Origin of the sequence: Geobacillus stearothermophilus ATCC 12980, assembly GCF_030369615.1 — a bacterium.
Taxonomy (GTDB): Bacteria; Bacillota; Bacilli; order Bacillales; family Anoxybacillaceae; genus Geobacillus; species Geobacillus stearothermophilus.
Genome location: NZ_CP128494.1, coordinates 2,729,715 through 2,786,313 on the forward strand (window position 1 = coordinate 2,729,715; position 56,599 = coordinate 2,786,313).

Annotated in this window: 57 protein-coding genes and 2 pseudogenes (1 of these 59 running past the window's edge); 17 read left to right on the plus strand and 42 right to left on the minus strand. The window is 53.8% G+C overall.

Going from position 1 to position 56,599, the window contains the following annotated elements:
- Positions 1 to 32: 32 nt before the first annotated feature.
- The 9 genes from QSJ10_RS14830 to QSJ10_RS14870 form a co-directional block, all read right to left on the minus strand.
- A complete protein-coding gene (locus QSJ10_RS14830; RefSeq protein WP_033008404.1) occupies positions 33 to 473 on the minus strand; it encodes a hypothetical protein in 441 nt (146 codons plus the stop codon).
- A gap of 54 nt (positions 474 to 527) precedes the next feature.
- Positions 528 to 1,151 carry a thymidine kinase gene (locus QSJ10_RS14835; RefSeq protein WP_053532732.1) on the minus strand — a complete coding sequence of 208 codons (624 nt, stop codon included), beginning with the start codon at positions 1,149 to 1,151 and terminating at the stop codon, positions 528 to 530.
- Between the two features lie 158 nt (positions 1,152 to 1,309).
- Positions 1,310 to 1,510: a 50S ribosomal protein L31 gene (rpmE, locus tag QSJ10_RS14840; RefSeq protein WP_008880715.1), complete on the minus strand. Its 201-nt coding sequence runs from the start codon at positions 1,508 to 1,510 to the stop codon at positions 1,310 to 1,312.
- A 255-nt stretch (positions 1,511 to 1,765) separates the two neighbouring features.
- Positions 1,766 to 3,040, minus strand: a complete 1,275-nt coding sequence (gene rho / locus QSJ10_RS14845; RefSeq protein WP_049625378.1) for a transcription termination factor Rho — start codon at positions 3,038 to 3,040, stop codon at positions 1,766 to 1,768.
- 316 nt (positions 3,041 to 3,356) lie between these two features.
- Entirely contained in the window at positions 3,357 to 4,319 is a 963-nt protein-coding gene (glpX, locus tag QSJ10_RS14850; protein WP_053532731.1) for a class II fructose-bisphosphatase, read from the minus strand.
- A gap of 34 nt (positions 4,320 to 4,353) precedes the next feature.
- Positions 4,354 to 5,640, minus strand: a complete 1,287-nt coding sequence (gene murA / locus QSJ10_RS14855) for a UDP-N-acetylglucosamine 1-carboxyvinyltransferase (RefSeq protein ID WP_053532730.1) — start codon at positions 5,638 to 5,640, stop codon at positions 4,354 to 4,356.
- 102 nt (positions 5,641 to 5,742) lie between these two features.
- A complete protein-coding gene (gene fsa, locus QSJ10_RS14860) occupies positions 5,743 to 6,384 on the minus strand; it encodes a fructose-6-phosphate aldolase (protein WP_033008413.1) in 642 nt (213 codons plus the stop codon).
- A gap of 93 nt (positions 6,385 to 6,477) precedes the next feature.
- A complete protein-coding gene (locus QSJ10_RS14865) occupies positions 6,478 to 7,341 on the minus strand; it encodes a class II fructose-bisphosphate aldolase (RefSeq protein ID WP_049626035.1) in 864 nt (287 codons plus the stop codon).
- A 152-nt stretch (positions 7,342 to 7,493) separates the two neighbouring features.
- On the minus strand, positions 7,494 to 7,856 hold the full coding sequence (locus QSJ10_RS14870) for a response regulator (RefSeq protein ID WP_049624645.1): 363 nt from the start codon (positions 7,854 to 7,856) through the stop codon (positions 7,494 to 7,496).
- Between the two features lie 122 nt (positions 7,857 to 7,978).
- Here QSJ10_RS14870 and QSJ10_RS14875 point away from each other — a divergent pair, with 122 nt between their 5' ends.
- Positions 7,979 to 8,500, plus strand: coding sequence for a DUF2529 domain-containing protein (locus QSJ10_RS14875; protein ID WP_049626034.1), 522 nt, complete (start codon positions 7,979 to 7,981; stop codon positions 8,498 to 8,500).
- Between the two features lie 57 nt (positions 8,501 to 8,557).
- Here the strand turns inward: QSJ10_RS14875 and pyrG are convergent, their stop codons facing one another.
- The 3 genes and pseudogenes from pyrG to QSJ10_RS14890 all read right to left on the minus strand — a co-directional run.
- On the minus strand, positions 8,558 to 10,189 hold the full coding sequence (pyrG, locus tag QSJ10_RS14880; RefSeq protein WP_033017339.1) for a CTP synthase: 1,632 nt from the start codon (positions 10,187 to 10,189) through the stop codon (positions 8,558 to 8,560).
- 158 nt (positions 10,190 to 10,347) lie between these two features.
- Positions 10,348 to 10,905 (minus strand): DNA-directed RNA polymerase subunit delta, encoded by a 558-nt coding sequence (gene rpoE, locus QSJ10_RS14885; RefSeq protein ID WP_033017340.1) that lies wholly within the window; start codon positions 10,903 to 10,905, stop codon positions 10,348 to 10,350.
- Positions 10,906 to 11,024: 119 nt separating this feature from the next.
- Positions 11,025 to 11,879: pseudogene (locus QSJ10_RS14890) on the minus strand (methylmalonyl-CoA mutase); the annotation flags it as partial.
- 267 nt (positions 11,880 to 12,146) lie between these two features.
- Between QSJ10_RS14890 and cls the strand changes: the two are divergent.
- Positions 12,147 to 13,337 carry a cardiolipin synthase gene (gene cls, locus QSJ10_RS14895; protein ID WP_033010745.1) on the plus strand — a complete coding sequence of 397 codons (1,191 nt, stop codon included), beginning with the start codon at positions 12,147 to 12,149 and terminating at the stop codon, positions 13,335 to 13,337.
- A 249-nt stretch (positions 13,338 to 13,586) separates the two neighbouring features.
- Here the strand turns inward: cls and QSJ10_RS14900 are convergent, their stop codons facing one another.
- The 6 genes from QSJ10_RS14900 to speE form a co-directional block, all read right to left on the minus strand.
- Complete coding sequence (locus QSJ10_RS14900; protein WP_033010756.1) at positions 13,587 to 13,754, minus strand: XapX domain-containing protein; 168 nt, start codon at positions 13,752 to 13,754, stop codon at positions 13,587 to 13,589.
- A gap of 81 nt (positions 13,755 to 13,835) precedes the next feature.
- Positions 13,836 to 15,509: an arginine--tRNA ligase gene (gene argS, locus QSJ10_RS14905; RefSeq protein WP_049624643.1), complete on the minus strand. Its 1,674-nt coding sequence runs from the start codon at positions 15,507 to 15,509 to the stop codon at positions 13,836 to 13,838.
- Between the two features lie 4 nt (positions 15,510 to 15,513).
- Positions 15,514 to 15,945: a YwiB family protein gene (locus QSJ10_RS14910; protein ID WP_033010742.1), complete on the minus strand. Its 432-nt coding sequence runs from the start codon at positions 15,943 to 15,945 to the stop codon at positions 15,514 to 15,516.
- A gap of 254 nt (positions 15,946 to 16,199) precedes the next feature.
- On the minus strand, positions 16,200 to 16,577 hold the full coding sequence (locus QSJ10_RS14915) for a cytochrome-c oxidase (RefSeq protein ID WP_080985699.1): 378 nt from the start codon (positions 16,575 to 16,577) through the stop codon (positions 16,200 to 16,202).
- Between the two features lie 128 nt (positions 16,578 to 16,705).
- Complete coding sequence (gene speB, locus QSJ10_RS14920; protein ID WP_053532729.1) at positions 16,706 to 17,581, minus strand: agmatinase; 876 nt, start codon at positions 17,579 to 17,581, stop codon at positions 16,706 to 16,708.
- Between the two features lie 12 nt (positions 17,582 to 17,593).
- On the minus strand, positions 17,594 to 18,421 hold the full coding sequence (speE, locus tag QSJ10_RS14925; RefSeq protein WP_049624640.1) for a polyamine aminopropyltransferase: 828 nt from the start codon (positions 18,419 to 18,421) through the stop codon (positions 17,594 to 17,596).
- A 256-nt stretch (positions 18,422 to 18,677) separates the two neighbouring features.
- Here speE and QSJ10_RS14930 point away from each other — a divergent pair, with 256 nt between their 5' ends.
- Positions 18,678 to 20,723, plus strand: coding sequence for a transglycosylase domain-containing protein (locus tag QSJ10_RS14930; protein ID WP_053532728.1), 2,046 nt, complete (start codon positions 18,678 to 18,680; stop codon positions 20,721 to 20,723).
- 231 nt (positions 20,724 to 20,954) lie between these two features.
- Here QSJ10_RS14930 and QSJ10_RS14935 read toward each other — a convergent pair whose 3' ends face one another.
- The 3 genes from QSJ10_RS14935 to QSJ10_RS14945 all read right to left on the minus strand — a co-directional run bounded on the left by QSJ10_RS14935 (position 20,955) and on the right by QSJ10_RS14945 (position 23,611).
- Positions 20,955 to 22,091, minus strand: a complete 1,137-nt coding sequence (locus tag QSJ10_RS14935) for an IS110-like element ISGka2 family transposase (protein ID WP_064213609.1) — start codon at positions 22,089 to 22,091, stop codon at positions 20,955 to 20,957.
- Between the two features lie 318 nt (positions 22,092 to 22,409).
- Entirely contained in the window at positions 22,410 to 22,925 is a 516-nt protein-coding gene (locus QSJ10_RS14940; RefSeq protein ID WP_011232874.1) for a YwhD family protein, read from the minus strand.
- A 17-nt stretch (positions 22,926 to 22,942) separates the two neighbouring features.
- Positions 22,943 to 23,611 carry a site-2 protease family protein gene (locus QSJ10_RS14945; RefSeq protein ID WP_011232875.1) on the minus strand — a complete coding sequence of 223 codons (669 nt, stop codon included), beginning with the start codon at positions 23,609 to 23,611 and terminating at the stop codon, positions 22,943 to 22,945.
- Positions 23,612 to 23,743: 132 nt separating this feature from the next.
- Between QSJ10_RS14945 and thmT the strand changes: the two genes are divergently transcribed.
- Both thmT and QSJ10_RS14955 read left to right on the plus strand, forming a co-directional pair.
- Positions 23,744 to 23,932: a 2-hydroxymuconate tautomerase gene (gene thmT, locus QSJ10_RS14950; RefSeq protein WP_011232876.1), complete on the plus strand. Its 189-nt coding sequence runs from the start codon at positions 23,744 to 23,746 to the stop codon at positions 23,930 to 23,932.
- A 100-nt stretch (positions 23,933 to 24,032) separates the two neighbouring features.
- Positions 24,033 to 25,334: an NCS2 family permease gene (locus tag QSJ10_RS14955; protein WP_033015433.1), complete on the plus strand. Its 1,302-nt coding sequence runs from the start codon at positions 24,033 to 24,035 to the stop codon at positions 25,332 to 25,334.
- Between the two features lie 87 nt (positions 25,335 to 25,421).
- Here QSJ10_RS14955 and QSJ10_RS14960 read toward each other — a convergent pair whose 3' ends face one another.
- The 3 genes from QSJ10_RS14960 to QSJ10_RS14970 form a co-directional block, all read right to left on the minus strand.
- A complete protein-coding gene (locus tag QSJ10_RS14960) occupies positions 25,422 to 25,940 on the minus strand; it encodes a YwgA family protein (protein WP_033015432.1) in 519 nt (172 codons plus the stop codon).
- A 13-nt stretch (positions 25,941 to 25,953) separates the two neighbouring features.
- The gene (locus QSJ10_RS14965) at positions 25,954 to 27,252 is read right to left on the minus strand and encodes an HD domain-containing protein (protein WP_053532568.1); all 1,299 of its coding nucleotides are present in this window, start codon (positions 27,250 to 27,252) and stop codon (positions 25,954 to 25,956) included.
- A gap of 144 nt (positions 27,253 to 27,396) precedes the next feature.
- A complete protein-coding gene (locus tag QSJ10_RS14970) occupies positions 27,397 to 27,624 on the minus strand; it encodes a YuzB family protein (RefSeq protein WP_011232879.1) in 228 nt (75 codons plus the stop codon).
- A gap of 175 nt (positions 27,625 to 27,799) precedes the next feature.
- Here QSJ10_RS14970 and QSJ10_RS14975 point away from each other — a divergent pair, with 175 nt between their 5' ends.
- Complete coding sequence (locus QSJ10_RS14975; RefSeq protein ID WP_011232880.1) at positions 27,800 to 28,453, plus strand: RsfA family transcriptional regulator; 654 nt, start codon at positions 27,800 to 27,802, stop codon at positions 28,451 to 28,453.
- A 138-nt stretch (positions 28,454 to 28,591) separates the two neighbouring features.
- Here QSJ10_RS14975 and lipL read toward each other — a convergent pair whose 3' ends face one another.
- Positions 28,592 to 29,443, minus strand: coding sequence for an octanoyl-[GcvH]:protein N-octanoyltransferase (lipL, locus tag QSJ10_RS14980; protein WP_053532566.1), 852 nt, complete (start codon positions 29,441 to 29,443; stop codon positions 28,592 to 28,594).
- A gap of 199 nt (positions 29,444 to 29,642) precedes the next feature.
- Positions 29,643 to 30,623 (minus strand): phosphate acetyltransferase, encoded by a 981-nt coding sequence (gene pta / locus QSJ10_RS14985; protein WP_053532564.1) that lies wholly within the window; start codon positions 30,621 to 30,623, stop codon positions 29,643 to 29,645.
- A 230-nt stretch (positions 30,624 to 30,853) separates the two neighbouring features.
- Between pta and hemQ the strand changes: the two genes are divergently transcribed.
- The 3 genes from hemQ (at position 30,854) to gerQ (ending at position 32,940) form a co-directional block, all read left to right on the plus strand.
- Positions 30,854 to 31,600, plus strand: coding sequence for a hydrogen peroxide-dependent heme synthase (gene hemQ, locus QSJ10_RS14990; RefSeq protein WP_033015420.1), 747 nt, complete (start codon positions 30,854 to 30,856; stop codon positions 31,598 to 31,600).
- Between the two features lie 320 nt (positions 31,601 to 31,920).
- Complete coding sequence (locus QSJ10_RS14995) at positions 31,921 to 32,367, plus strand: cell wall hydrolase (RefSeq protein WP_044745349.1); 447 nt, start codon at positions 31,921 to 31,923, stop codon at positions 32,365 to 32,367.
- Positions 32,368 to 32,385: 18 nt separating this feature from the next.
- Positions 32,386 to 32,940, plus strand: coding sequence for a spore coat protein GerQ (gerQ, locus tag QSJ10_RS15000; RefSeq protein ID WP_049624167.1), 555 nt, complete (start codon positions 32,386 to 32,388; stop codon positions 32,938 to 32,940).
- A 195-nt stretch (positions 32,941 to 33,135) separates the two neighbouring features.
- On the opposite strand, the gene QSJ10_RS15005 is transcribed toward gerQ, so the two are convergent.
- The 3 genes from QSJ10_RS15005 to QSJ10_RS15015 all read right to left on the minus strand — a co-directional run bounded on the left by QSJ10_RS15005 (position 33,136) and on the right by QSJ10_RS15015 (position 34,781).
- Positions 33,136 to 33,507 (minus strand): DUF423 domain-containing protein, encoded by a 372-nt coding sequence (locus QSJ10_RS15005; RefSeq protein ID WP_015376087.1) that lies wholly within the window; start codon positions 33,505 to 33,507, stop codon positions 33,136 to 33,138.
- Positions 33,508 to 33,773: 266 nt separating this feature from the next.
- A complete protein-coding gene (locus QSJ10_RS15010; protein WP_011232887.1) occupies positions 33,774 to 34,073 on the minus strand; it encodes a YwdI family protein in 300 nt (99 codons plus the stop codon).
- A gap of 18 nt (positions 34,074 to 34,091) precedes the next feature.
- Complete coding sequence (locus QSJ10_RS15015; protein WP_011232888.1) at positions 34,092 to 34,781, minus strand: uracil-DNA glycosylase; 690 nt, start codon at positions 34,779 to 34,781, stop codon at positions 34,092 to 34,094.
- 387 nt (positions 34,782 to 35,168) lie between these two features.
- Between QSJ10_RS15015 and QSJ10_RS15020 the strand changes: the two genes are divergently transcribed.
- From QSJ10_RS15020 to QSJ10_RS15030, 3 genes are read left to right on the plus strand one after another with little or no spacing between them, the layout of a single operon-like run.
- On the plus strand, positions 35,169 to 35,519 hold the full coding sequence (locus tag QSJ10_RS15020; RefSeq protein ID WP_049624166.1) for an STAS domain-containing protein: 351 nt from the start codon (positions 35,169 to 35,171) through the stop codon (positions 35,517 to 35,519).
- Positions 35,516 to 36,004 carry an anti-sigma B factor RsbW gene (gene rsbW / locus QSJ10_RS15025; protein WP_049624165.1) on the plus strand — a complete coding sequence of 163 codons (489 nt, stop codon included), beginning with the start codon at positions 35,516 to 35,518 and terminating at the stop codon, positions 36,002 to 36,004. The genes QSJ10_RS15020 and rsbW overlap by 4 nt, the downstream gene beginning before the upstream one ends.
- Complete coding sequence (locus QSJ10_RS15030) at positions 35,964 to 36,737, plus strand: sigma-70 family RNA polymerase sigma factor (protein WP_033011024.1); 774 nt, start codon at positions 35,964 to 35,966, stop codon at positions 36,735 to 36,737. Before rsbW ends, QSJ10_RS15030 begins: the two co-directional genes overlap by 41 nt.
- A gap of 34 nt (positions 36,738 to 36,771) precedes the next feature.
- Here QSJ10_RS15030 and QSJ10_RS15035 read toward each other — a convergent pair whose 3' ends face one another.
- The 12 genes and pseudogenes from QSJ10_RS15035 to QSJ10_RS15090 form a co-directional block, all read right to left on the minus strand.
- Positions 36,772 to 38,682: a SpoIIE family protein phosphatase gene (locus QSJ10_RS15035; protein ID WP_049624171.1), complete on the minus strand. Its 1,911-nt coding sequence runs from the start codon at positions 38,680 to 38,682 to the stop codon at positions 36,772 to 36,774.
- A gap of 173 nt (positions 38,683 to 38,855) precedes the next feature.
- On the minus strand, positions 38,856 to 39,491 hold the full coding sequence (locus QSJ10_RS15040) for an FMN-dependent NADH-azoreductase (protein ID WP_053532562.1): 636 nt from the start codon (positions 39,489 to 39,491) through the stop codon (positions 38,856 to 38,858).
- Between the two features lie 173 nt (positions 39,492 to 39,664).
- Positions 39,665 to 39,811 (minus strand): hypothetical protein, encoded by a 147-nt coding sequence (locus QSJ10_RS15045; RefSeq protein ID WP_162536241.1) that lies wholly within the window; start codon positions 39,809 to 39,811, stop codon positions 39,665 to 39,667.
- Entirely contained in the window at positions 39,762 to 40,154 is a 393-nt protein-coding gene (locus QSJ10_RS15050) for a transposase (RefSeq protein WP_196242959.1), read from the minus strand. The genes QSJ10_RS15045 and QSJ10_RS15050 overlap by 50 nt, the downstream gene beginning before the upstream one ends.
- A 221-nt stretch (positions 40,155 to 40,375) precedes the next feature.
- Positions 40,376 to 41,758, minus strand: coding sequence for a glycine--tRNA ligase (locus tag QSJ10_RS15055; RefSeq protein ID WP_033004942.1), 1,383 nt, complete (start codon positions 41,756 to 41,758; stop codon positions 40,376 to 40,378).
- A gap of 288 nt (positions 41,759 to 42,046) precedes the next feature.
- A complete protein-coding gene (locus tag QSJ10_RS15060; RefSeq protein ID WP_153016177.1) occupies positions 42,047 to 42,877 on the minus strand; it encodes a glycosyltransferase family 2 protein in 831 nt (276 codons plus the stop codon).
- A gap of 79 nt (positions 42,878 to 42,956) precedes the next feature.
- Positions 42,957 to 44,153 (minus strand): MFS transporter, encoded by a 1,197-nt coding sequence (locus QSJ10_RS15065; protein ID WP_053532560.1) that lies wholly within the window; start codon positions 44,151 to 44,153, stop codon positions 42,957 to 42,959.
- 174 nt (positions 44,154 to 44,327) lie between these two features.
- A complete protein-coding gene (locus QSJ10_RS15070; protein ID WP_033015394.1) occupies positions 44,328 to 45,773 on the minus strand; it encodes a glycoside hydrolase family 32 protein in 1,446 nt (481 codons plus the stop codon).
- A 12-nt stretch (positions 45,774 to 45,785) separates the two neighbouring features.
- Complete coding sequence (locus tag QSJ10_RS15075) at positions 45,786 to 47,162, minus strand: sucrose-specific PTS transporter subunit IIBC (RefSeq protein WP_033015392.1); 1,377 nt, start codon at positions 47,160 to 47,162, stop codon at positions 45,786 to 45,788.
- A 193-nt stretch (positions 47,163 to 47,355) separates the two neighbouring features.
- Complete coding sequence (locus QSJ10_RS15080; protein ID WP_033015391.1) at positions 47,356 to 48,186, minus strand: PRD domain-containing protein; 831 nt, start codon at positions 48,184 to 48,186, stop codon at positions 47,356 to 47,358.
- A gap of 18 nt (positions 48,187 to 48,204) precedes the next feature.
- Positions 48,205 to 48,699: a PTS sugar transporter subunit IIA gene (locus tag QSJ10_RS15085; RefSeq protein ID WP_033015389.1), complete on the minus strand. Its 495-nt coding sequence runs from the start codon at positions 48,697 to 48,699 to the stop codon at positions 48,205 to 48,207.
- 25 nt (positions 48,700 to 48,724) lie between these two features.
- Positions 48,725 to 48,988: pseudogene (locus QSJ10_RS15090) on the minus strand (isocitrate/isopropylmalate family dehydrogenase); the annotation flags it as partial.
- Between the two features lie 201 nt (positions 48,989 to 49,189).
- Here QSJ10_RS15090 and QSJ10_RS15095 point away from each other — a divergent pair.
- The 5 genes from QSJ10_RS15095 to QSJ10_RS15115 all read left to right on the plus strand — a co-directional run bounded on the left by QSJ10_RS15095 (position 49,190) and on the right by QSJ10_RS15115 (position 55,143).
- Positions 49,190 to 50,425, plus strand: coding sequence for a PucR family transcriptional regulator (locus QSJ10_RS15095; RefSeq protein WP_053532559.1), 1,236 nt, complete (start codon positions 49,190 to 49,192; stop codon positions 50,423 to 50,425).
- 117 nt (positions 50,426 to 50,542) lie between these two features.
- Entirely contained in the window at positions 50,543 to 51,676 is a 1,134-nt protein-coding gene (ald, locus tag QSJ10_RS15100) for an alanine dehydrogenase (RefSeq protein WP_020278676.1), read from the plus strand.
- A 332-nt stretch (positions 51,677 to 52,008) separates the two neighbouring features.
- Positions 52,009 to 53,196, plus strand: coding sequence for an IS701 family transposase (locus QSJ10_RS15105; RefSeq protein ID WP_289492945.1), 1,188 nt, complete (start codon positions 52,009 to 52,011; stop codon positions 53,194 to 53,196).
- A gap of 86 nt (positions 53,197 to 53,282) precedes the next feature.
- The gene (gene pdxK, locus QSJ10_RS15110; RefSeq protein WP_053532442.1) at positions 53,283 to 54,098 is read left to right on the plus strand and encodes a pyridoxine/pyridoxal/pyridoxamine kinase; all 816 of its coding nucleotides are present in this window, start codon (positions 53,283 to 53,285) and stop codon (positions 54,096 to 54,098) included.
- A 184-nt stretch (positions 54,099 to 54,282) separates the two neighbouring features.
- Positions 54,283 to 55,143 carry a carbon-nitrogen hydrolase family protein gene (locus tag QSJ10_RS15115; RefSeq protein ID WP_011232915.1) on the plus strand — a complete coding sequence of 287 codons (861 nt, stop codon included), beginning with the start codon at positions 54,283 to 54,285 and terminating at the stop codon, positions 55,141 to 55,143.
- 317 nt (positions 55,144 to 55,460) lie between these two features.
- On the opposite strand, the gene putP is transcribed toward QSJ10_RS15115, so the two are convergent.
- Positions 55,461 to 56,599, minus strand: partial view of a sodium/proline symporter PutP gene (putP, locus tag QSJ10_RS15120; RefSeq protein ID WP_053532443.1) — the 3' portion only. Its footprint extends 319 nt past the window's final position; the window shows 1,139 of its 1,458 coding nt (coding positions 320-1,458); its start codon lies off the right edge, out of view — the gene reads right to left on this strand; the stop codon is at positions 55,461 to 55,463.

Sequence of the window (56,599 nt, forward strand, 5' to 3'; positions counted from 1 at the left end):
CAAAAACTCCCGCTGTTCGCAAGCGGGAGCTTTTAGTTCAAGCGCACAACAATTTCGTATGTCGGAATCGCTTTTGTCAACAATTTGTCGATGCGGCTCGCCTCGCGCCGCCGCTCTGCAGCAGACAACTCATCCGGCACATCGACGGTGACATACATATTGCCGCCGTGAAACCAAACGGAAACGGGGCGATAGTCGGTGTGCCGCTCGATCAGCTGCATTGCTTTGCGCGTATCGGCGCGCTGATTTTCGCTTCCTTCGGTCAAACTGATGAAGTTCGGATTTTGCCGCGTTTTTTCCGGATCGTCAAAGTTGTTGTACAAGTCGCGGTCGGCATCGATTTTCGGCCGTCCGTCCGTCATCAGCCGCGTGCCGTTTTTGTCTTCGCTTTGCTGACGGTAGGACGGGTGATCTGGGTTGAGCGAGCAGGCAGAAAGAAGCAAAACAACCCCTAACAGCCAGATGCGTTTCATCATTTCTCCTCCCTGCTGTTAGGATGTCCGCAACAGGCAAGAATATGTACGCCTTCATTCGCCTGCCCGTTCGGAAAGCGGGCGGCCGTACCATTTGTTCGGTTTGCCCGGCACTTCATGGTGATGGCGGCAGCGCGGTTCGTACGCTTCGCTGGCGCCGACCAAAATGACCGGATCATCATAAGAGGCAGGCACCCCGTTAATGAGCCGCTGCGTCCGGCTGGCCGGGGAGCCGCACACCGTGCATACCGCTTGCAGCTTCGTCACCGACTCGGCGATCGCCATCAGCGCTGGCACCGGCCCAAACGGTTCGCCGCGGAAATCTTGATCCAACCCGGCGGCGATGACGCGATAGCCGCGGTTGGCGAGCGTTTGGACGACGTCGATAATGTCATCAGAAAAAAATTGCACTTCATCGATGGCGACGACATCGGTGGCGGCGGAAATGTAACGAAACATTTCCGCAGGCGTCGCGACCGGAATGGCGATCACCGAATTGCCGTTATGCGACACGACGGCATCTTCGCGGTAACGGTTGTCGATCGTTGGTTTGAATACCTTCACTTCCTGTTTGGCAAACTGAGCGCGGCGGATGCGGCGGATCAGCTCTTCCGATTTGCCGGAAAACATGCTGCCGCAAATGACTTCGAGCCAGCCGGACTGCGTCATCACGTACATCGGGCCCTCTCCTTTCGCTCCACACTGTCATCGAAACGATGAGCGCCCCTGCCAGGCCAGGCCAAAACGGCCGGGGCGCCCTGGCGACAGGGGCCGTCCATCTAGTTTCACGAAAAAGCAGGCAAGCGCACCGCTTGCCTGCTTTCGTCCGTCCTTGATTACTTAAGGCCGTATTTTTTATTGAATTTATCGACGCGGCCCGCTGCCGAAACGAATTTTTGTTTGCCCGTGAAGAACGGATGGCATTCCGAGCAAATCTCAACGCGCAGTTCGTCTTTGACCGAACCGCTTTCGAACTCGTTTCCGCATGCGCAGCGGACGATTACTTTTTTGTACGCTGGATGGATCCCTTGTTTCATCGTTTTCATCTCCTTCCGCCCTGTATCTCATCGAAACAGAGTTATTCGTTCGCGCGGGCTCAGCCAAGCCAAGACTTCTCCCGGTTTGGCCGGGCGCCGCGCATGGAACGGCCGGGGCTTCGCGGAAGCGGCCCGGCCGGTGCAGACGGTTCATCGTATGAACACATCGATGTTGGTCCAAACACACATGTTAAGATTATAACAGCTTTTCCGCTCATTTGCAACGGGCGATTCCCGACAAATTCCGCCAGCTTGTTATAGGCGAAGCGGGCCGCCGTTTCTCCATTCTTGCTCAAGCAGCGCGAAAAACTCTTCGTTTGATTTTGTGCGGCGCAGTTTGTTCAAAAACCGCTCGATAAAATCCGGCGAGTCGGCCATCGTTTTGCGAATCGCCCACAGTTTTTCTAAATGTTCTTTCGGGATGAGCAGCTCCTCTTTGCGCGTCCCGGAGCGGCGAATGTCGATGGCCGGGAAAATGCGGCGCTCGGCGAGCGAGCGGTCGAGATGGAGCTCCATGTTGCCCGTCCCCTTGAACTCTTCGTAAATGACGTCATCCATGCGTGACCCGGTGTCGATGAGGGCGGTCGCCAAAATCGTCAAGCTGCCGCCTTCTTCAATGTTGCGCGCCGCGCCGAAAAAGCGCTTCGGCCGATGAAACGCCGCCGGATCGATCCCGCCCGAGAGCGTGCGCCCGCTCGGCGGAATGACCAGGTTGTACGCGCGGGCGAGGCGCGTGATGCTGTCCATCAAAATGACGACATCGCGCTTATGTTCAACAAGCCGCATCGCCCGCTCCAGGACGAGTTCAGACACCCGGATATGGTTTTCCGGCACCTCGTCAAACGTCGAGCTGACGACTTCTCCTTGCACCGACCGCTCAATGTCGGTCACTTCTTCCGGCCGCTCGTCAATGAGCAAGACGATCAACTCGACATCTGGATGGTTCGTCGTAATGCTGTTGGCGATTTCTTTCAGCAGCATCGTTTTCCCAGCTTTTGGCGGCGCGACGATCAATCCGCGCTGGCCGAAGCCGACCGGCGCGATCAAGTCGATGATGCGGGTCGACAGCTTGTCCGGAGTCGTTTCGAGCTTCATTTGCCGGTTCGGATAAAGCGGTGTCAACGCCGGAAAGTGGACGCGTTCCTTGGCGATTTCCGGGTCTTCGCCGTTGACCGCTTCGACATGAAGCAAGCCGAAGTAGCGTTCGTTCTCTTTCGGCGGCCGCACCTTGCCGGATACTTTGTCTCCATTGCGCAGATCAAAACGACGGATTTGGGAAGCGGAAATGTAAATGTCTTCCGAGCTCGGGGAATAGCCGACCGGACGCAAAAAACCGAATCCTTCCGACGGAATGATTTCGAGAACGCCTTCCATGAACGAGAGGCCGTCTTGTTCGGCACGTGCTTTCAAAATGGCAAAAATAAGCTCTTTTTTCGTCAACTTGCTGTAATAAGAAATTTTGTATTGCTTGGCGAGCTCATACAGCTCTTTGAGCTTCATGTTTTCTAAAGCCGCTAACGTTAAGTCCATTTTGACACCACACTTTGCAAAGTTTCCTATTCTCCCATCGTTTTTGTTCGGGCATCGTTCGACAGGCGAAGGGATCATTTCGTATAAGAAGATAATGAAGGCTGAAATGAAGTAGAATGGCAGAGCTTATTTTTGCATAAGCAACACGACTATTTTACCCTTTTTTCCGCTTTTTAATCAATCTTTTTTTCGTTCCGGGCAAAGCGGCGCCTCTCGATGCCGGCGCCGCCAAGACGGATGGAAAGGAAAGCCGCGGGATTGTTGTCGTTTGATTCCAATGAGCGGTGTAGGCGCTCCGGCCCGTCGGCGGAACGTCTCACTTAAAGACCAAATTCGGTTTTTTCTTCAAGCTGTGCCGCCCTTCGATAAAGCGGACGGTGCCGGATTTGGCGCGCATGACGACCGAGTGGGTGAGGCCGTACGCCCCCTTGAGCTGAACGCCGCGCAACAGTTCGCCGTCCGTGACGCCGGTGGCGGCAAAAATGGCGTCGTCCCCTTTCACCAGGTCGTCCATGCGCAGCACTTTGTTGACGTCAATGCCCATTTTCTTGCAGCGCTCGAGCTCGGCCTCGTTTTGCGGCAGCAGTTTTCCTTGCAGCTCGCCGCCGAGGCATTTTAACGCAACCGCCGCGAGCACTCCTTCCGGCGCGCCGCCCGAGCCGAACAAAATGTCAACGCCGGTATGGTCGAACGCCGTGTTAATGGCGGCGGCGACATCGCCGTCATTGATGAGCTTAATGCGGGCGCCGGCTTCACGCAGCTCATGAATGAGACGCTCATGGCGCGGACGGTTGAGAACAACCGCGACGACGTCTTCAATATCTTTGTTTTTCGCCTTCGCCACCGCTTTTAAATTGTCGATGATCGGCGCCTCAATATCAATCATGCCGACCGCTTCCGGGCCGACGGCGATTTTCTCCATGTACATATCGGGCGCATGAAGCAAATGGCCGTGGTCAGCGACCGCGACGACCGCCAAGGCGTTCCAGCCCCCGGACGCGACGATGTTCGTCCCTTCAAGCGGGTCAACGGCGACGTCAACGCGCGGACCGTAGCCGTTGCCGAGCTTCTCCCCGATATACAGCATCGGCGCTTCGTCCATCTCCCCTTCGCCGATGACGACCGTCCCTTTCATCGGCACGGTGTCAAACACATCGCGCATCGCCGACGTCGCGGCGTCATCAGCCTCATTCTTTTTCCCGCGCCCCATCCAGCGGGCGGCGGCAAGCGCCGCCGCTTCGATGACGCGCACGAGTTCCATCGATAAGCTTCGTTCCATCGTCGTTCTCCCTCTCCCCTTTGTCGACTGGACGTTACGCGTTTTTCACTTGCTCGATTTCTTCATCGGTCATTTTTTCGCGCCAAATGACGGCGCCGAGTGCGGACAGCTTCTCGACTAAGCCGCTGTAGCCGCGGTCGATATGCTCGACGCCGGTAATTTCCGTCACCCCATCAGCCATCAGTCCGGCAATCACAAGCGCGGCCCCGGCGCGCAAATCGCTCGCCTTCACTTTCGCCCCTTGCAATTGGACCGGGCCGGTGACAATGGCCGAGCGGCCTTCCACTTTTACGTTGGCGTTCATGCGCCGCAGCTCATCGACGTGTTTGAAGCGGGCGCTGTAAATGGTATCCGTGACGATGCTTGTGCCGTTCGCTTTTGTCAATAAGGCGGTAAACGGCTGCTGCAAATCGGTTGGGAAACCGGGGTAGACGAGCGTCTTGACGTCAACCGCTTTCAAAACATCAGAGCCGCAGACGAGAATTTGGTCTTCTCCCGTCTCGACGCGCACGCCCATTTCGCGCAGTTTGGCCGTCAGCGATTCGACGTGCTGCGGGATGACGTTGTCGACGACGACTTCATTGCCCATCGCTGCAGCGGCAATCATGTACGTGCCGGCTTCAATCCGGTCCGGAATGATGGCGTGGCGGCAGCCCGATAATTTTTCGACGCCGTCGATGCGGATGACATCGGTGCCTGCGCCTTTAATTTTCGCGCCCATGTTGGAGAGCAGCGTCGCCACATCAATGATTTCCGGCTCTTTTGCCGCGTTTTCGATAATCGTCCGCCCTTTGGCGCGCACCGCCGCCAGCATGATGTTGATCGTCGCGCCGACGCTGACGACGTCCAAAAAAATGCGGGCTCCGCGAAGCTCCTCAGCGCGCAAATAGATGGCGCCCTGCTCGTTCGTAACGGTGGCGCCGAGCGCTTCAAACCCTTTAATGTGCTGATCGATCGGGCGCGGTCCGAGGTGGCAGCCGCCCGGCAGGCCGACGACCGCTTTTTTGAAGCGTCCGAGCATCGCGCCCATCAAATAGTAGGAGGCGCGCAGCTTTTTCACCTTTCCGTTCGGAAGCGGCATGGAAACCATGTTCGTCGGGTCGATGACCGCCTTCTTGCCGTCAAATGAAAACGAACCACCGATTTCTTCGATCAAGCTTCCTAAAATGCGCACATCGGAAATGTCCGGCAATCCTTCGATCGTCACCGGCGACTCGGCCAAAATCGCTGCCGGAATCAAGGCGACCGCGCTGTTTTTCGCGCCGCTCACTTTGATTGTTCCCTGCAGCCGATCCCCGCCGATGATTTTGATTTTATCCATCGTCGTCTCCCTTCTTTGCTCGGAAGTGGCTTCACCTTTCGGATGAGAAGACAAGGCCGGGCGGGGTGAGCCCGCTTGCCTTTAGAGGCAAACGCCTTATTTTCATTGTTGCCGATTCCAGTCGGCAAGAAACTTCTCGATTCCTTGATCGGTGAGCGGATGGTGGAACAATTGCATCAGCACTTTGTACGGGACGGTGGCGATGTGCGCCCCGCGCAACGCTGCTTCCGTCACATGGTGCGGGTGGCGGATCGAAGCTGCGATGATTTCCGTTTCGATGCCGTGAATGTTGAAAATGTCCGCAATCGTGGAAATGAGCTCTAAGCCATTATGGCCGATGTCATCGAGGCGGCCGAGGAACGGAGAAACGTATGTCGCGCCGGCGCGCGCCGCCAATAGCGCCTGGTTGGCGGTAAACACGAGCGTCACATTCGTTTTAATGCCTTTTTCGCTGAACGTTTTTACCGCTTTTAACCCTTCCGGCGTCATCGGCACTTTAATGGTAATGTTCGGAGCGATTTTCGCCAGCTCTTCTCCTTCCTCAATCATGCCGGCCGCATCGGTCGAAATGACCTCGGCGCTCACCGAACCGGAGACGATGGATGTAATTTCGCGCAGCCGGTCATGGAACGAAACGTTTTCTTTCGCCACTAAGCTCGGGTTGGTCGTGACGCCGGCCAAAATGCCGAGCTCATGGGCGTGTTTAATTTCTTCCAAATTGGCGGTATCAATGAAAAATTTCACTACGTATCCCTCCTTGTCATTATTTGGACGCAGGCAGGCAAGCCCGGGTGACGACCGAAAGCTGCCTGCCAGGCCGATCTTGCCGTTTGCTCGTTATTGCGCCGCTTTTCCGGACGAGCCGAATTCACGCATTTTGCCGATGACCGTCGCTTTGATCGCGTCGCGGCCCGGACCGATAATTTTGCGCGGATCATAGACGTTCGGGTCTTTGGCAAGCAGTTCACGGACCGCTTTGGTAAAGGCGATTTGGTTTTCCGTATTGACGTTGATTTTCGATGTGCCAAGGGAAATGGCGCGCTGAATTTGTTCAGTTGGAATGCCGGTGCCGCCGTGCAAAACGAGCGGAATGCCGGTCAAATCGCGGATTTGCTCCATTTCGGCAAACCCGAGCTTCGGCTCCCCTTTGTACGGGCCGTGCACCGAACCGAGCGCCGGAGCAAGGCAGTCGATGCCTGTCCGTTTGACAAGTTCTTCACATTCTTTCGGATCGGCGTAAATGACGCCTTCGCCGACGACGTCATCTTCCTGCCCGCCGACAATGCCGAGCTCGGCTTCAACCGAGACGCCGCGCGCATGGGCGTACTCTACGACTTGTGAGGTAATGCGGACGTTTTCCTCAAACGGATGATGGGAGGCGTCAATCATGACCGAGGTGAACCCAGCATCGATCGCCGCTTTGCATTTTTCAAAGCTCGAACCATGGTCAAGATGGATGGCGACCGGAACGGTGATGTTCATGTCTTCCATTAAGCCTTTTACCATGTTGACGACCGTTTTAAACCCGCCCATGTAACGAGCCGCCCCTTCGGAGACGCCGAGAATGACCGGCGATTTTTCTTCTTCGGCGGCCGCTAAAATCGCTTGCGTCCATTCCAAGTTGTTGATGTTGAATTGGCCGACCGCATATTTGCCGCGCAGCGCCTCGTTGAGCATCTCTTTCATCGATACTAACGACATGGTTCCATCCTCCTTAGTTGATTATCGTCTTTGTCGCCATGGCGAAACATAGGCCGACAGGCGCGAAATGCATCTACGTTAATAAGCATACCAACTTGCCGGCAAAACAGCAACCATTCCCTTCGTTAGTGCAGCTGACACAAAAAAGAGCTTTACGAAGAAAGATGGCTTTTGACGGCGGCGCGCAAGTCGTCGATGTCAAATGGCTTGGCAAAATGCATGAGCACCCCAAGCTCTTTCGTTTCCTGAATCATATCCAGCTCGCCGTACGCGGTCATAATGATCACTTTGATGTCCGGGTCGATGTCTTTGAGCCGCTTTAAAATTTCAATGCCGTCCATGCCGGGAATTTTCATATCGAGAAGCACGAGGTCGGGATGGTGTTTGCGGACGATTTCCAACGCCTGCATGCCGTTGGCCGCCTGATAAGTCACGTACCCTTCCCGCTGAAACACTTCATTTAACAAGATGCGGATGCCGTACTGGTCGTCGACGATTAAAATTTTGTTTCCCACATTTATGCACCTCTATTCCCTGTTTTCTCCCTATTAATGTTTCGCATTTCCTGAACGTATTTCCTGCTTGCTTTTCGGATCATTACGGATTTTGTATAATGGCGGAGAAAGGAGGCCAAGTGATGAAAATTTTGGCGACGCAAACGATCGGGTTGCTGCAAAAAATCGCGGCGGACGAGGAGTGGGCGCTTGAGGACGGGGCGCGTCTGCTCGCCCAGGCGGTCGTCGGCGACGGGCGCATCTGGCTGTACGGAGCAGGCGAATTGGACGCGGTTGTCACCGCCGCGCTTCTCGGTCCGGATCGGCTGCCAAAGGCGGCCCGCATCGAATCAAGGGAAGTGGGCGATTGGAACGAAACGGACCGGGCGCTCGTATTCGCCCGTTTTTCCAACGACAACGAAGCGATCCGCCTCGTGGAACAGCTGCAGGGGCACGGCGTTGATACGGTTGCCGTCTCAGCGCTCGTCAAAGACGAGCCGGGCTTGGCGGAGCTGGCCACTGTCCATATCGACAGCAAACTGTCCCGCCCGCTCGTGCCGACGGAAGACGGGCGTCGCATCGCCATGCCGACCGTGACCGCCGCTTCGTTCATCTACTATGGGCTTGTCGTGTTGCTTGATGACATTTTGCAAGAATATGCCTAAAAAGAGAGGGTGTCCCGTTGCGTTGGGACACCCTCTTTCTTGCTGCGCCGCCGGAGGCTATACCGTCCCCTTGCCTAGGGCGTCATATCCTTCTTTTGATTGCAGCGCCGCTTTGACAAACTCGCGGAAGAGCGGCTGCGGCCGCGTCGGGCGCGAGGTGAATTCAGGATGGAACTGCGCGGCGACAAACCACGGATGGTCTTTCAGCTCGATAATTTCCACAAGCCGTCCATCCGGGCTCGTGCCGGAGAAGACGAAGCCATGCTCTTCTAATAGATGGCGGTATTGATTGTTGAATTCATACCGATGGCGATGGCGTTCGTAAATGACTTCATCGCCGTACGCAGCGTAGGCGAGCGTTCCTTCCTGCAGCTTGCACGGATACAGGCCGAGGCGAAGCGTGCCGCCTAAATCTTCGACATCCTTTTGCTCTGGAAGCAAGTCGATGATCGGATGCGGCGTATTCGGGTCAAACTCGGACGAATGGGCGCCAGACAACCCGACAACATGGCGGGCAAATTCAATCGAGGCGAGCTGCATTCCTAAGCAAATGCCCAAAAACGGCACGCGCTGCTCGCGGGCGTAGCGGATCGCCTCGATTTTCCCTTCCACGCCGCGGTCGCCAAACCCGCCCGGAACCAAAATGCCGTCCGCGTCTTTCAGCAACTCCGCCACATTGTCGCGCGTGACGTGCTCCGCATTCACCCATTGGATCTCAATGCCCGTATCAAATGCATAGCCGGCATGGCGAAGGGCCTCGACGACCGAAATGTAGGCGTCCGGCAGTTCAACATACTTGCCGACGAGGGCGATTTTCGTCGTTTTCGACAAGTTTCGCACTTTCTCGACGAGCGCTTTCCACTCCGTCATATCTGCTTCACGGCAGTTGAGGCGCAAATGTTCACAGACGATTTGATCGAGCTTTTGTTCTTGAAGCATAAGCGGCACCGCATAGAGCGTGTCCGCATCGCGGCACTCAATGACTGCCTTCGGGTCGATGTCGCAAAAGAGAGCGATTTTGTCTTTCATCTCTTGCGGCATCGGCATTTCTGTACGGACGACGATGACGTTCGGCTGGATGCCGAGGCTGCGCAGTTCTTTCACGCTGTGCTGCGTCGGCTTCGTTTTCATTTCCCCGGCTGCCTTGATGTATGGCACAAGCGTGCAATGAATGTACATGACATTTTCGCGGCCGACGTCGCTTTTGATTTGGCGGATGGCTTCCAAAAACGGCAACGATTCAATGTCGCCGACCGTACCGCCGATTTCCGTAATGACGACATCGGCGTTCGTTTCCCGGCCGGCGCGGAAGACGCGCTCTTTGATTTCGTTCGTGATGTGCGGAATGACTTGCACCGTGCCGCCGAGGTAATCGCCGCGCCGCTCTTTGCGGATGACGGCGGAGTAGATTTTCCCGGTCGTGACGTTGCTGTATTTGTTCAAATTAATATCGATGAACCGCTCATAATGGCCTAAGTCCAAATCCGTTTCCGCGCCGTCATCGGTGACGAACACTTCGCCGTGCTGATACGGGCTCATCGTTCCCGGGTCGACGTTAATGTACGGGTCGAACTTTTGAATCGTCACGTTCAGGCCGCGATTTTTCAAGAGCCGCCCGAGCGACGCAGCTGTGATCCCTTTCCCGAGCGAAGAAACGACACCGCCCGTCACAAAAATGTATTTCGTCATTTTGTCTTCCCCCTTGCCGAAGTTACAATAACAGTGTTTGCGAAAGGGCAAATAAAAAATGCTCCACTTACCATATGTAAGGGAGCGACTGATGAATTCGTCCATTTTTCAAGAGCCCAACACACATTGTACTGAGTTCCTCAAACAAAGTCAAGCGGTTATTCGTCTTCCTCCGCTTCCTCGAGATCCAGCTCTTCGTCAAGCGGTTCATCGTCCAAATCAAACGGTTCGTCGTCGAGAATGTCCTCATCATCAAAAGCAACGTCTTCGTCCAGATCGAATTCCTCGTCTTCGAGCAGCTCTTCGTCGTCAAGCTCGAGCTCTTCCTCATCGTAGTCATCAAGATCGTCGTAATCGAGATCCTCTTCGTCAAGCAACTCTTCGTAATCATCGTATTCATCATCAAGCGCTTTTTTCTTCTTCGGCTTGACGATCGTCACCGTTTCGTCTTCCGTCTGGTCAAACGGATACCACGCACGCAGCCCCCAGACGTTTTCCCCAACGCAAATAAACCGCCCGTCGATGTTTAAATCGGTATAATATTGGGCAAGCCGCGCGGCGATGTCGTCTTCCGCCATGCCGGTTAATGCCGCGGCTTCGCGGACGATTTGGTCGAACGGCAGCGCCTCGCGCTTGTCAAGCAAAATGAGGTTCACCAGTTCGACGAACGACATCTCCTGCAATTCCTCTGGCGAGTATTGCTGCTGCAGGCTCAAGTTCAGCACTCCCCTTCTATATAATGAAACAAATGAATGCAAGTGGAATACATACCATTCATTATAAACAAATTGTCGGGGTTTATGCTACATATTTGGCGAAAAAAGCAAAAGAGAGGTTCGGTGACAATTTCTTTGTCCCGCACTTTTGTCACGAATGTCTTCGCCGCATATTTCGCTTTCGTCTCTTCCCATGTCGCCAAAATGCGCTTCGATTCGGGCGTCAGCTTCGCTTCGTAATCGGCTTTGAGCGTTTCGAGCGCGCGGATCACGTCTTCAGCTTCGTCCCGTTCCTTCGCCGCTTCGATGGCCCCTTCGATTTGGAAGAGGCGTCGGGCCACCTCGACTTGCTGCTCGGCGCGGCGGTGGTACGAGCGGACCGTCTCCGCAATTTCGCGCAAATAGTAGCGGCGCTCATTCGGGATGATGACGTTATGCTTTTCAACGTTGGCAACGGTTTTCAAATTCGTCTTCCAGTTCGTTCCCGTTTTCCGGTTGATCGTATCGACAAGTGCGACAAAAAGCGTATTCGTGCCCGGGTCGTTAAACTGGCTGGCGATCGTGCCGTATACCGGCATTTCCGATAGATCACGGTCAAACAGCTGATGGCTTCGTTGATACTGCTTCTGCACTTGCCGTTTTGCATCTTCCGAGCCTTTGCGTTCAAACTTGTTAATGGCGATCAAATCGGCGTAATCGATCATATCGATTTTCTCAAGCTGCGTTGGCGCTCCGAATTCGCTTGTCATCACATACATCGAAACGTCGCATACTTCGGTAATGGCGGCATCGCCCTGGCCGATCCCGCTCGTTTCGACAATGACGAGATCAAAACCGGCCGCTTTGACGACCGAAATGGCGTCGCGGATCGCCGGCGACAGCTCAGAGCGGGAATGGCGCGTCGCAAGGCTCCGCATATAGACGCGCGGCGAATGGATGGCATTCATCCGGATCCGTTCGCCTAACAGCGCCCCGCTTTCCACGCAGGTGCGCAAAATATGCTCAAAAATGGCTGGTTTCCCCAACCCGGGAAAACGCGCCAGCGATGAGCGAGGCGCCCGGTTCGCTCCATGTCGCTTCCTCGCCATGCCAAATCATGCTCATGCCGTTGCCGGGCCCGTGCAGCGGAACGTCAAGCAGCGAAGAACGCGGACAGGTCGGAAGCGGGTGTTCGCTCTGCTATTTTTGCGCGTTGTAGGACACATTAATAAGTACTGAAGCGACGCACAGGAGGGAAAAATATGCTCATCATTGCCGTTATTGTGATCATATTCGCACTCGTTTATCTTGATGACAAGCTTGGCCGGCTGATCCTCCGCAACGGGCGCAAAAAAGTCGTGTACCCAAAGCGGCGGAGCGATATGGCCTTGTATGTGAATGGACGGCATTTATTTGCCGATTATTTTGCCGAGCTGCGCCGCGCCCGCGATCATATCCATATTTTGTTTTATATCATCAAGCATGACGAAACGACGGCGCCATTTTTCCAACTTTTAAAGGAAAAAGCGGCGGAAGGGGTGGAAGTGCGCTTGTTGACGGACTGGGTCGGCAGCCTCGGGTTGCCGAAAACGCTCATCCGTTCGCTGAAGGCAAGCGGTGTCGAATTCGCCTACGCCCGCCCGCCGCGCTTTCCGTTTTTCATTTACCGCCTCAACCGCCGCAACCACCGAAAAATTACGGTCATCGATGGAAAGGTCGGGTATATGGGCGGTTTTAACATCGGCCGCGAATACAGTGGAAAGGACGCTAACATCGGAGAATGGCGCGACTATCACTTAAAAATCAGCGGAGAAGGGGTGCACGACTTGCAAGAACAATTTTTGCACGATTGGGAGGAGGCGACGGGCAAAACCGTCGCTGACAAACGCCGCTACTTCCCACCCCTTCACGCCGGCGCCATCCGCCACCAGCTTGTCGCGACTGACGGCGCCGCGCTTGAAGAGCAGTATATCGATGCGATCCGGCAGGCAAAACGAGAAATTATGATCGGCAGCCCCTACTTTATCCCGAGCCGGCCGTTGTTTGACGAGCTTATGCGCGCGATCCGGCGCGGGGTGCGCGTCACGGTCATTGTGCCGCTGCGGGCGGACCATTTATTTGTCCGCGAGGCCGCTTACCCGTATTTTTATCAAATGCTGAAGGCCGGAGCGCGCATTTACCGCTTTTACCAAGGATTTTACCACGCCAAAACGATTGTCGTCGATGAGGAATGGTGCGATGTCGGCACCGCCAACTTTGACCGGCGCAGTCTGTTTCTCAACGGCGAAATCAACTGCTATGTATTCGACCGCGCGTTCACGCAGGTGGTCAAGCGGGCGATCCAACGCGACCTGACGCGTGCCGAGCCGCTGACGCTCGATTTTTGGCGGAAGCGTTCGCTCCTTGACCGCGGCAAAGAATCGATTTCCCAGCTGATTTCCGCCTGGTTGTAGGCAACACGAAAAAAGCCGGCGATGTTCATCACCAACCCGCCTAACAGCGGCTTTCCCCGAGGAGGAACTTGGAAAAATCAGCCTTTTTTCGTGCAAAACCCGGCGCTTGGACGAACGCCCGGACAAAAGGGCAAAGGAATCCCGGCCGAAACCGCCAAACAAAAAACCCGGCCGGCTCCATGTTGGCGATGTGAGATCGCTGCAGGCGCCGGCCGGGATTGAATCAGTTGGCCATCCTGTATCTTCTATTCATTTCCAAAACAATGTCAACCATTGAAACAGCCGCATCCCAAGATACACTCCAACAATGCCGGCAATGCCAGCCAACGCCGGAGGGGCCGGAATCGGCAGGCGGAACAGCGTGAACAAAAAACCGACAACGATGCCGGTGACAAGCGACAGCACCACTTCTTTCACAAGCAAATCCTCCATCGTTGTTTTTCCTTATGATGCCCAGACAAAAAGGGAAGTAGTCGCTTCCCTCCTTTGTTGCATCTGTTACATTTGTTCCGGGGCGGAAACGCCGATCAACGCCAACGCGTTTTTCAGCGTAATTTGCACCGCCTTCACCAACGCGAGGCGGGCTTTCGTTTTTTCGATGTTGTCCAAATCAAGCACTTTTTCCGCGTTGTAGAAGCTATGGAGCGCCGAAGCCAGCTCAAACGCATAGGCGGTGACGCGGTGCGGCATCCGCTTGAGCGCTGCCTCGGCGACGACGTCCGGGAAGTCGCCGAGCACTTTGAGCAGCTCGATTTCTTTTTCCGTCTCCACTAAATGATGCAAAGCGAGGTCGCCTTCGTACGACACGTTTTGCTCTTCCGCTTGGCGGAGAATGCTTGAGACGCGGGCATGCGCGTATTGGACGTAGTAAACCGGATTTTCATTCGACTGCGACACGGCCAAGTCCATGTCAAAATCCAAATGTGTATCACCCGAGCGCATCGCAAAGAAATAGCGGACGGCATCGACGCCGACTTCTTCCATCAGCTCGCGCATCGTCACCGCCTTGCCGGTGCGCTTGCTCATTTTGACGCGCTCGCCGTTTTGGTATAAGTTCACCATTTGGATGATTTCGACTTCGAGCGCCTCCGGATCGTAGCCGAGCGCGGCGATCGCCGCTTTCATGCGCGGAATGTAGCCGTGGTGATCCGCTCCCCAAACGTTAATCAGCTTGGTAAATCCGCGCCGCAGCTTGTCTTGGTGGTAGGCGATGTCCGGAAGCAAGTACGTATACGTGCCGTCCTGCTTAATTAAGACTCGGTCTTTGTCGTCCCCAAACGCCGTCGAACGGAACCATGTCGCCCCGTCCTGCTCGTAAATGTAGCCGCGCTCGCGCAAAGTGGAAAGCGCTTCGTCGATTTTGCCGCTTTCATAAAGCGATGTTTCCGAGTACCAGACGTCGAACGGAACACGGAATGCGGCCAAATCTTGTTTAATTTTGTCGAGCTCATAACGAAGGCCGTATTCGCGGAAGAAAGCAAGCCGTTCCTCTTCATCGGCGTGGACGAACCGATCGCCATATTCCTCAGCAAGTGTTTTGCCGATTTCGACAATGTCGTCGCCGTAATAGCCGTCCTCCGGCAACGGCATATCGACACCGAGCGCCTGGAAATAGCGGGCTTCGACCGATTTCGCCAAGTTGTAAATTTGCTTGCCGGCGTCGTTAATATAGTATTCGCGCGTCACGTCAAACCCGGCTTTCGCCAAAATGTTGCAAAGCGAATCGCCGACCGCCGCGCCGCGGGCATGGCCCAAATGCAAGTCGCCGGTCGGGTTGGCGGAGACGAACTCGACTTGCACTTTTTCCCCGTTGCCGACGTTCGATTCGCCATACGCTTGTCCCGCCTGCAAAATCGCCGGCACGACCGCCGTCAAATAGCGGTTGTCCATGTAAAAGTTAATAAATCCCGGCCCCGCCACCTCAATGCGCGCCACCGATACGCGCTCGCGATCAAGCTGCCCGACGATGGCTTCGGCAATCGCCCGCGGCGGCTTTTTCGCAATGCGGGCAAGCTGCATGGCGATGTTCGTCGAGTAATCGCCATGCGTCTTGTCGCGCGGCACCTCCAGCAAGACGTCCGGCAGCTCATCAGCCGAAACGAGCCCGGCTTTCACCGCCGCCTGGCGAATTTCTTCTTTCAGCTGTTCTTTCATTTGTCCGACAATGTTCATCGGCTTATACCCCCTTAAATGTCAACGTCAACGTATGGCGTCCGCTCCGCTCGTTTTGCAAGAAAAGCTCGTAGGAGAGAAAGAGCCGCCCCCGCTTCCGCTTATCGTCATAGTGAAACTCGATCGCATCCGTTTTCGCCGCCATCGCCCACCGCCCAAACACCGTTCCGTAATGGCCCGGCGTTTCTTGCCGGCGGCGGAACGTTTGCCGCATCTCGACCGCTCCGGAGCGAAGGATGGTCACCTCGTCAGGCGCGATTTTCACAATGTTGTTCACCCGCCCGAGTTCGTTTTCCTCCTCAAACTGCAAATAGCCTGTTTCCCCTTTTATGTAATACACCCCGTCCGCCTCAAGCACAACCGTCTCTTGGCGCGGACCGTCGCGAATGACAGCCACTTGGCGGAGGCGCGCCGGGATGCCGTTTGTTTCCTTCATATCGATGAACACACCTTTGCGAACAAACAGTCATAGTTTATAGTATAATGAACTGTTCCGCTCCATTCAAGAGGGGACAAACCCGATGGCAGATTTCCGCTCCAGTGGGCAAAAAAAGGGCTGGCCCAAAAGGTTGTTTTTCCTTAAACAAAACACAACATATCGTTATCTTAATGATTGTTTTATGCCTACATACGGTAATAAGAAAAGGTGTCCCGATCCTTTTGGGACACCCTCTTTGTTCCATCGGTATTTTATGATGACGCCCGAACATTTTTTAGCACGTTAATAGCAAAAAGAATGACACCTATCACGACGAGCACCCCGCCAATCGCTGTCACCGGCACGAACGCTTCGTTACCGTAAACGACGAAAATGAGACCGATCATCATGACCGGCAGGCCGATATTGTGCAGCCAGAAATGCACTTTCGCCCATTTCGCCGCCGCCGCTTGTGGAAATAAATGATAGATGATGCCAGCAAGCGTCAAGGCCGTCCAGCCAAGCAAGTTGATATGGACATGGACCGGGGTCAGCGCAAACGAATGGGTCATCGACATGCCAAGCCCAATACAGACGCCAATGACAAAGTACACAACAGAAATTTTGATCAGCTTCACGCCCATCTTCATTCCCTCCTTCCCTTTCTCTGTAAGAACATTACATGTTATGATCCTCCGTACGCTCATATTCCTGCATCTTTTGTCCCACCAAAAAAGCGACCTCGCAAACTTGCGATTTAGGCGCTTTTTCTCATTTTTCACTTCCCTACCCAACCAAGCAGCATTTCCCGCACAAGCTTACTCGCCGTATTGGCCGTTTGTTCGGAGTGGTCGTAAATCGGCGCGACTTCCACCAAATCGGCGCCGACAACGCGGACGTCGGAGCGGGCGATCTCATGGATCGCGGCTAGCAGCTCTTTCGATGTAATGCCGCCGGCATCGACCGTTCCCGTTCCGGGGGCATGGGCCGGGTCAAGCACATCGATGTCGATCGTCACATACACCGGGCGGCCGGCGAGCTTTGGCAACACGGAGCGGAGCGGTTCAAGCACCTCAAACTTGGCGATGTAAATACCGTTTTCTTTCGCCCACTCAAACTCCTCTTTCATCCCGGAACGGATGCCGAACGAAAAGACATTCGTCGGGCCGATCAAGTCAGCGACTTTGCGGATTGGCGTCGCGTGCGACAGCGGCTCGCCTTCGTAATGTTCGCGCAAGTCAGTATGGGCGTCCATGTGAATGACGGCCAAATCCGGGTAATAGTCGTACACCGCTTTGATGACCGGCCAAGAGACGAGATGTTCGCCGCCGAGGCCGAGCGGAAACTTGCCGGCGTCAAGCACCTTTTTCACGAACTGCTCAATCAGCTCTAAACTGCGGGCCGCATTGCCAAACGGCAGCGGAATGTCTCCAGCGTCAAAGTAGCGGATGTCTTTGAGTTCGCGGTCCAAATATGGGCTGTACTCCTCAAGCCCGATTGACACTTCGCGGATGCGGGCCGGGCCAAACCGCGAGCCAGGCCGGTAGCTGACCGTCCAGTCCATCGGCATGCCGTAAATGACCGCTTCGCTCTCTTCGAAGTTCGGGTGGCTGCCAATAAAGACGTTGCCTGAATAAGCTTCATCAAAACGCATCGATCTGCCCCCTTATTTCACTAGGTCCGCGACAAATTTTGGCAAAACGAAACACGCCTTATGCAATTCTTTCGTGTAGTATTTCGTCTCAATGTCATGGAACCGGTCGTCGCTCACCGCAAGCGGGTCGTATTGTTTCGAGCCGAGCGTAAACGTCCAGAGCCCGCTCGGATACGTCGGAATGTTCGCTGTATACAAACGGGTAATCGGGAAAACTTCTTTCACATCGCGGTAGACGTTGCGGATCAAGTCCGCTTTAAACCACGGGTTGTCCGTTTGAGCGACGAAAATGCCGTCCTCTTTCAGCGCGTTGGCGATGCCGGCATAAAACCCTTTTGTGAACAAGTTGACCGCCGGGCCGACTGGTTCCGTCGAGTCGACCATGATGACGTCGTATTCGTTTTCGCTTTGCGCGATATGCATAAACCCGTCATCGACTTTCACTTCGACGCGCGGATCGTCGAGTTTTCCGGCAATTTCCGGCAAGTATTTTTTCGAATACTCGATCACTTTGCCGTCAATTTCGACAAGCGTCGCTTTTTTGACGCTCGGGTGTTTCAGCACTTCACGAATGACGCCGCCGTCGCCTCCGCCGACGACAAGGACGTTCTCTGGCTTCGGATGGGTGAACAATGGGACGTGGGCGACCATTTCATGATAGACGAACTCGTCTTTTTGCGTCGTCATCACCATGCCGTCTAAAATGAGCATGTTGCCAAACTCCGCCGTTTCGACCATATCAAGCTTTTGAAACGGCGTCTGTTCTGTATGTAAAGTGCGGACGATGCGTGCGGTGATGCCAAAATGCTCCGTTTGCTTTTCGGTAAACCAAAGTTCCATCGGTAACATCCTTTCTCCGAGCGTTGCTTACTATACAAGTTTTCCTTAGCCAACGAAAAACTAAACACGAAAAAGTATAGAGCAATCTAGCAAAAATGCAAGAGGAACAAGTTTAAAATAAAAAATTTTTTTTCATACTGGTAAGAAAAAGCGGAAAACCTCGCTGGCGAAGCCTTGACAAAAGCAAGGCGGCACATCCAGCCAGGCGTCCGCCCGCATGTCTAAAACAACGCCAAAACCGTTGAGGTGATGCGCAATGGAACCGATCCCGGGCAGCCGTTTTCGCGGCACGTGGAAATATGTGCGCGCCGCCGTCTTTATCGGCTTTTTTCTCGCCATCTTTGCCTTCGCCGCTCTCGGGAGCTTTATTTTGTTTGCCAAAATCGAAGGCGCCCCGCCGGTCGCCGTGCCGCAAACAACGATTTTTTATGCGGACGACGGCCGCAAAATCGGGGAAAGCGACCATGGACAAAAGCGGTACTGGGTTCATCTCGGTGACATTTCCCCGCACGTCATCGAGGCGACGATTGCCGTTGAGGACCGAAAGTTTTACGAACACCACGGATTTGACTTGAAACGGATCACCGGCGCGGTGCTCGCCAATCTCGAGGCCATGGACAAAGTGCAAGGAGCGAGCACGATCACCCAGCAATATGCACGCAACTTGTTTTTAACACATGAGAAAACGTGGTCGCGAAAAATCCAGGAAGCGCTGTACACGATCCGCCTTGAAGCCAATTACAGCAAAGAAAAAATTTTAGAAGGCTATTTAAATACGATTTACTACGGCCATGGCGCCTACGGCATCGAGGCAGCAGCGCGCTATTATTTCGGCAAGCACGCGAGCGAGCTGGCGCTCAGCGAGGCAGCGATGCTCGCCGGCATTCCGAAAGGGCCGTATTACTACTCGCCGCTTGTCAACGAGGCGCGGGCAAAAGCGCGGCAAAAAATCGTGCTCACCTCTATGGTGGAAGCCGGCTACATCAGCCGCGAAGAAGCGGAGCGGGCGTACCGTGACAAGCTCGTTTACATCCGCCACCGCGAACGAGAGCAGCCTGTGGCCCCGTATTTCCAAGATGTTGTGAAACAGCAGCTGCGCACGAAGCTTGGCTTTGATGAGCGGACGATTGAGCTCGGGGGGCTGCGCGTCTACACAACGCTCGACCGACGCCTGCAGCGAATCGCCGAAGAACAAGTTAAGCAAGTCATCAGTCCCCATTCTGCCATCCAGGCGGCATTGGTGGCCATGGATCCGCGCACAGGGGAAGTAAAGGCGCTCATCGGCGGACGCAACTACGAAGAAAGCTCGTTCAACCGCGCTGTGCAAGCGGAACGCCAGCCAGGGTCGACATTTAAGCCGTTTTTGTATTACGCGGCGATCAAGCAAGGATTCACCCCATCGACCCAACTGCGCAGCGAGCTGACGACATTTACGTTTAACGGCGGCCGATCGTCGTACACCCCCCATAATTACAATGACTACTACGCCAATGGCCCGATCACGCTCGCTCAGGCGCTCGCTGTATCCGACAACGTCTTTGCGGTGAAAACGCTCCAGTTTATCGGCGCCGACAAACTCGTCGAAACAGCGAAAGCGCTTGGCATTACAAGCAGATTGAAAGCAGTGCCGTCATTGGCGCTTGGCACCTCGCCCGTGAAAGTGATCGACATGGTGGCCGCGTACAGCACGCTGGCCAACTACGGCAAACAAACCGAACCGGTGTTTATTCAAAAAGTCGTCGACGCGAACGGAAACGTGCTGTATGAACATAAGTCGGAGAGCCGGCAAGTGCTCGACCGCGACGCAGCGTTTGTGACGACCCATTTAATGACCGGAATGTTCGACCCAAAGCTTAACGGCTATACGACCGTCACCGGGCAATCGATCGCCGATGAAATGACGCGCCCGTACGCCGGCAAGTCCGGGACGACGAAAACGGACAGCTGGATGATCGGCTTCGCCCCGCAGTTGGTCGCCGGCGTCTGGACCGGCTACGACCGCGGCGAAACGATGAGCCGCTTTGACGAAAAGCAATACGCGAAACAAATATGGATCCGCTTTATGGAGAAAAGCCTCGCCGGCGAGCCGAAAAAATCGTTCAAGCCGACCAAAGGCGTCATCGGTGTCTACATCGACCCGCAAAACGGCAAGCTGGCAACCGATTCGTGCCCAGTGAAGCGGAAAACGTATTATATCGCTGGCACAGAACCAGTTGACTATTGCACCGATCATGTAAAAGAGGAGAAGAAGAAAAAAGAAGACGGAAAAAGCTGGTTCGAGAAATGGTTTCCATGGTTTTAAACAAGAAAATCCCCTGCGTTTGCCCGCAGGGGATTTTCTTGTCCTAGTTTTCCTGTGTTATACATGTAGATTTAGTTTATCCTTTTTTCCGTGAAAATCCCCACCACTTGGTGAGTGCGGTATACGCTCCTGATCCGTGAGGGTATACTGAAAATGGCCAAAAAAGGCAATAGGAAAGCAGAGGTGCCCGATTTTAGGCATCTCGTATAACCTGTCTGCCTTTTGGCTAGACTAAATAAGTTGTGGTTGGCGGAACGGCTCTTTGCGGGAGATCATGCAAAAGATGATCACCAACATCCGCCGAGCAATGGCGATGAGGGCTTTTTTCTTCCCGCACCGGGCCGCCAACGACCAAAACTTTCGGGACAAGGGATGCGTCTTGGATCGAGCTGCTGACCATGCCGCCTCGCATAACGCCGATCGGAGATGGGGATTGCCTTTTGTCGTGCGCGTGCTCTTTCGCTTTCCGGCGCTTTCATGGTTGCCGGGGGACAATCCAGTCCATGAAGCCGCCCGTTCCGGCGTTTCAAAGACGCTCATGTCGGTTCCCATCTCGGCGATGATGACGGCGGCGGTTTGTTTTTTCACTCCGGGCATGGTCATCAGCAGGTTCACTTCCTCGCGATACGGCTCGAGCAGGCGGTCGATGTGTTGGTCGACTTCTTCGATGAGCCGCTCCAATTCCTCAACGTGTTTCCACAAGAGGCGAAGGAGACGGAGCTCGTGTTCGGTCAAGGTGCCGAGCAGCGAATCGTACACCGCTTGCTTTTTCTTTTTGAGCCTTCCGCGCAGGCATTCATCCAACTCGTCCTTGTCCACGTATCCCTTCTCCAGCAGCCGGGCGAGGATGTCTTTTCCGGAAACGCCGAAGAGATCGGAGAGGACCGAGCCGAGTTTGACATTGGAAGACTCGAGCACTTTTTGAATCCGGTTTTTCTCCGAAGTCAGCTGTCCGACCCACTTTTTGCGGAGGCGGGTAAAATCCCGCAATTCGCGAATATCCGCTGGGGGGACGAAACTTTTTTCAACGAGTCCATGGCGGAGCAGCTTGGCGATCCACTCGGCGTCAGAGACATCGGTTTTTCTTCCCGGGACATTTTTGATCCGCTGCGGATTGGCCAGTGTCAAGTCGACATAGCCCTCGAGGAAGGCGAAGACCGGTTTCCAATACACGCCGGTGGATTCCATGGCGACATGGGTGACGCCATGTTCTTCGAGCCACTCAAGCAGGTCGCCAAGTCCCTTCGAGAACGTGGAGAAGGTTTGAATGTCCTTTTGAATGTGTCCATCTTCTTCCCATAGCGCGCAGGCGACGATGGTTTCGGCATGAACATCCAATCCTGCGCAGCGAGGATAGATGACATCCATGATGAAAATCCTCCTTTTCGATGATCGAGTGCGCAAACAGTGAATCCACGGGAGACATGCGGCAGTTTTCCGTTCGTCGTCACCTTTCCTCTATCACAGGAAAGGGCGGACAATGGGTGGTGCACCCAGTGGATTCAAACACTTTTCCGTACAGGGTCTAAGCCACCATTAAGCATAACGTCCTGTTAAACTGTTTGCGCCTATTCTTCATTATGGGAAGAAAAGGGGGATTTTCATCCCTGGGTGGAGGGCAAACCATTGCCCATGGATCTTTTCCAGATAAGAACAAGCCCTTAGGCAAACATGTTCACAAAACCGTCACAATTCGCCTTCGAGTCCTTTTTTCAGTTCATCGCTCGAGCGGTTCCACATCCCGATGTCGTGGCCTTTCAAAAAGTCGGCGAGCACCCGCTTCGACTTAGCGTCCATATGATCGACGATGATATGCCGTTTCAGCGATTTATCGAGCCGGTTCACATGTTCCGGCAATAACTTATAACCACGGCGCGCCTCACGGTCGACCGTCATTTCGCACGCCGTCACCCCGGCGTAATACGGACCGTCCTCGCGGCGCTCGATCGTCACCCAGACGATCCAATACGGCTTGCCGTTTGGCACGGCGGAGCGATCCGGCAAAAACTTGATGCCGCGCTCAACAGAGCTGCGGGCATGCATCGCCCCCATATCAACGAACGCTTCACCCGCTTCGACGTCAATGATGACCGGCGACACGTTTTCTAGGCTCAACGCCCCGGCGCCAAAGCCGCGGTGCCCGTCGGTCGGGTCGTCTTTGATGATATTAAAGCCGATGTTTTTTTTCTTTTTTTGCTCCATCCGCTTGTTCCTCCTTCCTACATAAACAAGCTGGCCACAAGTGACTGCAAGTTCTCAAGCACAAACGGCAGCGCCACTTGAAACACCGGCTCAATCGTATAGCGATCGAGCGGCGTCAGCACGAGAACAAGGAAAATGAGCGCCCCGTACGTTTCCCACTGCGTCATTTTCGCCCGCAGCCCATCCGGGGCCAAGTCTTCAATAATACGATACCCATCAAGCGGCGGAAATGGCAATAAATTAAACACAAACAAGACGGCGTTCAAGCTGATAAAAATTTGGAAAAACAGATCAAACCCGGCCGCAAACCAATCCGGCAGCGCCCGCATGATGCCGAAATCGATCATGGCGTACCAAATGACAAATCCAAGCCCGGCGAGCGCGAGGTTGCTTAGCGGCCCTGCCACCGAGACAAGAATGCCGGCAAGGCGCGGGTTTTTGAAATAAAAGCGATTGACTGGCACCGGGCGCGCCCAGCCAAACCCGGCGAGAAAGATCAGCAAAGTTCCAAGCAAATCCAAATGGGCAAACGGTGACAATGTCAGCCGTCCCTCGTTTTTCGCCGTCGGATCGCCGAACTTGTAAGCAACGTAGGCATGGGCGAACTCATGCACAGAAAACGCCAGCGCCAGCGTCAACAGCACGTACGGAATTTCGCTTAACGAATACGGCAAAATGTGTTCCACTTGATTAACTCCTTTTCCCCTGTATTCACTATCCTTAGTATACATGATTTACCGCCAAAAGTGGACTGAACTTCACGGTTCCATGGTATAATAAGCGTGATAGCACTCGACAAGGAAATGGGGGGAATGATGATGCCGTATGTCACGATCAAAATGCTCGCCGGCCGCACGGATGAACAGAAGAAAGCGCTTGTTGAAAAAGTGACGGACGCCGTCGTCGAGACGACAGGGGCGAAACGGGAGAGCGTTGTCGTATTCATTGAAGAAATGACGAAAGACCATTACGCCATCGCTGGAAAACGGCTGAGCGACGCGGAGTAACAAACAGGGGGACGCCATTGGGCGTCCCCATTGCTTTTTGAAATAAAAACGAATATTATTATAGTTGTCTTTCATATTGTTCGTCTTTAGGAGGTTGCCTATGATTCGTCTTCCGCACCATGCCAGCAATCGCAAAACAGAGGTTCTCGCTGGCCTGACGACCTTTTTCACCATGGTGTACATCATCGTCGTCAATCCGATCATCTTATCAGACGCCGGCGTCCCGTTTGAACAGGCGTTCACCGCCACCGTCATCGCCACCGTCGTCGGCACGCTTTGGATGGCAATATTCGCCAACTATCCGATCGCCATTGCCCCCGGCATGGGGCTGAACGCGTATTTTGCCTATTCCGTCGTCGGCTCGCACGGCGGCATTTCGTACGAAACCGCGTTTTCCGCTGTGTTTGTCGCGGGATTGCTGTTTTTGTTGCTGTCGCTCACCCCGCTCCGCAGCAAGCTGATCGAAGTGATCCCCGACAGCTTAAAACATGGCATCACCGCCGGCATCGGGCTGTTTATCGCCTTTATCGGCCTGCGGCTGACCGGAATTATCCAAGCCCATCCGCAAAATTTGGTCGCGCTTGGCAACTTGCATGCCCCGTCGGCCGTGTTGACGCTCATCGGCCTGGCGGTGACGCTCGTTTTCATGATGCGCGGCGTCAACGGCGCGCTCTTTTACGCCATGGTCGTGACCGGCGTCATCGCCTACGCGACCGGGCAGCTTCACTTTGACAAAGGTATCGTCTCGCTGCCGTCGCTGCCGGAAGGGCTTGTCGCCGCCAATCCATTGACGGCCGTTGGCGATGTCATCAGCCACAGCCTGTACGCTGTCGTCTTTTCCTTTTTGCTTGTCACGCTCTTTGACACGACCGGCACGATGATCGGCGTCGCCCAGCAAGCGGGACTGATGAAAGGAAACACACTGCCGCGCGCCCGCGAGGCGCTCTTGGCCGACTCCGTCGCGACCACGATCGGCGCCATGTTCGGCACGAGCCCGACATCGGCGTACATCGAGTCGTCAACCGGCGTCGCCGCCGGCGGCCGCACCGGCTTGACCGCGCTCACGGTCGCCGTCTTGTTCATCGCAGCCGCCTTTTTCAGCCCGCTTGTCGGCGCCGTCGCCGGGCTTTCTGCCATCACCGCCCCAGCGCTCATTGTCGTCGGCAGCTTGATGATCAGCAACATCGCCCATATCAATTGGCGCGAACTGGACGAAGCGTTCTCAGCCTTTCTCATCATCTTAAGCATGCCGCTCACGTCCAGCATCGCGACCGGCATCGCGCTCGGCTTCATCTCGTACCCGCTCTTAAAAATCGCCCGCGGCCGCTGGCGCGATGTGCCGTTGCTGCTGTACGTGCTTGCCGTGCTGTTCTTTTTGCAGCTGGCGTTTTTGCCGCATTAATCCAGAAGAAGGTGTCCCGGAAACAATGGGACACCTTTTCGTCTATGGCCAGCTGATGGTGTGTTGAAACAGTGTTTTTCATCTTCCCTACACACAAGCGCCCTTGTTGCAACGGCTCCGCAGCGCCTCAATATACGCATACGCCTCTTCGATCTCGTCCTCCGTATAGCGCTGCTTGCTTTTTACGACAGCGATTTTCTCTTTTACCTCATCTTTTGACAAATGTTCAAAATAGAGCACCGTGGAGACAAGCTCCAAAAAGCGTGCGTTTTGTCCGTTCATCGCCTGCATGCATTCGGCAAGGCCCGGCATCTCCCAGTCGTAATGGCGCAAAAACTGTTCGCCCGCTTCGGTCAGTGTATAGCGGTATTGCACATAGCCGCTCTTTTTCTCTTTCACTTCATGCAAAAAGCCGAGCGCGCACAGCTCTTCGATGCGGCACGTCAACTCTTCCGAATACGGGCCGTAAAAGTGGAAGTCGAACTTCTCATAAAACGGAAAGTCGAGCTTTTTGGCGATGTAAATCATTTTTTGCAGCTTTTTGCGGCCGACAATTTCCCCGGCGGCCGCCAACGCCTTCATTACTTTCGCATGCTCTGTGAGCACTCTCCGTCATCTCCTAACCCTTTAAAATTTCCATAATCTTTTTCTTCACTGTCCGCTTCGTCGACAAGTCTTCCAGGAAATCAGCGGGGAAATAGAGCTTATGGTCGGTGCGCCGCTTGCCGGAAATGGCGTCAACCAACACCGATTCGCGCGACAGCTCGCGCAGCTCCCCGTTTGGCATCAACAAATAAATCGGCAGGCGCTCGCCTTCCTCGCCCGGCCGGTAAAAATCGTACGGCAAGTCGGACGATGAATCGACGACCAAGTAATAGTCTGGATCGATCCCGGCCTTTTTGAACAAGCCGGTCAGCTCGATCAGCTTCGCCATTTGCTCGTTCGTCGGATGGAACTCCGTATATTTGAACAGGCGGCGGTGGACAAACCGCCGGCACAAATCGCTTAAAATCGGATCTCGCTCATATTGCCATTGCTGGAAGTAAAACAGGATGATCGCTTCATCGAGCGCCAAATAGTCGCCGAACGTTACATGGCCGGCAAAAAACGATAAAAAATGGGTTGGCTTCGTCGCAAACGTATACCCGTCCTCGTACAGCTTTTTCGCCCGATGCAAAATTTTCGTCAAAATGACTTCCGCACTGCGCGTCACAGGATGGAAATACACTTGCCAATACATTTGGTAGCGGCTCATAATGTAATCCTCGACCGCATGCATGCCGCTTCGTTTGATGACGACTTGGTCTTCGCGCGGGCGCATGACGCGCAAAATGCGCTCCATGTCAAAATAGCCGTAACTGACGCCGGTGTAGTACGCATCGCGCAACAAATAGTCCATCCGATCGGCGTCAATTTGGCTCGAGATGAGACTGACGACGAGCTTATTCGGGTACGTCTTGGCAATCACTTCCGCCACTTTTTGCGGAAAATCGTCGCCCACTTCGCGCAAGGCGGCGTTCACTTCTGTATCGCCTAAAATGATGGCCTGTGTAAAATCTTCGTGGTCGAGACGAAACACCTTTTCAAATGAATGGGAAAACGGGCCGTGCCCTAAATCGTGTAAGAGCGCCGCGCATAGGCAAAGAAGGCGCTCGCTATGATCCCAATGATCGCGGCCAACAAACACGTCGTCAATGATGCGGCGGATAATTTCGTAAACGCCGAGCGAATGGTTAAACCGGCTGTGCTCGGCGCCGTGAAACGTCAAATATGTCGTGCCGAGCTGCTTGATGCGGCGCAGGCGCTGAAATTCTTTTGTGCCGATCAAATCCCAAATCACTTTGTCGCGAACATGTATGTATCGGTGCACTGGATCTTTAAACACTTTTTCTTCGTCAAGCTGCCCGCCGAAATACATCGCATCCTCCTCTTCCGTCTCCAACATACATCTATTATACGCCGTTTCTTTTGACAAAGAAATAGTTGACTTTTTTCTCCGTCTTTCTCCATTATTGACGGAAAAAACAAAAAATCACCTTCTTTCGGCAAAGAAGGTGATCGGTTATCGCTTTTTCAACCTTTCGGCAATTTTATCAATCAGTTCGTCTTCCGTCAGCGCCGCCACCGGACGGTTGTTGACGAAGGCAAACGTCTTTTTCCGCCCTGGGCCGCAATACGACTGGCAGCCGATCTTGATAACCGCATCCGGATCAAGCTTTTTCAAGCGCGGAATCAATGTTTTTAAATTCGGCGCCTTGCAGTCGTCGCAAACGCGAAACTCATTCGCCATCACTCGTCATCCCTTTCCACAGCGTTTGCTTTGTGTATTCTACCGCTTCCCGAAGAAAATTGCAAGTTTGCGGCCTTTCATTCTTTCAACTTGTCAATCCTGTAAACTTGCAATGTATAAATATGATTCATTTTGCCCATGCTGTTACTAGCATGGAAAGAAGGAGTGGAGAACAGTGAAACAACGGCAAGACGCTTGGACGGAAGAAGACGATTTATTGTTGGCAGAGACCGTATTGCGCCATGTGCGTGAAGGGAGCACCCAGCTGAACGCGTTTGAAGAAGTCGGCGACAAGCTAAATCGGACATCGGCCGCCTGTGGCTTTCGCTGGAATGCCGTCGTCCGCCATCAGTACGAAGAAGCACTACAGCTGGCGAAAAAGCAGCGAAAAGAGCGGCTGCGGCTGCTGGCCAAACAAGGCGGCGCGAAAAAGCGGCGTCTGTACGAGCCCCCGATGCCCTCACTCGAAGAGCTGGGCGAGTCGATGCAGCTGCCTGCCGTCATCCCGTCCTCCCCGCCGCAACAAGTGACGCTGGATCAAGTGATCGCTTTTTTGAAAACGTTCCAATCCCATGAACGGAAACGGGAGACGCTGATCAAAGAAAACGAGCGGCTGCGCCGCGAAATTGAAGAATTAAAGCAAAAAAATAAAGAACTTGAAGAAAAGGTTGCGAAATTAGAAGAAAATTCGTCGACCGTCCAAGAAGATTTTGAGACGCTCGTGAAAATCATCAACCGAGCGCGCAAAATGGTGTTAAAAGAGGAAGAAGAGCGGGGACTGACCTTCCGCATGGACCCGAACGGCAACTTGGAAAAAATCGCGGAGTAAATAAAATAAGGATGCCCTGTCCATGGCTGCGCCTTGATCGCACTCTCTCCGGTGCGGCCGAGACACGGAGCATCCTTTTTGCCTGCCGGCGGCGTCAGGCGATGAACGCAGGCTCTTGCTGCTGGGCGGACCGCCCCCTTATTCTCCTGCTAGGAGCTCGCCCTTGAGCGCCGTTTCATTCCGCTCGACGATGCGCGCCCAATACTGCTCATACCAATTCCATTCGCCGTTCTCGAGGGAAGACGAATATAGCTCGCCGCCAAACGACTGCAGCGTGCGCCAAAGGGTGACAAGCAGCTCATCGATCGACAACTCGCAGCCGAGAAGCTCAGACAGCGACGCCATGACAGTTGGGACAACATCGGGGTAGGCGAATTTCGTTTTCTCTCCTTGGCGGCCGAGCTCATAAAAACGGCGAATAAGCTCAGCCCGCACGGCTCCGCTCCCGTTGACGCAAAGGTAGATTTGCACGGCAACGCCGCCGCGCACGCGCCGTTGCGAAATGCCGGCAAACTTTTTGCCGCCAATGCTCAAGTCATAGTTCCCCGGGCAATACGAACCGACGATTTCCCCCGCCTCAACGCGGGCGCCGTATGAGGCAAGCATGGCGGCCATGAGCGCATACATCGCCTCATACCCTTGCTCGATGGCAATCGTGTTTTTCGTTTCCGGAAAAATGAGCGAAATATTCAACACCCCGCTGTCAAGGACAACGGCCAACCCGCCGGAATTACGGACGACGACGCGATACCCTTCCTGGCGCAAAAACGAAATGGCCTCATCGATGTACGGAAGCTTCGTATCAGCGGCGCCTAAGACGACGGTATTCTCATGCACCCACGTGCGGACGACCGCATCCGACTGTCCCGCACCAACCGCGGTGCATAATGCATCATCGATGGCAAACGATTGTTTCGCATCAAACAGCGGACCGAAATGCGACTGGTCGATGACCCGCCATTTCGGCTGCCGCAGCAATTCATGGCTCATCGCAACAAACCCCTTACGTTGAACGTTCCGCTCTCATTATACCACATCAAACTGGAACGATTACGGCCATTAAAAAAGAAAGCGGCTAAACAGCAGCCAGCCGCCTTCTTTGACACGAATCCATGCCTGAAACAAGAGATCGCCCATTCTTTGGCAAAACGAACCGGTTCCGACTCCTCTTGCTCAGTTCGCCGCCTCTTTACTCCCCAAGCGACTGCGCCGCGGTGATGAGCGCGAGCTTGTAGGCGTCTTCGGCGCTGCAGCCGCGCGATAGGTCGTTAACCGGCTTGTTCAGCCCTTGCAAAATCGGGCCAACCGCTTCAAAGCCGCCAAGGCGCTGGGCGATTTTGTAGCCGATGTTGCCCGCCTCAAGGCTCGGGAAAATAAAGACATTTGCGTCCCCTTGAATGACCGAGTCCGGCGCTTTCTTTTTCGCCACCTCTGGCACAAACGCGGCGTCAAATTGAAACTCACCGTCAAGGATCAGATCCGGCGCCATTTCTTTCGCCAACCGCACCGCCTCAACGACTTTTTCCGTCTCCGGCGACGAGGCCGACCCTTTCGTGGAAAAGCTTAACAGCACTACGCGCGGCTTAAGGCCGAACATTTTGGCCGTCCGGGCGCTCTCGACCGCGATTTCAGCCAAATCATGACTGTTAGGAGCAATGTTGATGGCGCAATCGGCAAACACATATTTTTCGTCGCCGCGCACCATGATGAACACGCCGGACGTTTTGTCAACGCCTGGCTTCGTTTTAATGATTTGCAAGGCTGGTCGGACCGTATCCGCCGTCGAATGTGCCGCCCCGCTGACGAGGCCGTCGGCCGCTCCCATATAAACGAGCATCGTACCGAAATAGTTTTCATCGAAAAGCAACTCGCGCGCCGTTTCTTCTGTCACTTTCCCTTTGCGCCGCTCCACAAACGCCGAAACTAGCTCATCAAACCCGCCGTAGCGGCGCGGGTTGACAATCTCCACCCCTTCAAGCGGCAAGCCAAGCGCAGCTGCTTTCACCCTTATCGCTTGCTCATCGCCAAGGACGATCGGCTGAAGCACTTGCTCCGTCGCCAAACGGCTCGCCGCCGTTAAGATGCGGTCATCGGTTCCCTCGGGAAACACGATTTTTCGAGCCGTACCGGTTACTTTCGCTTTTAATGCCGTAAATAAATCGGTTGTCACGATTCATGCCTCCTTCACGGTTGGCCCGCCTGTCTCCAGGCATCAGCCTTTCTCTACATTAAGCATACCGCTTCTCGCCAGAAACGCAACGCAGGTAAGCCTTCACAACAAATAATTCACCTTTTGCCACAATTCAGTCTACTTCCACTTTGATGCGCTGATAGCCGCTTTTTTGGCCAAACTATGATATAGTGGTACTGTACAATTGATTGAATAAAGGAGTGACGATGATGAGCGAAGCGGCCCAAACGTTGGACGGTTGGTATTGTTTGCACGATTTCCGCACGATCGACTGGAGCGCGTGGAAAACACTTCCAAACGAAGAGCGCGAGGCAGCGATCAGTGAGTTTTTAGCGCTTATCGACCAATGGGAGACGACGGAAAGCGAGAAGCAAGGAAGCCATGCCGTCTACACGATCGTCGGGCAAAAAGCCGATATTTTGTTCATGATTTTGCGGCCGACGCTGGATGAGCTGCATGAAATCGAAACAGCGCTTAACAAAACGAAACTCGCCGACTATTTATTACCTGCGTATTCGTACGTTTCGGTCGTGGAGTTGAGCAACTACTTGGCGTCCGGCAGCGAAGATCCGTACCAAATTCCAGAGGTGCGCCGCCGTTTGTATCCAATTTTGCCGAAAACGAACTACATTTGCTTCTATCCGATGGACAAGCGGCGCCAAGGCAACGACAACTGGTACATGTTGTCGATGGAACAGCGGCGCGAACTCATGCGCGCCCACGGCATGACCGGCCGAAAATACGCCGGCAAAGTGACGCAAATCATCACCGGCTCCGTCGGCTTGGATGATTTTGAATGGGGCGTCACCTTGTTTTCAGATGATGCACTCCTGTTCAAAAAGCTCGTCTATGAAATGCGCTTTGATGAAGTGAGCGCCCGCTTTGGCGAGTTTGGTTCATTTTTCGTCGGCACTCGCTTGTCGGTGGAAAAAGTTCCTTCGTTCTTCCATGTATAAAAAAGAGGGGCCCAAACGCGGCAGGGCCCTTCGCTTATTTTCCTGTTCTTCAAGCAACCGGCGAGCTCCTCCCCCTGAAAGGTCAGCCAAACGAGCGATTTCTTCCGCCGTCATCCCTTTGCACATCATGTTACGGGTCTTTCTTGCGCAACGGGTTTCCCTTTTTGGTCAACCTCCCCTGTTTCTGTCATATCCAGCCCAACTGCCCCATACATATAAATCAGAAATTCCTCCGAGAAATCGCCTGTCTGTCTGTCACCATTTTCCTGTTCCATCAATAGCCTATTACTGTCGAAATTCACAACGACTGAGGTGACGATATGGGTCAGATCGCTCCCTCCATTGTAGCCCACACAGAAGAGGAAGTGAAGTTGTTGGCTCGGCTCATGCGAGCCGAAGCGGAAGGAGACGGGCGGCTTGGGATGCTCATGGTCGGCAACGTCGGCGTCAACCGCGTCATCGCCGACTGCCTTGACTTCCGCGGCATCCGCACTATCCGGCAAATGGTGTTTCAAAGCCCGGGCGGCTTTGAGGCGGTGCAAAAAGGGTACTTTTACCAACGGGCGCGAAAATTGGATATAGGCCTAGCCCGCCAAGTGCTCCGCGGTTGGCGCTACCACCCAGCGACAAACGCCCTTTGGTTTTTTAAACCACCTGAAGGTCAACCGTGCCCACCGCAATGGTTTGGCCAGTGGAACGTCGGCCGCTACAAATCGCATTGCTTTTTTGCACCGACTCCATCCGACTGCCCACGTGTCTATTCTTAATATTGAGGAGGGTTCTTTATGCCGAACAATCCAGAAAATCAATTTTATCCACTTGATGAGGAGCAACAATCATTTTATTATTCGCCGTTCGGTCAAGAACGGCAACAACCGTATGCATCCTATCCATACGGCTATCCGTATCCGCAGCCGTACTATCCGGCGGCGTACCCGTATTATTACTATCCGCAAGCGGCTGCCGCTCCAACGTTCGGTTTGCAGGCGCCGACGTTTACGGCCCCGACACCGATGCCGACCACCACCGGCCCATCGATTCCAGGGATGCTGCCGATTGAAGAATCGTACATTGAAAACATTTTACGGTTAAACAAAGGAAAAGTCGCCACTATCTATGCGACGTTTGAAAACAACCGTGAGTGGAATGCCAAGGTGTTTCGCGGCGTCATTGAAGCGGCTGGACGTGACCATGTCATTTTAAGCGACCCACAAACAGGCACACGCTATTTGATCCCGATGATTTACCTCGATTACGTCACGTTTGAAGGAGAAATCGCCTACGAATATCCGTTTGCCGGTGCCTCCGCCACGCCGCTCGCCTCCTATTCGCCGCGCTGAGTGCAAGCGAAAAACCGATGTTCGATGAGCAGGCTGCCCCAGGGTAGCCTGCTTTTTTTCATCCGATGCGACGTCCATCACAAGTTGCTGACGCCCAGTTGTCTATCATGGTGGCAAACGAAACAAAAAAGGTGCCTTCTATGATTGGGACGGCGCGTGATTTCCTGTTCGGGGTACACCTTGCCCGCGCTTCGCTTACAGCCATTTCAACGCCGCATAGCCGATCATCACCCAGGCGACCAAAAAAGCGACGCCGCCAAACGGAGTGATCGCGCCAAGCGGCTTAATCTGCGTTACACTTAATACGTACAAGCTCCCGGAAAACAACACGATGCCGGCGAACATCACCCAGCCCGCCGCACCGATCAGCCCGACATTTGGCGCCTTGCCAGCGAGCAATCCGACAACAAGCAGCCCTAATGCGTGGAACATCTGATATTGGACCGCCGTTTTCCAAATCTCCAAATAACGATCCGGAATCTTCCCTTCCAGCCCGTGCGCGCCAAACGCTCCCAATGCGACGGCTAAAAACGCATTGAGCGCGCCGAGAAGGACGAATGTTTTCATAGCTGTTCCGCCTTTCTAATGAAAGATTGTTTTCCCTCATTACATTAATATAATGGAAATGTTCCTCGATAACAAATGACGAATAGGTGTCAGCCATTTCACTCGACAAAACCGGTCAATCGGGAGCGCCACCGGCAAGACCCGCATCCAAGCCGGTGAACCGCTTCTTGTTTTTTGGCGCAAACAAAGGCAAGCGATTCAACGGAGTTCTGTTGATCAACATTCCCCGTGGAGAAGACCGTTTTCCACGGTGTTTCGTTGCCCCCTCAAAAATCCAACAACGACTCCCCGTTCGCCTCATCGTCAATGTCGGGAGAACGTCCTCCGACAGAAACACCCCCAAGCGAAAGCCCGCCAGCAACCGAAATCGGCCCGCCGACGGCAAGCGACTCTGTCGAGACAGACGGAACGGACGGCTGCGGCTGGCCTGTCGTTTCCAGCATCAAATCGCATAAAACGCGAATGGCAGCGACATGTTCACGCATCCGCTGCGGGTCATGGGCCGCCTTTGCCTTGCGCAATTCGTCTTCCATTTTGGCGACAACCGCCGCCAAAGAGATCGTCATGATATCTTCCCCCTTTCTTCATTCAGCGCGGGCGCCGATGTTCTCGATTTGCCAATCGATCGGTTCGCGTCCGTGCTTGGTTAAAAACGCGTTCGTCCGCGAAAACGGGCGATGACCGAAAAAGCCGCGCGCGGCGGAAAACGGGCTCGGGTGCGGCGCTTCAATAATCAGATGGCGCGGATTCGTAATCCGTTCTTTTTTCTCTTGCGCGTTCCGGCCCCAAAGCAAAAAGACGACCGGATCGTCTTTTTCGTTGACGAGCTCAATGACGCGGTCGGTGAAATATTCCCACCCTTTGCCGCGATGGGAGTTCGCCTGGCCGCGGCGGACCGTCAACACCGTGTTTAACAACAGCACCCCTTGCTCGGCCCATTTGACGAGATAGCCGTTATCTGGTATATAGCAGCCAAGGTCGTCATGCAACTCTTTAAAAATGTTCGCTAAGGACGGCGGCACCGGCACGCCCGGCTTGACGGAAAAACTAAGCCCGTGCGCCTGTCCCGGGCCGTGGTACGGATCTTGCCCGAGCAGCACGACTTTGACGTTTGCATACGGTGTATAATGAAGGGCGTTGAAAATATCGTGCATATCGGGATAGATCGTCCGCGTCCGGTACTCCTCTTTTAAAAACTCGCGCAGCTTTAAGTAGTACGGCTTTTGAAACTCCTCTTCAAGCAGCGGAGCCCAGTCGTTTTTGAGAATCGGCATTGCGAGCAACTCCTTTGCCATCGGCTTTTTCCCTTTTATCATTGTAGCCCAAAAGACACCAGCGTCAAAGCGAAGTGAATGTTCAGATTGAGGCAACCATAGCGAAACCTGTTTCCCCAATAGGAAATGCGCCAATCCCCTGCCGCAGCCAAACCGGAACACGCCGGTCGCGGCAGGCGGAATAGAGGACAAAAATCTCCTTTTTTATTCTCTTCGCCCATTGTTTCCATCTTTCCATCATCATGTCCCCTTTTCATTCGACATTCCCTGTTTCAACAAGTATAAAATATGGGTATAGAAAGCGTAAACACCAAAGGCCGGACAAGCTAAACCGTCGTCGCCAACGCAACACGGGATATCCATCAAACGCACAGTGGGGTGAAAGAAATGGATCAGAAACAATTCCATCTTGTTCATGACGAACAGCCGGATCGGCACGTTGTATACATAAAAGGCGAACTGGACCTGGCGGCAGCCGAGCAATTTCAACACACCGTCGAACCGCTCGCCGGCGATGCATCCAAACCGCTCGTTCTTCGTCTCGAAGATTTAACGTATATTGACAGCACCGGGATCGGCATGTTTGTAGCGCTGTTAAAAACGCGGCATCAACTCGGGGCGCCGTTTGCCATTGAAAACGTGCCGCCGAAAGTGCGGCGTCTGTTCGATTTAACTGGAGTATCCTACTTTTTTTCCGAAATGAACGATGCGTCAGAAAGGATCGGAGGCCAATCATGAAAGAGCACGAAACGATCGTACAGCTGTCGATTCCAGCCGATTCACAGTTTCTTGACATCGTGCGTTTGACGTTATACGGGCTGGCTGCCAAAATGGGATTTTCCTATGAAGAAATCGAAGATATGAAAGTCGCCGTCTCCGAAGCGTGCAACAACGTCGTGCTTCACGCCTACAACGGAAGAAGCGGCGATATTCACCTCCGTTTTAAGATGAGCGCCGATGCGCTTTCCATCGTCATTAAAGATGAGGGAAAAGGGTTTGACTACAAACGGGCGATCAAACAGGCGGCGTCGCTGTCCGGCAAGCCACTCCAAGATGTGAAAGTCGGCGGCCTCGGCCTCTTTTTAATGGAAGCGCTCATGGATGACGTCCGCGTCACGACCAAAGGCGGAACGGAAGTCCGCCTAACGAAATTCCGCCTTCACGGCGAAGGAGAGCATGCCCATGACTGTATATCCCCCTCCTCTGTCCAAGAGCAAGCTTGACGCCCTTATTTCCGCCTATCAACAAACGAAGACGGAAGAAGCGGCGACAGCGTTGCTCGTGCGTTTTGAGCCGCTCATTGCGGCCGCAGCGAAAAAAATGGCGCGCAGCCGCCCTGATTTTTACGAAGACTTGTTTCAAGTCGGCCGACTGTCGTTTTTGCGCCTTCTTGACCATTACGACCCGAACCAAGGAACAAACTTTGAATCGTATGCGATGAAAAGCTTGATCGGCTATATGAAAAACTATTTGCGCGACAAAGCGTGGTATATCCAAGTGCCGCGCCGGGTGAAAGAGAAAGGAAGCAAAGTGCAGCAAGCCATCGACGAACTGACCGTCAAGCTCGAGCGGTCGCCGAACATAGATGAAATTGCCGCCCATTTAGGCTTATCGGTGGAAGAGACGATCGAGATTTTAGCCGGCCGCGACCATTACCAGGCGATTTCGCTCGACGCCCCGGTCCAAGACGGGGAAAAGGATGCGACGACGATCGGTGAATTCGTCGCGGATGAAGCGAACGAAATCGAGTCGCTGATCGAGCGAATGGATTTAGAGCAGGCGATCGGCAAACTGAGCGAGCAAGAACAAATCGTCATCGACGCCGTCTTCCGCCGCGGCGAGACGCAACGGTCGCTCGCTGAACGGCTTGGCGTCTCGCAAATGACGATCAGCCGCATTCAAAAGCGGGCGATCGAAAAGCTGAAACGGCAGCTGGCCGCTGCCTACCCGTCGTAACAGCCAAAAACGCCGCCGGCCGGCTAGGGCGGTATTAGCGGCGGCGGAGCAACAACAACGTCTGGTCGTCTTTTTGTTCGTATTGGTGGTACGCCTTGATATGCTCGTACAAATCGCAGACGATTTGCGCTGCCGGCTGGTCCAAATTGACGCGGGCAACCATCGAGGCGAGGACGGAAAAATCATCGTCCGCCTCTTCGCCGCGTTTTTCGGTCACCCCATCGGTGTACAGCAGCACAAAATCACCCGGCTCGAGCACTACCGACTTCGTCTCAAACGAAAATTGCGGAAACAACCCGAGCGCGCACCCTTTCGCGTGAAGCGGCACGCATTGTTTCGTTTTCGCCCGGTACCAAAGCGCCGGTTCGTGCCCAGCGCACGCGTACGAGAACGTATGCGTCTTTTCGTTGTAATTGCCGACAAACATCGTGACAAAAATCGACGGCTCGGTGTAGTCGTAGGCGAATCGGTTCAGCAGGTCAAGATACACGTGCGGCTGCGTTCCGTAATGAACGGTCCGGTCCAGAATAAATTTCATCAGCGTCATGAGCATTGCCGCTGGAATCCCTTTTCCCGATACATCGGCAATGCAAGCTGAGACCGATGTTTGATGGACGGCAAAGTGGTAGAAATCGCCGCTCAACACTCGGGCAGGGACGCTGAGGGCGCTGATATCGACGTACGAAGGCAAATCCGCCTTCGACGATGTCTGCAAAAGCGCCCGTTGCATATTCGCGGCAAGCGACAGTTCAAAGTCGAGCTGTTCCCTCTCGCGCTCGAGCCGATCTTTTTCTTTTTTCTCCGTCATGTCGCGCAAAACGGCGACAAGCCCTGTCAGCGCACCGTTTTCCATCACCGGTGCCAGCGTGTAGCCGACCGGCAGGCACACGCCGTCATGGCGGCGAAACGGCTCCTCCTCGACGCGAATCACCTCGCCGCTTTTCAGCTGTTTGACAACACGGCGCAGCCGCTTCCAGTCCCACGCGGACCCATCCGGCCCGGCGAGCGAGACAAAGGAAAACAGCGGCTTCCCTTTCGCTTCCTCCGGATCAAGGCCAAGCAAACGGCCCGCTTCCGGGTTCATCCATACGATCCGGCCGTCGCGGTTTAACATCATCAATCCCTCGCCAAGGGCGTTCGCCATCATTTCCAGCTGCTGTTTGTGCTGTTTCAGCTCCACGTACGGTTTTTCGACCGTCTCGACGTACATTGCACGCACGACATACAAAAATCCGGTCATTTCATACAGCTGCCCCCATAGCGCATGGCCGCCGCCAAGCATAAGCAGCCATTGGCCGAGGGCAAACCACCATAACGCCAGCAGCCAGTACAGGAAGGATCGGGAACTCCCTTGCCGCCAACGACGCCATACAAGCAAAGCGGCGCCCGCATCGAGCAAACCGGCAATCCCTTCGCCGGCCTTCCACCAGAGCGGCCAGCGGCTTGTCCCGTCTCCCGGCCAAAGTGGCGCTACCCAATGGATGAATAGCCCAACGACCGCCGCATAAGCAAAAGCGGCGAAAAACGCTTGCCACCGTTGCCCGCTCCTCCGCTCCATCACCTCATCGCGGCGCGAAAACAGAAAAAGAAGCCCCCAGGCAAGCGTCAATCGGGCCGAGAGCGAAAAAGGGGACGCTTCCACACCATCAGATGCAAAAGACAAGACAACATGCAGCGAAAACAACAAGCCTGAGGAGAAAAACAGCGCCCCCATCATCAGCCGCTCCATTGACAACGTATGCGGAAACACAGACCATCCTTGCACGGCGACAAGCCAGCAAACGACCGTCACGGCGAGCCCTAAGGCAAGATGAATAGAATGATAGAATTCGGGCGAAACAGGCAACCGGCTGGCCGCAAACAGAAGCAAGCCAAACATTCCGGCCGCCAGCACGGCCATCGCGCTGTGCAGACGCACCAGGCGATATCGTTCGTATTCCTTCACCAACGAGGAACCTCCACTCTTCATTCTATATGGCTTATTATACCATACGGCTCCCCGCCACGTATATGAACGTCACGGCCGTTTGGTTTGTCCAATAAAAAAGGAGCCTCTCCGGATGAAGAGGCTCCCAGGCCAAGTTTGCAGCCATTTCCCGCGCAATACTCGGCCTCCCGTTAAAACGTGTGCGCCAAGTCTTTCGCCCGAGCGATGGCGTTCGCTTTAATTTCTTCCGCCTTTTCCGGCACCGCCGCATGCCCTTCGACAAACAACCCTTCAAATGACGGAACACCGAAAAATTGCATGATGACGCTTAAATACCGATGGCCCATTTCCATTTCCGCCGCCGGGCCTTCGGAGTAGAAACCGCCGCGCGCTTGAATGTGGAGCGCTTTTTTATCAGTAAGCAATCCGACCGGCCCTTGTTCCGTATATTTAAACGTCTTGCCGGCGACCGCCACGGCGTCAATGTACGCCTTTAACACCGGAGGGAACGAAAAGTTCCACATCGGCGTGACGAATACGTATTTGTCGGCGGAAATAAACTGCTCGCACAGCTCGTTCATCCGCCCGACTTTCGCTTTTTCTTCGTCAGACAGCTCTTCAAACGATTTCCCGGAGCGAAGCTTGTCCCAGCCGCTGAACACGTCGACGTCGATTTCCGGAATGTATTCCTTGTATAAGTCGAGATGAATGACTTCATGATCCGGATGCACTTGTTTGTACGTCTCAATGAACGCCTTTCCGACCGCCATGCTGTAAGACTGCGTGTCGTCGTGCGGATGGGCGGTGATGTACAATACGTTTGTCATGATGCATACTCCCTTTCGTGATGATCTCGGCACTTTAGTGTTTGCACTTTGTTCAAGCGGCATTCACTTATTTTGAATTCAAATATCTCCAACAAGAGATAATTATATAAAGATCCGACACATTTGGCAAACGATTTGACCGCAAAAAAAAATTGCCTTTCTCCAAGGCAATGTTACTCGCTTTGTTCCACGACAAACGGGTTGCCGCTGATTTGTTTTCGTATCTCATCGGTGAGCACAAACGGTTCGCTTTTGATAACGATTTCATCATCACCAGGCGGATGGCCGCTTCCATCGTAGTAAATCGGTTTCCCTTCCATCATGGTGAACCCCCTTGATCCATGCAGAAACTCGTCTATACTCTTTCTGTTTGTACGGATATTTGTTATCTAGCCCTTTTTGTTTGGCTTTTTTGGCGCTGTCTCTGGCGTTCAAATATTTATGGCATACGGCTTGAATGCTTTGGCTATGGATCGGGTATTTGCCCTTCGTTTGTTTTTGAAGTTCGGTTTGGTTGATCCATTTTCCATTATTCTTTAATGCATAGTTTTTGGCAATGACTAAACAGTCATTCCAAATTTGAGCCGATATTCGGTTGCATTCGAATAATCGATCGATATCTTTTTTTGATGTTTGAAAAGGTATTTTGACCGTTCGATACATCCTTTCACCTCCTTACTTATAATATAAAATAAAAATATGAATAATCGAAAATCTATATTCTTTTTTCATCGATTCTCCCATTTTTTTACTTTTTTTGATCAAAAGTAAAAAAAGGACGCCGCGTATCCCCCGCCTACGCTTCGCTTAGAGGCGGGGGACTTGCGGCGTATGGGTTGTTAAAAAAACGCCGGGGTTTCGTCGCTGCCCCGGCGTTCATGGCATCAAAAGGCGATTTTTTCCTCTAAAAAGGCTTTGAGCTCCCCAATCGGCAACCGCACTTGCTCCATCGTGTCGCGGTCGCGCACGGTCACTTGGCCGTCTTGTTCAGACTCGAAATCGTATGTGATGCAAAACGGCGTGCCGATTTCATCTTGGCGGCGGTACCGCTTGCCGATCGAGCCGGTTTCGTCATAGTCGACCATGAAATGTTTCGCCAGCTCTTCATAAATGCGGTGCGCCCCATCAGCGAGCTTTTTCGACAGCGGCAAGACAGCCGCTTTGTACGGCGCAAGCGCCGGATGCAAGTGCATCACCGTTCTCGTCGTGCCGTCTTCCAGCTCTTCTTCGTCATAGGCGTCGATCATAAACGCCAGCGTGACGCGGTCAGCGCCAAGCGACGGCTCAATGCAGTACGGGATGTAGCGCTCGTTCGTTTCTTGGTCGAGATAATGGAAGTCCTCGCCCGAGTATTCCATATGCCGCTTCAAATCGTAATCCGTGCGCGACGCGATGCCCCACAGCTCGCCCCAGCCGAACGGGAAATGGTACTCGATGTCCGTTGTGGCGTTGCTGTAGTGGGACAACTCTTCTTTCGCATGGTCGCGCAGGCGGATGTTATCCTCCTTCATGCCGAGCGACAGCAGCCAGTCCTTGCAAAACTGTTTCCAATAGTCAAACCATTGCAGCTCCTCACCGGGCTTGCAGAAAAACTCGAGCTCCATCTGTTCGAATTCGCGCGTGCGGAATGTGAAGTTGCCCGGCGTAATCTCGTTGCGGAAGCTTTTGCCGATTTGCGCGATGCCAAACGGCAATTTTTTGCGCATCGTGCGCTGGACGTTTTTGAAGTTGACGAAAATGCCTTGCGCTGTCTCTGGACGCAAATAAATTTCGTTGGCGCTCGACTCGGTGACGCCTTGGTACGTTTTAAACATTAAGTTGAACTGGCGCACGTTCGTGAAATCGCGGCTGCCGCATTCCGGGCAGGCGATGTCGTATTCCTTGATGAGTTCATCCATTTTGGCCAGCGGCAACCCGTCAACGATCATCTCGATCCCTTTTTCCTCGAGCGCCTTCTCAATCAGCTTGTCGGCGCGGTGGCGCGCTTTGCACTGTTTGCAGTCGACCATCGGATCGTTGAAGTTGCCTAAGTGACCGGACGCTTCCCACGTTCTCGGGTTCATTAAAATGGCGGCGTCAAGCCCGACGTTGTACGGTGACTCTTGGACGAACTTTTTCCACCACGCCCGTTTGATGTTGTTTTTCAGCTCGACGCCAAGCGGGCCGTAATCCCACGTGTTCGCCAGCCCGCCGTAAATTTCCGAGCCCGGAAACACGAAGCCACGATGCTTGGCATGTGCGACGATTTCTTCCATTGTGACAGCCATCGTGTTCATCCTCCTTCAATGTGATGTCCACCAATCAAAAACGCCCTCGCCCCTAGGCCTGACGCCTAGGGACGAGAGCGTAGCTCCCGCGGTTCCACCCTAGTTGATGCGCAAATCACGCATCCCCTTTTTGCCATTTCCGCTCCGGACTGCCGTTTCATTAACCGTCTTCACCGGGCTCCCACCGCCCCCGGCTCGCTTCGGAAGAGAGGGTTAACTACTATTGATCCGTCATCGCGATCCATATATGATTTTGTCCACTATCATAGCAAACCAGAAAGACCTATGTCAATGGTCGCTCGCATTTTTTTGCGCCCAAAACCGCGACACGACGGGCTTCCCGTCCCAGATGACTTCGCTTTTCGCCCGGCGCTTCGCGACTTCCGGCTCGTCAAGCAATAGCCAAAAATTTTTCATCGGCAAGTCCCCAAGCCCATGCTTCTCACACAGCCGCCGCAAATATTGGCGCCGCTTGTCGTTCATATGTCGCGACACGTTGTCGCCGTCCGGGCTGAACGCGTACAACACGGTCGCCGCCGCGACACGGGTGACGCGGCATACAGAGGCGGCCCGCAAAAAGAAGTCCCAGTCCCAATAATGGTGGACAGTCGTGTCAAAGCAGCCGATCTCGTCATGGAGCGATTTTCGATACACGCTTCCAGACGGGACGTACGTCGAAAACGTCCGCATCGCTTCCAAATCATACTCATAGGCAAATAAAAAACGGGCGGATGGAACACGCTGGTCGTTTTTCACCCGATACTGGACAATTTCCGCATCGGCATAGGCGAAGTCCGCATGCTCGAGTGCCGCGGCCATCCGCTCGAGATGGCACGGCAACACTAAATCGTCGTCGTCGCAAAGCATGATGAGGTCGCCACGCGCCGCCTTGACGCCTTCGTTGCGGGCGGCGACATGTCCTTCGTTTTCGCGGCGGTCGATGAGACGAACGTCAAGCTCCGGGTACAAGGCGACGACATCATGAACGGGAATGCCGCCGTCATTGACAATGATCACCTCAAAATGGCGGTATGTCTGCCGGCTCAACGCCTCGAGCAGCTCGGCAAGCGGATACGGGCGATTGTACGTCGGGATGACGACCGATACGAACGGGCGCAAGGAATCCACCGCCTCTCTTCATGATCCGAACAAAAAAGGGCTTACCCTTAAGGTATAGCCCTCCGTTTGATTTGTCAACTTAAGCGAGCTCTTGCTGCTTCGTCTCTTTGCCGAGGACGGCGACAGAAAGAACGGCGACAAGAACAGCGAGGCAAAACAGCGTGAAAATCATCGTCACCGACACCCCTTGCGCGACAAGCGATCCGACCAACAGCGGGCCGAAAATGCCGCCGATGCGGCCAAACGCCGCCGCCATGCCGGCGCCTGTCGCACGGATCGATGTCGGATACTGCTCCGGTGTATAGGCATACAGCGCCCCCCAGGCGCCCAAGTTGAAAAACGACAAGAAAATGCCGGACGCCATCAGTCCGACGAGCGACTCGGCCGTGCCGAAAAAGTAGGCGCTCAATGCGGTGCCAAGCAAGTACGCAACCAAGACAAATTTCCGCCCAGCCCGCTCGATCAGCCATGCGGCGCTGAAATAACCCGGCAGCTGCGCTAGCGTCATGATAAGCACGTACTCAAAACTTTTAATCAAGCTGAACCCTTTCATGACCATGACACTCGGCAGCCATAAAAACATGCCGTAATACGAAAAGACGACGCAAAACCAAAGGAGCCAAAGCATGACCGTCTCTTTCCGATGGGGAGCGGACCATACTTTGACGATATTGCTCCACACCGTCTCCTCTTTTTGCGCGGCCGCAAACCGCGGCGAATCAGGCAGACGGAGGCGCAAATAGATCGCATACAGCGCTGGAATCGCCGCCATCCATAACGCCGTCCGCCATCCGTAAACTGGTATGACGAAATACGAGATGAGCGCCGCCAGCAGCCACCCGCCAGCCCAAAAGCTCTCAAGCAGCACGACAACCCGGCCGCGGTCCTTAGCCGGCACCGCCTCCGAAACGAGCGTTGACGCGACCGGCAACTCACCGCCAAGCCCCATGCCGATCAAAAAGCGGAGCGCCAAAAACGCCGCCAACGTCGTCGTCAGCGCCGACAGTCCGCTGCCGATCGAGAATAATAACAATGTGACAATGAAAACATTTTTCCGGCCGATCCGGTCGGCGAGCAGCCCGAACACGAGCGCTCCGACCGCCATGCCGATCGAGTTGACGCTGCCGATCCAGCCGACTTGGCTGGCCGTCAAATTCCAGTCTTTTTGCAAGGCCGCCATCAAAAACGACAGCATCCCGACGTCCATGGCGTCAAACAGCCAACCGAGACCGGCGATGCCTAACAGCTTGCGCTGGGAAATCGCGGTTTGGTTCATGTGTATCCCCCTGTCATTATAGATGTAAAGACATCGTCTACTGTTCATTATAGAGGAGGACGGAAGTAAATTCAATCCCGTATTGCTCATTGTCTCACAAAAGGAACTACAACAGTAATAAAAAAGCCGCCGAAAAGCGAGTGCTCTCGGCAGCTTTGCTTGTGCCAATCCGTCTTATAATTCCCATTTCTCGATGTCCATCTGAAGATGCCCATGAGCGCCAAAGAAAATCGTTTGGTCGTCCGGATGCGGAAAAAACCGCGCAGTGAACGTCTCTTCGCCATCATTGACGAACAGTTCGATCGATGACGTATCAAGGAAAACATGAAGCGAACGAAGACGTGGCAATCGACATTGCCGCTTCTCCGTCAGTCCGTTCACAAAGCTTTTCCGTTCAAGCGTCAATACCCCTTCGTCACTATTGTAAACAAGGCGAGCCGCATGGCGAAAGTAAATTTCCATCATGCTTCCGAACAGTTCGATATTGTCGAGGCGAAGTTCGATCGCATCTCCCTCGAGTCCCGGCCATGACCTCAGCTCATTCACCACAGTGGCGCTTGGATATGCTACTTTTTGTTTGCGCAACTGTTTCAGCTCTTCCACTGGCGTCTGTCTCAGCTTGCCGCCAGTGAGGCGAAGTTCGCGCGGCAAGGTGAGCGCGTGCACCCAGCGGTGGCTCACTGTCGGCTGACGGTCTTCATCCTGGTCCGGCACGCCCATCCAGCCGATGAGGATGCGCCGCCCGTTCCGGTCAAGCATCGTTTGCGGGGCGTAAAATTCAAAGCCGCGATCAAGCTCCTCAAACGTCCCGTGAAGGAATTCGGCCCGTTCGTAGTCGAAGCGGCCGACAAAATAACCTGACTGGTAGACGTTTTGGTAGCGCATGCCGTCCGGTTTTAATCCTTGCGGGCAGACGATGAGTACGTCTTGCCCATCTAATGGAAACAAGTCTGGGCATTCCCACATATAGCCAAACGGACCAAGCCCGTTCATGTTGCCGCCAGCAATTGGGCCAAGATGCTCCCAATGACAAAGATCAGCGGAACGAAACAGCACCGCTTTTCCATCGCCGCTTTCGCTTTGCGCCCCCAGGATCATATACCAATGGCCCTGATACCGCCATACTTTCGGATCGCGGAAATGGGCCGTATATCCGTCCGGAAGTGTAATGACGACGCCTTTTTTTGTAAAATGAATGCCATCTTCCGATACGGCCATGCATTGGTACGTTTGGCGGTTTCCTTGTTCATCTTTCACATTGCCAGTGTAAAACAGCACGAGTTTTCCATCGCAACTAATCGCACTGCCGGAATAGCAACCATCTTTGTCATACCATTCGCTTGGCGCTAACGCAATCGGCGCTGCTTGCCAATGAACCAAGTCTGGGGATGTATAATGCCCCCAGAACTTGGCGCCATGGCCGGTGCGAAACGGCATCCATTGGTAGAAGACGTGATACGTTCCGTGCCAGTCGATCAGCCCGTTTGGATCGTTCATCAACCCGACAGGAGGCATGAGATGGTAGCGAAGCCGATACCGGTCACGATTGACAAGAGTCTCATATTTTTCGACTTCAGCGTATGCTTGTTCAATAAGTTTCTGTTCCCGTTCGGATTTCATCCGCTTGTCCCCTCACTCTTCTTCTTCACGGAACTTTAGAAGGAATGTCGCCACAAACGCTGAAACGACGGCAATGGCAAAACCGATTAAGTAGTGCATTAAGTTCGTGAGCCCTTCCGGCGCAACGATGGCGATCATCGGGATGCCGGTCAACCCGTAGGCATTAGCTACTACATTCGTAAATACGACGTACGCTCCGCCGAGCGCGCCGCCAATGGCCGCAGCGATAAACGGCTTCCGGTATTTTAAGTTCACCCCGAAAATGACTGGCTCGGTAATGCCTAAAAAAGCTGACAAGGCCGCCGGCAACGCAATCTCTTTTGTTTTTGTCCGCTTCGATTTGACAAATACAGCCAAACCGGCGCCGCCTTGGGCGACGTTGGCCATCGACCAAATTGGCAGTAAATAGTTGACCCCAAGTTTCGCCAACAAGTTCGCTTCAATGGCATGAAAGCTATGATGCACACCGGTAATGACGATCATCGAGTACAATCCACCAAAGATAAGGCCAGCTAACGCACCGCCATAATGGTAAACAAAGTTCAACACCTTCGTAATCCCATCGCCAAGCAAATTGCCGAGCGGACCAATGGCCAAAATCGTAATAAATCCCGTCAAAATGACGGTCACAAATGGAACAACAAGCAAACTGACCGCATGGGGAACAACTTTTCGCAATCCACGCTCCACTTTGCTCATCACATACGTCGCCAGCAAAATCGGCACGACCGTCCCTTGATACCCGACCATAGCGATATCAAAGCCAAGAAAATGCATATACTTTGGCTTGGCCTCGGCCAATCCCCACGGGTTTAATAGCGCCGGGTGAGTCATAATACCGCCGATGACCGCCCCTAAAAACGGCGTGCCTCCAAATTCTTTCGCCGCGCTAAAGCCGATTAAAATTGGCAAAATAATAAACGCCGCACTCGAAAACATATCAAGCAAAATATACAGCGGGCTGTCTGCCGCCACCCATTTGAACGCCTTCATCATCCCAAGCAAACCCATTAACAAACCGCTCGCGACAATGGCTGGGATGATTGGGACAAAAATGTTTGACAACGTCTTCGCAAAGCGGGCGAGCGGATTCATTTTTTGCTTGATGGCTTCTTGATGAGCATCAGCATCACCTTGCTGTATCCCTGCTTCCCGGACAAACGCCTCATACACTTTATTCACCACGCCGGTGCCAAAAATAATTTGAAACTGTCCGGAGCTGGAAAACGCCCCTTTAACCCCTTCAATGTTTTCAATGTCTTTCGCCTCGGCCTTTTTGTCATCTTTTAAGACGAGGCGAAGCCGTGTCGCGCAATGAGTTACGCTAATGATGTTTTCTTTCCCGCCAAGGAGCGGGATGAGTTGTTTAGCAATGTGTTCATAATTCATCGGTGAACTCCTCCCCTTCTGAATGATGGTAAAATGAAAAACAAAAAAGACCTAAAACATACAAAGGGCGATCTAGCGGCATGACTCACTTGCCGTTCCCTTCATACGTTTTAGGTCTTGCCTGCTCGAAGCAGTCACAATCCCGCAATATTTCGTTGTCTGTTTTGCATTATACGACAACTTGCTGTTTTTGTCAACGCTTTCGCAACCGTTGGATATGGAGGACGATATAGGCGAGTTCCTCCTCCGGAAAACGGATGCCATATTCCTTCTCTGCATAGCTTGCCGCTTTTTGTGTACACGCCCATTCCCTTGCATATTTTGTCTGAATGAGCGCAAGCATCTCCTCATCCATCGAATGAATCGGCTCCCCGTTTTCGATGCGGCTTAAGGCAAAGCGCAAATGAGTGAGCAGCCGCTGGTATGAAATGCTTTCCTTATCGATCGATATGCCGAGCTCCGTTTGGATAAGGTCAACGAATTCATGAATGAGCGTCGTCTCGCGCATCGTTTTGTTCATGCTGGCGGCATCGAGTTTCGCCGTATGAATATGAAGGGCGATATGGGCCACCTCGTCATCGGGAATCTCGATGCCAAGCCGCTCTTTGATCAACTGTTTCGCCCATAGCCCAATTTCATACTCCGCCTTATATAGCACTTTAATTTCATTGAGCAATTTGTTTTGAATGCGGTAACCTTGCTTCAACCGCTCGATGGCAAACGACAAATGGTCAGTCAGCGCAATATGAATATGGTCGTTGAGCGGTGCTTGCAGTTTGCCTTCCGCATAGCTGATAATTTCTTCGGCAATATCGATATGTTCTTCTGGCAACGTGCGAAGCAATTGCTGGAACTTCTCATTTTCTTCTTCCATGACGAAAATTTTCTCAATGCGGCCCGGGGGGATGAGATCGTTTTTCCGCTTTTGAAACGCAATCCCCGGGCCCATGACAATTTTCTCTTTGCCTTCGTCGAGCACGACAACAGCGTTGTTGTTTAAAATCTTATGGATGCGAAACGCCATATGTCCTCCCTTCCGCCCTTATTTCATTTTCACATGAAATAAGACCGTCTCGCCTTTTTTGGCTGATGCCTCGGCCTTTCTCTCAAGGCTTTTGAGGGCATCCCCGTTCGTAATGATGATGGGCGTCACCGCGCTTTTCGCTTTCTCGCGCACAAGTGGCAAGTCGACAGAAAGAAGCCGATCGCCCCGCTTCACTCGGTCGCCGGCTTTGACATAAGCGGTAAACCCTTCCCCGTTCATCGACACGGTGTCGATGCCGACATGGATGAGCAACTCCACACCCGCTGCCGAACGCAAGCCGATGGCGTGTTTCGTCGGAAAGAGCTGAATGATTTCGCCATCGACCGGAGCGACGACATCCCCATCCGCCGGGTCGATGGCGATACCATCGCCCATCATGTTTTGCGCAAACACCGGATCCGGCACGTCTTCAAGCGGCACAATCGTCCCGTCAAGCGGTGCGGTGATCATCTCTTCCTTCGGCTGTTGCTTGCCAAACCATTTTTTGAACAACGAACATCATCCTTTCTTTTGCAGTTCATCTGAAAACAGTATACCGAAACGGAAGAAAACCGCAAGCCGTGCCGCCAAGATTCGGCGTTTTGATGCCATCGGCGGTAACATCTCCAATCGTTTTTAGCAACAAGGCGCCGAGCTCTTCTTCAACGAAATGGTCAGACATCAACTTCGCTGTCTAAATTTGCCCGATCGGATTGGCGATACCTTTGCCGTAAATATCCGGCGCCAAACCGTGCACCGGTTCAAACATTGACGGATATTTGCTGTTGACGTTCATGTTCGCCACGAGAACGGCTTTCTTGCCAATTCCGTCGCTGGGAATGACGGCAATGTCCCATTTTTTCATTCTTGGGAGAATTCCTTCTTTCCTTCCTTGGACAGAAAGCGCAGCCATTCCTTTCTTTCATCATACAATAACGGTGGTGGATTCACATTTATGATAAAATGAAACTACAAATCATATGGACGATGCGAGGGAGTCAATATGTCTTATGATACCGACCCGTTCCGCGGCGAATTTGACAGCCTTGAAGAGTTTGCCGACCGCGTCAGCGACGTGCTGAAATGCCCGGTGACGATCGAAGATGCGAACCATCGGCTCATCGCCTACAGCGCCCATGACGATTACACCGATCCGGCACGGACGGCGACGATCATCAGCCGGCGCGTCCCGGAAAAAGTGATCAACAGCTTATGGAAACAAGGCGCCATCCCGGCGCTGCTCAAAAGCCGCGAGCCGGTGCGCGTGCCGCCGATTCATGACGTCGGCCTCGGCAGCCGCGTCGCTGTGTCGATCTGGAAAAATGATGAGGTGATCGGTTTCATCTGGGTGCTGGAAACGAACCGGACGCTGTCGCCTGAGGAGATGGAATGGCTCAAGCTCGCCGCCAAGGCAGCGAAAAACAAAGTGTTGCAGCTGTATATGCGCAAAAACAAAAAAGAAGAGCGGGTGCAGGAGCTGTTTTGGAAGTTGCTGACGAGCCATATCGCGGCCGAAGACGAGATTCGCGCCCATCTCGCTGCCATGCAAATCCCGACCGCACCGCAGTTTGCCGTTGTCGTCTTCCGCTTTGCCGCTGATTTGACCGCCGAAATGGAGCGGCAAATTTCTTATCTCTTGCAGACGACTCAGCAACTCCCGCTCCTTCTTTATACGACCGACGGCCGCGATGTGATTTTGCTTGGGGCGCCCAAAACTGACCAGCCGCTGAAAGAGCTGAGTGCATTCATCGAATCGTTCGCCGCCAAAATGAAAGAACGATTTCACATCCACGATGTGCAGTGCGGGTTTGGCGGCGTGTACGGTGCCTATCGCCTCATTGAAAAAAGCTACCGCGAAGCGCTCGCCGTCCTGGCGCTGAAAGAAAAGCTCGGCGATGAAATCAAGTCGGTTTACGGCTACGCCCAACTCGGTATTTACCAATTTTTTGACTTTTTGCTTAAAAAAAAACGGCAAGGAGGCTGGACCAACCCGGCGCTTGAGAAATTGCAAGCCTATGACCGCAAACATCACAGCGACTTGGTGAAAACGTTTGAAACATTTTTTGACCATAACGAAAATGTGCAAGAAACCGCTGACGTCCTCAACGTTCACCCGAACACGCTTGCTTATCGGCTCAAGCGGATTGCCGACATCGCCGAGCTTGATCTCAATGACATGAATCAAAAAATCAAATTATACATCGATATTAAATTAGCGAAATACGAAGCGCGCGGTTGAATTTGTGGAAATCCACAAAACCCACGCGCTTCTTTCTCTTTTTTGAACAACGCCCGGCCCGTTCCGTCTCTTTTATACTATAAGTAAGGCCACTTTTGATGAGGAGGAACCATATTCATGATTATTGGAGTGCCAAAGGAAATTAAAAATAACGAAAACCGTGTCGCCATTACGCCGGCTGGCGTATTGTCGTTCGTTCAGGCAGGACATACGGTGCTCATTGAGAAAGAGGCAGGGGTTGGAAGCGGTTTCAGCGACAATGATTACGCCCGTGCCGGAGCACAAATCATCGAGCGAGCGGAAGATGTGTGGGCGCAAGCAGATATGGTGATGAAAGTGAAAGAGCCGCTGCCAAGCGAATACCGCTTCTTCCGTCCGGGGCTTGTGCTGTTCACCTACTTGCATTTGGCCGCCGACCCAGAGTTGACGCGCGCGTTAAAAGAAAGCGGCGTTATCGCCATCGCCTATGAAACTGTGCAAGTCGGCCGCACGCTGCCGCTGTTGACGCCGATGAGCGAAGTCGCCGGACGGATGGCGGCGCAAATCGGGGCGCAATTTTTGGAAAAGCCGTACGGCGGCAAAGGCATTTTGCTTGGCGGCGTCCCTGGCGTCGCCCGCGGCAAAGTAGTCATCATCGGCGGCGGGGTCGTCGGCACGAATGCGGCAAAAGTCGCGGTCGGCCTCGGGGCAGATGTCACGATCATCGACTTGAACGCGGATCGCCTGCGCGAGCTTGACGACATTTTCGGCAACCAAATTACGACGCTCATGTCCAACCCGATGAACATTGCCGAAGCGGTCGCAGAGGCCGACCTTGTCATCGGCGCTGTCCTCATCCCAGGGGCGCGGGCGCCGAAGCTCGTCACCGAGGACATGGTGAAAGCGATGAAACCGGGTTCGGTCATCGTCGATGTCGCCATCGACCAAGGGGGTATTGTCGAGACGAGCGACCACGTCACGACGCACGACGACCCGACGTACGTCAAACACGGCGTCGTCCATTATGCGGTCGCCAACATGCCGGGTGCTGTCCCGCGCACCTCGACGATCGCCTTGACGAACGTCACGATCCCATACGCCTTGCAAATCGCCAATAAAGGCGTCATGCAAGCCATTACGGACAACCCGGCGCTCGAGCTTGGCGTCAACGTCGCCAACGGCGAAATCACGTACGAAGCCGTCGCCCGCGACCTCGGCTATCGCTACGTCCCGGCCCGCGAAGCGCTCGGGAAAACGTTGGCTGCCAACTAACCATGATGGACGCGGCCGACAACGCGCGCTGCCGGCCGCCTGTTCATCATTGTCCATTCCCATGATCGCCCGCTCATAGCGGGCGGCTTTTTTTATCTTAATTAGGCGAGAAGACTCCCACTTCAACGAAGCGAAGCGGAGTAAGTGGGAGATGAATCGCCTTAACTATATTTTGCTGAAAATAGGATAGATTCAGTAAAATATGGTATAACTGTAGATGAGCAAATTCACTGACATAAATTGACAACTAAACAAAAAAGGAGACATGAACCGGACTCCTTGGGTAAAATAGATGTGTTCAAAACCCATTCACACAAGGAGGTTCATGTCTCATGAATAGATTAGCACATCACCAAGGAATCCACAAGTTTTTCTTCACGTTGGGGTTGACGCTGCAGCTTTCCAAACCGGTCATCAAGCATCTCATTCATATTGTCGATGCCTTGACCACCAAGGGATTCTCGGGAACATTGACTGATATTCATTACTGGAGCTTTCATCCGAATCATCGAACGACGCTCCGTCACTTTTTCACGAAAAGCCCTTGGAACGAGGAAAGGCTGCTTGGGAAGCTTCAAGAGTGGATCCTTTCCCAGGTCGAACGACTGGCCAAACGGAAGAATCAACCCCTTTTTGTTTCGATTGATGATACGATTTGCCAAAAAACGAAGCCTTCGTCACGGGCTGTGCACGCCATTCAAGGGTGCGACTGGCACTACTCGCATAAAGATCATCAATCGGTCTGGGGGCATTCGCTCGTTTGGCTGATGGTGCACACCTTCACGCAGGCGTTCCCATTTGCGTTCCGCCTGTATGACAAGAAAGCGGGAAAAAGCAAGATCGACCTGGCGATCGAGATGCTTTCCTCGCTCAAGGTGAAGCGGGCTCAGCCGGTGTATGTGCTCATGGATTCGTGGTATCCGTCCAAAAAGCTCATCGAAGCCTGTCTGAAACAGGGATTCCATGTCATCGCGATGCTCAAGACGAACCGGATTCTCTACCCGAAAGGCATCGCCATCCAAGCCAAGCAGTTTGCCCGCTATATCGAGTCCAAAGACACCCGCCTCGTCACGGTGGGGCAGGAGCGTTATCGCGTGTATCGCTATGAGGGGGCGATCCATGGCCTCGATGACGCGGTGGTGTTGCTGGCTTGGAAGGCGGATCAGCCGATGGCGCCGGAACATCTTCATTGCATCTTGAGCACCGACCGGGAACTCGGGGACGAAGACATCTTGCGTTACTACGCCCAGCGCTGGACGATCGAGTGCTTTTTCCGGCAGGCGCAAGATCAACTGAAGCTGGATGGATACCGCGTTCGCCACATTCGGGCGGTGAAACGGTATTGGGCGGTGGTGTTGCTCTCCTGCGTGTACAGCATCGCCGAATCCCGACAAAACCTCTCCACCAGGCTGGAGCTTCTTCGGTCGCGGAAAGACCACAGCGTCGTCGAGTTCATTTATGACGCTGCAAAGCAAGATATTCCCATTGATGTGATCAAAAAACAGCTCCGTATCGCGTAAGGGGTACCCTGTTTGTCTCTCTAACCATGGAAATTATTGTAATGAAAAATGCTCATCTACAGTTATGAAGCAAAGGAGTGATGATGATGACGATGCCAAAAGCGTTAACGATCGCCGGCTCGGACAGCAGCGGCGGCGCCGGGCTGCAGGCGGACTTAAAAACGTTCCAAGAGCTTGGCGTTTACGGCATGACGGCGATCACGACAATCGTCGCCATGGACCCGCACAACCGGTGGGCGCACCAAGTGTTCCCCGTTGACCTAGCAACGATCGAAGCCCAGCTTGAGACGATCATCGTCGGCGTCGGGATTGATGCCTTAAAAACAGGCATGCTTCCGACAACTGATATCATTGAATTAGCGGCGCGGACGATTGAAAAGCATGGTTTGAAAAATGCGGTCGTCGATCCAGTTATGGTGTGCAAAGGGGCGGATGAGCCGCTCCACCCGGAAAATACGGTGTGCTACCGGGAAACGCTTGTACCAAAAGCAACGGTCGTGACGCCGAACTTGTTTGAGGCGGCGCAGCTAGCCGGCCTGCCGCGCATTGAAACGGTTGAAGACATGAAAGAGGCGGCTGGACGCATTCATGAGCTCGGAGCTCAATATGTGATCGTCAAAGGCGGACGGAAAATTCCGCACGACTATGCGGTTGACGTCCTTTACGACGGCAAAACGTTTGAACTCCTCGAATCGGAGCGGATCGACACGACGTATACGCATGGCGCCGGCTGCACGTTCTCAGCCGCCATCGCCGCCGAACTGGCAAAAGGCCGGCCGGTGAAAGACGCCATCGCCACCGCCAAGGCGTTCATCACCGCCGCCATTCGCCATTCGTTCCCGTTAAACGAATACGTCGGCCCGACGCATCACGGCGCGTACCGACGCTATGAAGGAAAGTAGGCCACGTTTCGATCCTTGTCTTTTTTCACAAGACAGCCCGCTCCCGGAGCAATAGCGCTAGCTTCTTTTGCAAGACAGAGAACCGGCGTGCCCATGCCTAAAAAATGGATGCACAGGACGGGCTTGGCCATAATCAAATAGGCATTATGCGCCGCGACAACATGGAGAAAGGAGAGTGCCGCCATTGCGCGTATCCGCTGTCCAATATCATTTGCATACGATCCGTTCGTTTGACGAATTTGCCGCGCAAGTGACGCATTACGTCAAAACAGCGCAAGAGTTTGACGCCGAGTTTGTCTTGTTCCCAGAATTTTTCACGACCCAATTGCTTTCCATTCCACTTGATGACGGACGTCAAGCAGCGATCGACGACTTGCCGGACTACACGGAGCCGTATTGCGGGCTGTTTACGTCGCTCGCCAAAGACACGGGCATGTATTTGATCGGCGGTACGCATGTCATCCGCGAAAACGGCAAGCTGTACAATGTCGCCCACTTGTTTGCGCCGGACGGAACGATCCATCGCCAAGCGAAGCTGCACATCACCCCGACCGAGGCCAACGAATGGAACATCGCCCCGGGTGACGGACTGCACGTCTTTGAAACGGACAAAGCGACGATCGCTATTTTGACGTGCTATGACATCGAGTTTCCGGAAATCGTTCGCCTGGCGCGCGCGAAAGGGGCGGACGTCATCTTCTGTCCGTCGTGCACCGACGATCGGCACGGGTTTTATCGTGTACGGTATTGCTGCCACGCGCGGGCGGTCGAAAACGAAGTGTATGTCGTCACAACCGGCACGGTCGGCTCGCTTCCAACGGTCGACTTTATGCGCGCCAATTTCGGCCAGGCGGCCGTCATCACGCCAAACGACATTCCGTTCCCGCAAGGCGGCGTCCTTGCGGCGGGCGAGATCAACAGCGACATGGTCATTACGGCTGACCTTGACTTGTCGCTCCTTCGCAAAGTGCGGGAAAAAGGATCGGTCGCGACATGGCGCGACCGGCGCACTGATCTGTATCCAGACTGGAACACGATGGCGTAACAGCGGCGGCCCTTCGCCCCGCCTCCGGGCGGAGGTGCCAAGGGGGGCTGCGGCCGGACTAAAAGGGTGCGGCGCCGCGACATGTGTTGGCATCCGAACCAAAGCAGGGTGCGGCACCCCTTTGCCTCGTCTTAAAGCTGATCATGGCGACACCGCCTCAACACTGCCATCGCCCAGCCGAAACAGCATAGCGACGCGGCGACACGGTAAGGCGGTCGGACGAATTGCGAGGCCGCAACAACGCCTATATGATGAAGGACAAAATGCCGATCATGACAACAGGGTGTCCCCACCGAGGAACACCCTGTTCATTTCGCTTATGACAACGATTTCTTAAACTGATCAAACTGTTCCGCCACTTTCCCTTCCGGCGCTTTCGTCAACAGGCTCACGACGACAATAGCGGCGAGGCTCGCGGCGAAGCCGGGAATCATCTCATACAACAGCCCTTTCAAATACTCCGACTGCGTCCACAAAATGACCGTTGCCGCCCCAGCGACCATGCCGGCGAGCGCCCCCCATTTCGTCATCCGCCGCCAGCATAAGCTAAGCAAAATGACGGGGCCAAACGATGCGCCAAATCCAGCCCACGCATAGCCGACCAAGTTTAAAATGGTGTCGTTTTTCGTGTACGCCAGCGCCGTTGCGACAATGGCGACAAGGAGCACCGACAAACGCCCGACGAAGACAAGCTCCTTATCCGAAGCCGCGCGGCGGAACACGACTTTATACAAGTCTTCGGTCAGCGAGCTCGACGTGACGAGCAACTGTGACGAGATCGTGCTCATAATCGCCGCTAAAATCGCCGCCAGCAAAAACCCGGTAATAATCGGATGGAACAAAATGTGTCCGAGTTGAATAAACACCGTTTCCGGATCATCAAGCTTCATGCCGCGCTGCGAAAAATAAGCGATTCCAAAAAGACCCGTCAACATCGCTCCGACAACGGAGAAAATCATCCAGCCCATGCCGATGCGGCGGGCGCTTTTCATTTCTTTCACCGACTTAATGGCCATAAAGCGGACGATAATGTGCGGCTGGCCGAAATACCCGAGCCCCCAGGCGAATAACGAAATGATGCCAAGAACACTCGTTCCTTTCCATAAGTTCAACAAGTTGGGATCGATGTCGCGGATCGTCTCCATCGTATCTACTGGCCCGCCTGTATGGAACAGCGTCACGACTGGCACTAAAATCAACGCGATGAACATAATCGTCCCTTGGACAAAGTCCGTCCAGCTGACGGCCAAAAAGCCGCCAAACAGCGTGTAGGCGACAACAACACCGCCGACGATCCACAATCCCGTATGGTAGCTAACACCAAATGAGTTTTCAAACAGAACGCCCCCCGAAACGAGGCCGGACGAGACATAAAACGTAAAAAAGACCATAATGACAATCCCAGATACCATTCGCAACAATTTCGTGGCATCCCCGAATCGGTTTTCCAAAAACT

What these genes read in the sequence shown, in the direction of transcription:
- QSJ10_RS14970 (WP_011232879.1), bottom strand. Translation starts at nt 27,624, where the DNA reads ATGGCGAATGAGTTTCGCGTTTGCGACGACTGCAAGGCGCCGAATTTA.
- QSJ10_RS14915 (WP_080985699.1), bottom strand. Translation starts at nt 16,577, where the DNA reads ATGAAGATGGGCGTGAAGCTGATCAAAATTTCTGTTGTGTACTTTGTC.
- rsbW (WP_049624165.1), top strand. Translation starts at nt 35,516, where the DNA reads ATGAAAGAGCACGAAACGATCGTACAGCTGTCGATTCCAGCCGATTCA.
- QSJ10_RS15055 (WP_033004942.1), bottom strand. Translation starts at nt 41,758, where the DNA reads ATGGCTGTCACAATGGAAGAAATCGTCGCACATGCCAAGCATCGTGGC.
- argS (WP_049624643.1), bottom strand. Translation starts at nt 15,509, where the DNA reads ATGAACATTGTCGGACAAATGAAAGAACAGCTGAAAGAAGAAATTCGC.
- lipL (WP_053532566.1), bottom strand. Translation starts at nt 29,443, where the DNA reads ATGAGCCATGAATTGCTGCGGCAGCCGAAATGGCGGGTCATCGACCAG.
- QSJ10_RS15005 (WP_015376087.1), bottom strand. Translation starts at nt 33,507, where the DNA reads ATGAAAACATTCGTCCTTCTCGGCGCGCTCAATGCGTTTTTAGCCGTC.
- QSJ10_RS15030 (WP_033011024.1), top strand. Translation starts at nt 35,964, where the DNA reads ATGACTGTATATCCCCCTCCTCTGTCCAAGAGCAAGCTTGACGCCCTT.
- QSJ10_RS14875 (WP_049626034.1), top strand. Translation starts at nt 7,979, where the DNA reads ATGAAAATTTTGGCGACGCAAACGATCGGGTTGCTGCAAAAAATCGCG.
- QSJ10_RS15020 (WP_049624166.1), top strand. Translation starts at nt 35,169, where the DNA reads ATGGATCAGAAACAATTCCATCTTGTTCATGACGAACAGCCGGATCGG.
- speB (WP_053532729.1), bottom strand. Translation starts at nt 17,581, where the DNA reads ATGCGTTTTGATGAAGCTTATTCAGGCAACGTCTTTATTGGCAGCCAC.
- QSJ10_RS14940 (WP_011232874.1), bottom strand. Translation starts at nt 22,925, where the DNA reads ATGGAGCAAAAAAAGAAAAAAAACATCGGCTTTAATATCATCAAAGAC.
- QSJ10_RS14935 (WP_064213609.1), bottom strand. Translation starts at nt 22,091, where the DNA reads ATGGATGTCATCTATCCTCGCTGCGCAGGATTGGATGTTCATGCCGAA.
- QSJ10_RS14910 (WP_033010742.1), bottom strand. Translation starts at nt 15,945, where the DNA reads ATGAAGGAAACAAACGGCATCCCGGCGCGCCTCCGCCAAGTGGCTGTC.
- cls (WP_033010745.1), top strand. Translation starts at nt 12,147, where the DNA reads ATGCTCATCATTGCCGTTATTGTGATCATATTCGCACTCGTTTATCTT.
- QSJ10_RS15070 (WP_033015394.1), bottom strand. Translation starts at nt 45,773, where the DNA reads ATGAAATCCGAACGGGAACAGAAACTTATTGAACAAGCATACGCTGAA.
- hemQ (WP_033015420.1), top strand. Translation starts at nt 30,854, where the DNA reads ATGAGCGAAGCGGCCCAAACGTTGGACGGTTGGTATTGTTTGCACGAT.
- QSJ10_RS14930 (WP_053532728.1), top strand. Translation starts at nt 18,678, where the DNA reads ATGGAACCGATCCCGGGCAGCCGTTTTCGCGGCACGTGGAAATATGTG.
- QSJ10_RS15015 (WP_011232888.1), bottom strand. Translation starts at nt 34,781, where the DNA reads ATGCCGATTCTCAAAAACGACTGGGCTCCGCTGCTTGAAGAGGAGTTT.
- QSJ10_RS14830 (WP_033008404.1), bottom strand. Translation starts at nt 473, where the DNA reads ATGAAACGCATCTGGCTGTTAGGGGTTGTTTTGCTTCTTTCTGCCTGC.
- ald (WP_020278676.1), top strand. Translation starts at nt 50,543, where the DNA reads ATGATTATTGGAGTGCCAAAGGAAATTAAAAATAACGAAAACCGTGTC.
- QSJ10_RS15075 (WP_033015392.1), bottom strand. Translation starts at nt 47,162, where the DNA reads ATGAATTATGAACACATTGCTAAACAACTCATCCCGCTCCTTGGCGGG.
- thmT (WP_011232876.1), top strand. Translation starts at nt 23,744, where the DNA reads ATGCCGTATGTCACGATCAAAATGCTCGCCGGCCGCACGGATGAACAG.
- QSJ10_RS15105 (WP_289492945.1), top strand. Translation starts at nt 52,009, where the DNA reads ATGAATAGATTAGCACATCACCAAGGAATCCACAAGTTTTTCTTCACG.
- QSJ10_RS15095 (WP_053532559.1), top strand. Translation starts at nt 49,190, where the DNA reads ATGTCTTATGATACCGACCCGTTCCGCGGCGAATTTGACAGCCTTGAA.
- QSJ10_RS14835 (WP_053532732.1), bottom strand. Translation starts at nt 1,151, where the DNA reads ATGTACGTGATGACGCAGTCCGGCTGGCTCGAAGTCATTTGCGGCAGC.
- rpmE (WP_008880715.1), bottom strand. Translation starts at nt 1,510, where the DNA reads ATGAAACAAGGGATCCATCCAGCGTACAAAAAAGTAATCGTCCGCTGC.
- murA (WP_053532730.1), bottom strand. Translation starts at nt 5,640, where the DNA reads ATGGATAAAATCAAAATCATCGGCGGGGATCGGCTGCAGGGAACAATC.
- QSJ10_RS15045 (WP_162536241.1), bottom strand. Translation starts at nt 39,811, where the DNA reads ATGGAAGGGAAACCGATTTACTACGATGGAAGCGGCCATCCGCCTGGT.
- QSJ10_RS15065 (WP_053532560.1), bottom strand. Translation starts at nt 44,153, where the DNA reads ATGAACCAAACCGCGATTTCCCAGCGCAAGCTGTTAGGCATCGCCGGT.
- glpX (WP_053532731.1), bottom strand. Translation starts at nt 4,319, where the DNA reads ATGGAACGAAGCTTATCGATGGAACTCGTGCGCGTCATCGAAGCGGCG.
- gerQ (WP_049624167.1), top strand. Translation starts at nt 32,386, where the DNA reads ATGCCGAACAATCCAGAAAATCAATTTTATCCACTTGATGAGGAGCAA.
- rho (WP_049625378.1), bottom strand. Translation starts at nt 3,040, where the DNA reads ATGGACTTAACGTTAGCGGCTTTAGAAAACATGAAGCTCAAAGAGCTG.
- QSJ10_RS14955 (WP_033015433.1), top strand. Translation starts at nt 24,033, where the DNA reads ATGATTCGTCTTCCGCACCATGCCAGCAATCGCAAAACAGAGGTTCTC.
- QSJ10_RS15010 (WP_011232887.1), bottom strand. Translation starts at nt 34,073, where the DNA reads ATGACGATCTCTTTGGCGGCGGTTGTCGCCAAAATGGAAGACGAATTG.
- QSJ10_RS14995 (WP_044745349.1), top strand. Translation starts at nt 31,921, where the DNA reads ATGGGTCAGATCGCTCCCTCCATTGTAGCCCACACAGAAGAGGAAGTG.
- QSJ10_RS15050 (WP_196242959.1), bottom strand. Translation starts at nt 40,154, where the DNA reads ATGTATCGAACGGTCAAAATACCTTTTCAAACATCAAAAAAAGATATC.
- QSJ10_RS14865 (WP_049626035.1), bottom strand. Translation starts at nt 7,341, where the DNA reads ATGTCGTTAGTATCGATGAAAGAGATGCTCAACGAGGCGCTGCGCGGC.
- speE (WP_049624640.1), bottom strand. Translation starts at nt 18,421, where the DNA reads ATGGAACTTTGGTTTACCGAAAAGCAAACGGAGCATTTTGGCATCACC.
- pdxK (WP_053532442.1), top strand. Translation starts at nt 53,283, where the DNA reads ATGACGATGCCAAAAGCGTTAACGATCGCCGGCTCGGACAGCAGCGGC.
- QSJ10_RS14965 (WP_053532568.1), bottom strand. Translation starts at nt 27,252, where the DNA reads ATGTATTTCGGCGGGCAGCTTGACGAAGAAAAAGTGTTTAAAGATCCA.
- QSJ10_RS15040 (WP_053532562.1), bottom strand. Translation starts at nt 39,491, where the DNA reads ATGACAAACGTATTGTACATCACCGCCCATCCGCACGACGACACGCAG.
- QSJ10_RS15080 (WP_033015391.1), bottom strand. Translation starts at nt 48,186, where the DNA reads ATGGCGTTTCGCATCCATAAGATTTTAAACAACAACGCTGTTGTCGTG.
- pyrG (WP_033017339.1), bottom strand. Translation starts at nt 10,189, where the DNA reads ATGACGAAATACATTTTTGTGACGGGCGGTGTCGTTTCTTCGCTCGGG.